The following is a 42,848-nucleotide window of genomic DNA, read 5'->3' on the forward strand; positions in this document are numbered from 1 at the left end:
AAACTATTTTACGGTCTCAAGAATTTATAAAGATATAGATTTATTTTAAATTTATCTTTCTGAAAGCGATTTCTGATATATAATTAATATATGAATAGCTAGTTCAGTATTTGGACTAGTCAATAATTTGGGGAAGAATTACTATTCATTATTTTGGAGGAATAAAAATGGCAACATCTGAAGCACAAAAGCGTGCAAACCAGAAGTGGCGCTCACATCATAAGGACAAGCAACAAATTTATAATCATCGGTCTACTGCAAAACGATTTGTTAAATTATATGCAAATTTACATGACTTAGATGTTTTAGATGAAATGATAAAAGAGCGACGTGGTGAATTGGAGAAGTTAGGGTAAACCTAACTTTTTTCTTTTTGTATATAAGTAAGCGGTTACACATTTTGGCATAATATAGCTGAGATGCTAAAAAGGAGAAGAAATATGAAAGAATTTAATTTTGATTTTGTGAAAAAATCGCACTTATTAGAAAAAGTAAATCTACAAATATCTAAAATTTCTAATTTTTATCAAAATAAGCAGTACAATGAGATGTTTTTTAATATTAGACGTGATGTGGAAAAGTTAGCTGCTTTATTAGTTGAACAGGCACATTTAGTATCAGATGAGAATCAAGGTTTTGGTTTAAGTGGAAAAATTAAAACTTTGCGCCAAAATGCTGTTTATCCGGCAACAATTATGCGGTTATTTGATCGATTGAGAACATATGGGAGTATAGCTGTTCACTCAAGTATGAACATTGATGAATATACTGCGCAACTTGCATTACAAAACTATCATGATTTACTTGTCTTTCTGGCTAATTATCATGATGGATTAAATGCAAAATATGCAGATATTTTATTAAAACGGGTACAGCGAAAAAAAGTTACAGCATAATACTTGCATTTTAAATTAATGCGTGATTAAATAATTGATAAATAAATGAACAATAACTAAAAGCAAAAAGACGAGTAGATTAATTCATTCTTACAGTGAGCTGACAGCTAGTGGAAAGTTAGCAGACCCTGAATTTTTTGAAAAACACTTTTTTATGCTGCGAGGTCGAATTCAGTAGGCCAAGACGTAATCCCCAACGTTATCTCGGGACAGATGTGATTGCATCTGATTTAGAGTGGTCATTGTTTGACAAGTTGGGTGGTACCGCGGAAAGAGCCTTTCGTCCCTTATACAATTGGGGATGGAAGGCTCTTTTTCATTCCAAATTTATTTTTTAGGAGAAATAATTATGAAGACATTTATTCCCGCTGATTATAAGGCAACACGTAGTTTAAGAGAAACAGAAGAAGCAATTCGTGATATTAGAGATATTTTTCAGATTGAATTAGCAGAAAAGTTGAACTTACTTCGAGTTACAGCTCCTTTATTTGTTAAAAAATCATCTGGTTTTAACGATAACTTGAATGGTGTTGAACGTCCAGTTGCGTTTGAAACTAAAGAAGAACCTGATGAAGATTTGCAAATTGTTCATTCACTTGCTAAATGGAAAAGATTCGCCTTGAAGCGATATGGCTTTAAAATGGGTGGAGGTCTTTTCACTAACATGAATGCAATTCGTCGAGATGAGGATACAGATAATCTACATTCAATTTATGTTGATCAATGGGATTGGGAAAAAATTATTGCTAAAGAAGATCGGACAACTGAGTTCTTGAAGAAGACTGTTAAAGATATTTATTCGGCAATGAAAATAACTGGTAAGAAGGTCACTAAAAAATATGGAGATATTTTTGAATTTCCGGAAGATATTTATTTTGTAACTAGTGAAGAATTAGAAGCTCGTTGGCCAGAACTTACTGCTAAAGAACGCGAAGATAAAATTTGTGAAGAATATAAAGCTGTGTTTGTTATGCATATTGGTGGTAAGTTACCATTGACTGGTGAACCACATGACCTTCGAGCACCAGATTATGATGATTGGAAATTAAATGGTGATTTGTTATTTTGGAACCCAGTTCTAAAATGTGCATTTGAAGTTTCTTCAATGGGAATTAGAGTTGATGAAGAAGCCTTGAAACGACAACTTACTCTAACTGATACTTTAGATAGATTAGAACTGCCATTCCATAAAATGCTGATGGATGGCGAATTACCTTACACAATTGGTGGAGGGATTGGTCAATCCAGATTTTGTATGTTGCTTTTGAAAAAAGCTCATATTGGTGAAGTACAAGTTAGTGTATGGCCTGAAAAAACAATAAAAGAATGTGAGGCAGGTGGTATACACCTACTTTAATCCTGGAACATGATATAATTATCTAAAATCATGTTTAAGGAGAACAAGATGGCAGTGAAGCAACATATAGATTTGGATATTGGGTTAACTACTCCTGAAGTTAGTAAGAGAATAAAGCAAGGATTAGTTAATGAGGCAACTGATAATCAGTTTAAGTCTAATTGGCAAATTATTGCCGAAAACACTTTTACTTACTTTAATTTGATTTTTGCGATTTTGGCTGGATTGTTAATAGTAGTTGGCTCTTATCGTGATTTATCTTTTTTGCCAGTTATCATTGCTAATACTATCATTGGGATAGTTCAGGAAATCCGTGCAAAGCATGTTTTATCCAAATTGACAGTAATGAATGAAGCTGAAGTTCTTGTTATTCGCGATGGGAAAAAAATACGACAACCAATTGAAAAATTAGTGCAAGATGATGTCGTTATTTTGAAAACAGGTGATCAAATCCCTGCTGATGGTAGAGTTTTAGCTGGTGAAGCAAGAGTTAATGAGGCATTGCTTACGGGTGAAGCTGATGAAATTAAGAAAACTATTGGTTCAGAGTTAATGTCTGGAAGCTTCCTAGTTTCTGGGGAGATTTATATGCAACTAGAAAAAGTTGGTAATGAATCTTATATAGCTAAATTAACTCTTGAAGCTAAGGCTATGAAATCAGTTGAACAAAGTGAAATGGTTCGTTCCATTAATAAAATTATCAAGTGGGTTGGTATCATCATTATTCCTTTGGGGATAGCACTATTTTCTCAAAGTTATTTCCTCAATCATGCTGGTTTAGCAGATAGTATTACTTCTATGGAAGCTGCAATTATTGGAATGATTCCAGAGGGGTTATACTTATTGACTACCATTGCATTAGCTATGGCTGCAACAAGGTTAGCACGAAGACAGGTAATGCTACATAATATGAAAAGTGTGGAAACTTTAGCCCGAGTAAACGTTCTTTGTGTAGATAAAACTGGGACAATTACTGAACCGGTCATGACAGTACAAAAAGCAATTACCAGTAATAATGTAACAAGTAGTGATTTAAATAAATACTTAGCTGACTTTTCTGGTAATATGCCAGTTGATAATGAAACAATGAAGGCAGTAAGTGAAAAATTTAAGACACGCTTATTTCAAAAAGCTAAGCTGATTGTTCCGTTTACTTCTGTGAATAAATATTCCGCAGCAGTTTTTGAAAAATATAGTTTAGTGTTAGGCGCCCCAGAAATGGTATTGCGAGCTGATTTTGAAAAGTATCTTCCAGAATTTCAAGCATATGTTGAATCTGGATATCGAGTAGTAGTTTTTGCTAAATATCCCAAAGAAATTTCTGAAAACTCTCCTTTAACAGAATCTGTATCTGTATTGGGTTATATTTTAATTAATAATCCTATTCGCAAAGAAGCACCAGCAACTTTTAAATATTTTGCGAAACAAGGCGTTGATATTAAAGTGATTTCAGGTGATAATCCTGTTACAGTTTCTCGAGTTGCTAGAGAAGCAGGAATTAGAAATTCTGAGAAATATATAGATTTATCAAAATTTAATGGTGAATATAAAGATGCAGTAAAAGAATACACTGTATTTGGGAGAGTTAAACCTGACCAAAAAAAGAATCTGATTTTAGCACTTAAAGAAGTTGGCAAAACTGTTGCTATGACAGGTGATGGAGTCAATGATATTTTAGCAATGAAAGAAGCAGATTGTTCTATTGCTATGGCTTCAGGTAATTCTGCAGCTGTGCAAGCTTCTCAGGTAGTGTTGCTTGATTCAAATTTTGCAAAAATGCCAGATGTTGTTAATGAAGGTAGACGAGTTGTTAATAACATTGAACGAAGTGCAAGTCTATTTCTTGTTAAAAATATCTTTTCATTTTTAATGTCAATAATTTCATTAATGTTGACTGTAAATTATCCTTTGCGTCCATCACAAATAACGTTGATTAGTGCCTTTACAATTGGCCTGCCGTCATTTTTATTGGCTTTAGAAAGTAATCATAATATTATTCGTGGTAATTTTATTGCCAATGTTTTATCTAAATCAATTCCAGGGGGCTTAACGGACATGTTGGCTGTATGGGTTTGGATTGCAGCTAATATGGCACTAGATTTAGGACATAAAGACTTATCAACTACTGCAACTATGGTATTAGTTGCTGTGGGGATGATGGTTTTATATCATATTTCTGAACCTTTAAATCAATTCAGGTTAGGGGTAATGGTTATAGCTTTCTTTACAATTGTTGTATCGATTGTATTCTTCCATCATTTCTTCGCACTAACCATGATTTCAGGTAGATCGATATTCTTATTATTTGTTTTGTTCTTTGCAGAAGTTTCAATTTTTAGATGGCTATCGGCAATAGCTGATGGTATGGCTGAAGTAGGAGCAACTTTAGTACAAAATGGGCGAGAAACGACATTTGCACAGGTAAAGGCAGCTTATAAGCGAGGGAAAAATGATTAATAGAATATTTTGTTAGAAAGTGTCTAGAAAAAAACTAACTTTTGATAAAAGTTGAAAATAAAAAAGTTGATATATCAAGGTTTTATATAACCAAGATTATCAACTTTTTTGCGTTATAGGAGTTTTCTATGAAAACTATGCTCCTAAGATGTGAAAATAACTTAAAATAATTCCTAAAACTAATACAAATAAAATTACTTTTGTGGAAGTCATCTTTTTTCTGCCTAAAAGCCAGTAAACAAATGCTACTAATAATACTGGAATTAGAGAAGGCATAATTTGGTTTAAAACAGTTTGCAATTTTAAGGTTACTTTTCCAGCAGAAAAGACAAATGGAACATCTGCTTTAATTACCGTTGGAATTAATGCGCCAACAACTGTTACACCAAGCAAAATTGCGGAGTCAGTAACGGCATTTAACTTCCCTTCGGCGGAATTAATTAATTTTTCTCCTTGGTAGTAACCCATTGGTAAAATTGCAAATCTTGCAAATAAAATAAAAATATTTACCAATAACCAGATAATAGCTCCTAAAGCATTTCCTTTCAGCCCCATGTATGCTCCAATTGATCCACAAATAGTTGGGATGATTACTCCAAATATTGTATCACCAACCCCTGCAAGTGGCCCCATTAATCCAGTTTTAATACCAGCAACAGTTTCTTTTGCTTTGTAACCTTGATGTTCTTCAATTGCTAAATCCATTCCGATAATAAATGGGCCAGTAAAAGCATTCGTATTAAAAAATTGAGAATGCATTTTCATCATATCTACAAGTTCGTCATCTTGATAGAATCTTTTTAAAAATGGTAATACAGTATAGAAATATCCTGGTGCCATCATTTTTTCATAGTTCCAAGATAATTGACTTGCCCAAAGCCAGCGCCAATTTGCTTGAAATAAATCTTTTTTTGTTAATTTAGTATTAGTCTTCATATTCACCCTCCGCATTTTCATAACTTGTAGTGTTTGTTTGCATTGTAGGGGTATTTTCTCGTTTGTAATTCAAAATTGCTAGTGCAGCACCGAGCAAAGCTACACCTAGCATTGGCATTTTTAGATAGGCTGCAGCTAAGAAACCAATTATCAAATATGAAATAAATTTTTTTGTTGGTAAGTAGCGTAATAAAATAGCAATCCCCACAACTGGCAAAATTCCACCAGAAACTTTGAGCCCATTTGTTAACCAAACTGGAACAACACGTAAAATTGTTTTGACAATATCATTGCCGATTACTAATAAAATAAAAACAGGAATTGCTCTGGATAAGCCCCAAGATAGAAAACCTAAGTAAGCATTGCGACTTGCCACTTTTGTATTGTTATTTTTGATAGCTTGATCCATTTTATGTTGAAAAATTGTATTAAAAAATCGTGCTAAAACATCAAGTTGTACCATTAATAAGCCAACTGGAACTGCTAGGCCAATAGCAAATTGAGTACCTTTGTTTGTTAAAACAGCATAAACTGTTCCCACTATTGCACCTGTCATAAAATCAGGCATACTTGCTCCACCATATGTTGAAACACCGAGAACCATTAATTGTAGTGTTGAGCCGACAACTAGACCTGTTTTTATGTCTCCCATTATAATTCCGGAAATCATTCCAATTAAAAGAGGGGAGTTAATTGTTACTAAAGTAAGCTGATCTAATATCATCCAAAAAGCTAAGGCTGTTAATAGAATAATTTGCCACCATGCAATCATTAATTTTGTCCTCCAATTTCGTTACTTTTAAGTAAGTTCATAAAATCTTCTCGTGCTTCACTAGGTATCATTTGATGATATATAGTTAGTCCTTTGTCTTCTAAGTATTTAAAATCTGCAATATCACTATCTGTTACAGCGACACTTTTTGCGACTTGCTGAGATCCTTCCTTGGTTGACATATTCCCAACATTGATTTCTGGTAACTTAACTCCCAAATCAACTAGTTGCTTTAAAATCGCAGGTCTTTTTACTAAAATTAAAACTGTTTGCCCTTGATATTGTCCTTGTTTGATTCTTTTAGCTGCTCCTGCGGCTGTTAGGATACTTAAATGAATACCATTAGGGCAAGCTGTTTTAAGAGCAGTTTTTTGAATGGGACTTTTAACAATTTGATCATCAATTACCATTAATCTTGTTAGTTTTAAAGCATTAGTCCACATAGTCGCAACTTGTCCATGAATTAAACGTTCATCAATTCGAATAAACATAGCAGTTTTTTGAGTGGTACTTTTAGTTATAGTGCTAACCTTGGTTTTTTCTTCCGGCTTTTTTTCTCCTAATAAGCCACTTGTTTGTGCTACTTGTTTATATGCATCAGAGAATGGAGTTCCACTTGCAACTGCCAAAAGTAAGGCAAAAGATAAACCTGTATATATCTTTACTTCTGGATGTTGAGCTTGAAACCTAATTGCAGTATTTGCCGGAGTTCCTCCAGTAAAATCTACAATAATTGCATCTAATTTTGTAAATGTTTGCGCTGCAATTTCGATTGCTTTAAGTAAATCATCCTGATTCATGGTTTGCTTAAATTCGATTGCTTTTATATTTTTTAACTGGCCAAGAATCATTTCACAACTGCTTAAAGTTGCCTTGGCGTAGCTTCCATGACTAATTAATAATAAATTAGGCATATTTTCGCCTCCAAAATCAATCTGTTACTGATTATATACTAATAGCTAGAAAAAGCTAACCAATTTTTCAAATATTGACATAAACCTTATGATAAATTAGCAAGAATTATGACTAGACCAATTTCTGAAACCTTGCAGTTGTTAGTTTGTAATCGCTTTACAAAATAAAGATATATAATTGAGAAAAAATAGCTTTGGTATAAACCACTTTTTAGTGTTTTTGGGTGTAGACTGGTAAAATAAAAACAGATAAATTTTACAAGAAGATATACATTTTTATTTATATTGGATTTTCACAAGAAAACCGTACTTTTTGCCAAAGTATTCTTAAAAAGTAAATGTTTTCTAACAAGCAGAGGAAAAATTATGGAAGAAGATAGAGAATTAATTTATTCTGATACAGATTTAGCCCAATCGTTAAAAGAAATGGGGATAAGTTCTACTGACACTTTGTTAGTAAATTTACGGATGTCTGCACTGGGAATTTTTCCAGGGAAACAACAGTCTCTTTTTTCCGCTCTGAAGTTATTAGTTAAAGATGGCAATATTATTTTGCCAAGTTTTAGCTTACATTTGAAAGAACCACAAGTTAGGGCAGAGTTAAAAGAAAAAATTATGAAAAAAATGCCAGCATTTGATTCTGAAGCTACTCCAGTAACAGGGTTAGATTCTTTTATGGAATACTTTCGAATGCAAAAGGAAGTTTTACGTGACAATCATCCAATTTATTCTTTTTCAGCATGGGGGAAAGACAAAGAAACAATTGTAAAGCCCCATACTTTTGATTTGCCATTTGGGAAACAAGGGGTTTTAGGACATTTACTGAGATTGAACGCCAAAGTGGTGTGTTTAGGTACAAATTTTGAAACATGTTTAGCACCTTACTTGGCAGAATCAGAAATATCACGGCCTCTAATTCAAGAAAAGGCCCCTGTATTAATTGCAGGTGAAAAAGTTTGGGTAAGCTTCAATAATGTGGAATTAAATAAATATCATGATTATGAAGATTTAGGAACTCATTTTTTACAAAAATATCCTGTTAAGATTGCAAATTTACCTGCAGGTCAGATTTTGATTTTTAATTTACAGGACTTTGTTAATTTCGCTTGTGATTGGTATCAAAAAAAGGATCGAGTTCATTTGCTTAATGCTGGGTGGAAAGGGCCAGAAATTTAGTGTAAGAAGCGTATCTTTGGACATTGAAAGCGAAAACATGATAAGATGATTATAGATATATAAAAAAGGTGGGCTGTTTATGGCAATTATTTTAACTTCTATCTTTGTTGTTTTCGTTTTGGTTTGTGCGTATATCTTTTCACATCATATTATTATTCAAGATAATGAATAAAAAATAGGATTGGGTTTAACCAATCCTATTTTTTACTTAAATTTAGCACTTAATGCTAACTCATCAAATTTTTCAAAAAACTTTTTCTTATCTGCCTTAGTAACTAAAGTCATTGGACGTCCTTGTTCAGATTCAACTAAGCGTCCAGCAGCTGCACCTTGGGTCAGAACATATGATTTGGCTTTTCGAGTTTCGACTAAATCAGGATAAAGGGCTGATAAAGTAGTTAAGACATCCCATAAATAATATTGATTACCAGGTTGAGAAGAAATGATTAAACTATAGCCTAACCCAATTAAATCCATTGCAGGATAACGTCGTAAACTAGCAAAATGTTGTTTAAGCTCTTCATTTAATGGAATTTCTTCAGTGCTTTCGAGGCCAACCATCTGAATGTCAATATTTGAATTCCAAACACGTTCAACTGCTTCTGGATCCCAAAAAGCGTTCCATTCTTGAGTTGTGTCATAATAAGGAACAAATACATTTCCATGACCGTCTAATGAACCACCCATCCAATATAATTTATCAATTTTATTTTCAAGGTTTGGTTCATAATCAAGAGCCCGAGCTAAATCCGTTATCGGACCAGTCATTATTAAAGTTGTCTTTTCAGTTTGAGCCATAATTTTTTCGGCCATATCAATATGAGCAGGATTTTTAGCGGCTGGTGTATTAATTGTGCCATGTTCATTCAAAATCGGAAAGCTGTTAAATGTAAAGGTGCTTTGACGCCATTCTTCTGGGAATTGGTGATGGGCACGTGAATTAGACATAGCTACTTCTAATTGATGGTTGAAAGTATTGAAACGATCAATAATTTTTCTGCTAGCTTCGCATGATGCAATCACATCACCATCGCCATCAATGGCACTGACTCCAATTAAGTTGATATCTGGAGCTTGTAAAAGTAAAAGTAAAGAAACTAAATCGTCTGTATTTCCATCGTGATTAAAGTAAATGTTCTTCATTTTGGTAACCTTTCATAAAAAAACTACTATCATTATACATGATAGTAGTTGAAATAAGAACGATTTCACTAATTTTTATTTAATAGACTGTGTTTATAACCATATAAGAAATAGATAATTATTCCCAAACTAAACCAGATTGCTGCCATAATATAAACATCAATATTAAGTTGGGTTAATAAATATAGACAAATTAATCCAGAAAGAATTGGTAAAACAGGGTATCCTGGCATTTGGTATCCATTATTTGGCAGATCTTTTCTTTTTCTAAGTGGCAAGATTCCAAATGAAACAAATGTAAATGCCAATAAAGTGCCAAAGTTTACCAGGCTAGTTAATTGATCTACAGAAAAAACTCCAGCTCCTAAACTAATAACAATAGCAACCACCCACAAACTAAGCTGAGGGGTTTTATTTTTTGTTGATAATTTAGCAAGTGATTGTGGTAAAAGACCATCACGTGCCATTGCATATACCAATCTAGAACTCGCATAAATCATAGTTAACATCATAGTTGCCATACCTACTAGCGCTCCAAATGAGAGGAGTTGGGCAATCCAGTCTTGATGAGCGAATTGTAAAGCGAAAGCCACGGGATTTGCTACATCAAGTGCTTTATAGTTAACCATTCCTGTAAGTACAATTGAAACTCCCATATAAAATAGGGTTGCAATTAATAAAGTACCAATAATGCCAAGGGGCATATTTTTTTGAGGATTTTTAACTTCCGCAGCGGAACTTGATACACAATCAAAACCTAGAAAGGCAAAGAATACAGTAGTTGCACCTTTTATTACTCCAGAAAAATGATATGGAAGAAATGGTTGATAATTGGCTGGTTTAATAAAGTTGGCACCAACAATTATAAATAAAACTATAATTGCAATTTTTAGAATAACAGCAAAATTATTAATTTTTACAGAATCCCGCATTCCACGAGACAATAAGAGTGTAATTAATAAAACAATCCCAATAGCAATTATGTCAACATAAGTTCCCTTGCTTGGATTAAAAGAACTTACAAATGCAGCTGGTAATTTAATATTAAATGGCGCTAAGAATGATTGAAAATAGCTTGACCAACCGGCTGCAACTGCAGCAACGGCTAACATATATTCCAAAATTAAGGCCCAACCTAATATCCAGCCAATAATTTCACCATAAATAATATTTCCATATGAATATGCACTCCCAGCAACAGGCATAGTTGAACTAAATTCAGCATATGACATAGCGCTAAGAACACATACTAATGCAGCAAGTAAAAATGACAGGGTCACACCAGGCCCAGCATAATTAGCAGCTACAGTTCCAGGTAGAATAAAAATTCCAGTCCCGATAACTGCACCAACACCTAAAGAAATTAAATCTTTAGCAGTTAGCGTTTTACTAAATTTATGATCTTGGGCTAGGTATTTATTAATGCTTTCTTTTCTAAAAATATTCATTGATAAACCTCACCTCATTAAAATTGAAAAAATTTATTTATATATTATAACGTTTAATATCTTTTTAAGCTAGTTTGAAAGTGTAAAAGCTCAAGCTATTTGCTATAATTTTGATTGTATTAGAGGAAAAAGAGGTTATAACATGAAAAAAGAGTTTTTTAAAAAAAGGGATTTTAAGAAAAAAATTTTAATAAGTTCAGCTGTTGCTGCTAGTTTGTTAAGTGTTGGGAATGCATCACAATTGGTTAAAGCAGCCAGTACTTCTTCCTCTCAGACTGATCAGCAGTCACAAGTTTATAGCTGGACTTTTAAGGGCTTAGGTGATACTAAATTTGCCACAATTGAAATTAATGGAAGTAATTTAAATGTGGTTGCAACTGGTGTAGCACCACACGTATATTGGAAAAATAGAAATTATGCTTTTGTGAAGGTAATACGTGATAATAAAGTTATTTATGAAAAAGATTTTATTGGTAATAAAGGTGTTAAGTTCAATGAAAATTTTACTTTAAAAAAAGGTGATAAAATTGCAATTTATCACGCAGAACCAACTAGATTGATTTCATCTATGAAATTTAGATCGAGCTTTTCGGTATCTACCTTTTATTATGAATATACTGGGGCAGGAGAGATTAGTAACCAAACAAATTTTGAAAATTTACAGACCCAACTTAATACTTTATTTACTTCAGATAAAGATGATGAATTATCTACAAAAGCATCAAAAGAGCAGATTAGTGCTATTAAGTTAAATTTTATTCTTTCAACAGGATTAACTGCCGAACAAAAAAGTATAATTAAACAAAGATTAGCAACCGCTAATCGCTTATTTGATGAAGCTGCAGATTTAACTTCAATAAAAAAGGATCAAGTTCAAAGCAAAAGTTTTTATGTATTACCGACTCAATCAGATAGCAATGCTGAAGGTAGACAAATGGGAACCTCCCAAGATAGACAGCCTTTAGGAATTATTTTGACTGAAGGAAGTACTATAAAAATTCGACAAGTTAATGATAATTATAAAGGGCAGGTAAATGTTGAATTAGTAGGCTATGCTTCAGCAGAAATTAAATCAACATCTGTTGGAAGTGATTGGGTTGAAATAACTGCTACCAGAGATGATGCTGTGGTCTTTTTGAAAACCCCTCAATCAAATGCTACTTCTGTTCAACCTAAATTAGAGTATGAGTTAGTGAGTGGTGTTGCGCCAGCTTTACCAACTTTTACTGCTACGAATAGTCAGACAGATGTTTTAAAGCAGTGGCAAAAAACAAGAGCTGCATTTGCACTAATCGAAGCGAATAATATTAATATTTTAGTTCCGCTAAGTGACTATAATCTTGTAGCTAAAACAGATATTAAACAACTTATTGATCAATATGATAACCAGGTTTTTAAACTATATAACTATTTGACTGGATATGATTATAATGATAATCCTGATAAGAACGTCAAGGGAAAATATTTCGTAATGTCGGATCAAACAGGATCAGGTGCGGGTTATTATTCAGGTAGGCTCACGGCACAAAATGGTAAAAGTGTTAGTGCCTACCTAAGTATAAATTGGTTACCACTTCATGAAATAGGTCATGGATATGAAATACCAAGTGATGGATTATGGATTCGAGATTCATTTAACAATATTTTTGGGACTTTATATCAACTTGAATATGAAAAAGATAATTTTGAGAAAAAATCATGGTTATTATATGGTCAAAAGTTTGCCAGTGTTAATGATTTTATTAAACAAGTAAAATCTGGAAAAGATTTTAATGGACTAAACTTTTTTGGAAGATTACATTTTTGGATGAATCTGGCATATAACTTAAAAGGGATGGATGCCTTCCGTAACTTCAATATTTACTATAAAGAAGCTGCAAGAAAAGGTTTAAAATTTAAATATATACCAGATGATTGGGTTAGAGTTTATAAAGATAAATATGGTCTTAATGTTGCTCCATATTGGCAAACTATTAATGAAAAAATAGATACGACACTTGAAAGTAATGTATATAATTTACCTGCAGTAGCAATGATTTATCAGGTTGTCCCAGATGATTTGATTGATAGTGCTACTAAAGTTAATACATTAATTTCTAAATTGGGATTAACTGATAATTTACTAGCTTCTCAAGGCATGTTAGTTACAAATCAAACTTTGGCAAAAGCTGGTTTAACAAGTGATATAACTTTAAGAATTGCTGATTCTAATTTTGATGCAATTAATGGTAGTACATTATATGTAAAAGATGGAAACCAAGTTATTAAAACAGTTAAAGTTGACAGTCAATTGGTAAGTTTAGGTTCAATTGCAAATGGTATTTATACATTTAGAAGTTCAGTTGATGGTTTGAACTTTGTAAATAAATATTTATATGTTAAAGATTCAGGAATAGTAGATGAAACTATAGATCCTGATAGTATTGGTAGAAAAACAAGTTCAACTAAAGAAGTATCACAGAGTGAAAGTGTTGCCAAAGAAGCAGAAACTAGTCCCGAGGCTTCAATGGAAGATGATGGTGCGCTTCAACCATTTGGCTCGAGTGAATCAAGTGGTAATGAAAGTAGTGAAGCGAGCTCAAGTGAACCAAGCAGTAGTGCAGGCAGTGAAACGAGCTTAAGCGAATCCAGCAGTAGTGCAAGTAGTGAAGCAAGCACAAGCGAACCAAGCAGCAGTGCAAGTAGCGAAACGAGCTCAAGTGAATCCAGCAGTAGCGCAAGTAGTGAAGCAAACACAAGCGAACCAAGCAGCAGTGCAAGTAGCGAAACGAGCTCAAGTGAATCTAGCAGTAGTGCAAGCAGTGAAGCAAGCACAAGCGAACCAAGCAGCAGTGCAAGTAGCGAAACGAGCTCAAGTGAACCAAGCAGTAGTGCAGGCAGTGAAACGAGCTCAAGCGAATCCAGCAGTAGTGCAAGTAGTGAAGCAAACACAAGCGAACCAAGCAGCAGTGCAAGTAGCGAAACGAGCTCAAGTGAATCTAGCAGTAGTGCAAGCAGTGAAACGAGCTCAAGTGAACCAAGCAGTAGTGCAAGCAGTGAAGCAAGCACAAGCAAACCAAGTACTAGTGCAGGCAGTGAAACGAGCTCAAGTGAATCCAGTAGTAGTGCAAGTAGCGAAGCGAGCTCAAGTGAACCAAGCAGTAGTAGTGCAAGTAGCGAAGCGAGCTCAAGTGAACCAAGCAGTAGTGAAAGCAGTGAAGCAAGCACAAGCGAACCAAGTACTAGTGTAAGTAGTGAAGTGAGCTCAGGTGAATCAAGTACTAGTGCAAGTAGTAGTGAATCCAATCCAATTAATAGTAGTTTGAATGATGTTGATAAAACTATTAATAAAAGCTTGATTACTTTTTTAATAACTAATACAAAAACTGATAAGCAAGTAACTGAAAAAAAGAAAAATAAGACTATTGCAAATCCAATTATGAATAAAGCACCTAAGCATATAAAAGGATTGAAACAACCAAATAAGTCGGTTGCTTCCAAAAATCAAAAACAAGAAAAGTATACTTTTAGTTGGATACCAACTTTGTTGGGATTTTCTGCCTTAGTTGCAGCAATATATGGAATATTTAAATTTAAAAAATAAATAAAAGAGGTGTCTGCCACTTTATCAGGTAACAGACACCTCTTTTATAATTACTTCTTTATTCTCTTTTTATACCAATATACGCAACCAATTCCAAAGGCAATAACTAATAAACCAGCACATAAAATTGCATAATCATCAATTATTTGAACAACGATATCCCACTTGGAACCAAAGTAAAAACCAAGAGAAGATAAGACTGTGTTCCAAATTAATGATCCTAAAAAAGTAAGTCCAACGAACAACGACAATTTAACTTGTGCAGTTCCAGCTGGAATTGAAATTAAACTTCTAATTATCGGTACAAATCGTCCATAGAAAATGGCCCCTTTTCCATGCTTGTTAAACCAAGCTATTGTTTTACTGACGTCATCTTCTTTAAAACCAAGCATTTTGATAAATTTATTATTTACTAATTTCTTTAGTCTTACTTCAGTAAAAAGCGAACCTATATAATATAATATTAATGCTCCAAGAACGCTTCCAATTGTTGAAGCAAGAACTACTTCCCATAATGACATTTTCGTATGTAATGTCAAAAATCCCCCAAAGGAAAGAATTACTTCAGAAGGGATTGGAGGAAAGACGTTTTCAAGTGCAATTAGAAATAATATTGCCCAAAAACCAAACTGATTGATTAAGCTAATCATCCATTCAGTCATAAATATTCTCCTTTTCCTATATCTTACTTTTAATTATAGGGAAGTAAAACATAAAAAGCCATTTTAAAGCAGTTTCATGCTAGACTAGAAAAGTAGAATATAAAGGGAGTGAATTTTTTGGCTAATCAACTTATTGAAAATAAATTGAAGTTATTACCTGAACAACCAGGCTGTTACTTAATGAAAAATATCAATGGCACTGTTATTTATGTTGGTAAGTCTAAAAATTTAAAAAATCGGGTTCGTTCATATTTTAAAAGTAAGCAAGTTGGCCGAAGAGCTGAATTAGTTAAAGAAATTGCTGATTTTGATATTATTACAGTAACATCTGATAAAGAATCTTTTTTGCTCGAAATAACGCTGATAAAAAAATATCAACCTTATTACAATGTTCAATTAAAGCAAGGTACTGGCTATCCTTACATTGAAATAACTAATGAAAAAGATCCTCAAACACGCTTAACTTCAATTGTTCATAAAGATAATGGTTATTATTTTGGACCTTATCCAAATGTTTATGCCGCCCAAGCAACATTGCGTTTTATTCAAAAGGTTTGGCCATTAAGACGTTGCAATGGTCATCAAGGCCGACCTTGCCTGTATTATCATATGGGGCAGTGTTTAGGTGCATGTTTTCAAGAAGTTCCGCGTAGCAAATATGAAGCACAAATAGCAAAAATAAAGCGTTTTTTAAATGGTGATATCACTCAGGTGAAGCAAGAATTAACAGAAAAGATGCAAATTGCAAGTGGTAATTTGGAATTTGAACGAGCTGCTGAAATAAGAGATCAATTAAGATATATTGAACAAACTGTTGAAAAACAAAAGATTATCTCTAACGATCATACTCAACGTGATATCTTCAATTTTTATGTAGATAAAAGTTGGATATCTGTTCAAATATTCTTTTTGAGGCAAGCTAAACTTTTGCGGCGAGAAACTAAAATGTTCCCTTTGATGGACTTATCAGATCCTAAAGATGAATTTATGTCTTTTATTGTTCAATTTTATAATCAGAAGAATCGAATTTTACCTAGAGAAGTTCTTGTTCCTGAAGGGTTAGATAATGATAATTTAAGTGAAGTCCTTGGTGTAAAGGTTCGGACTCCACAACGCGGAACAAAACGTGATTTACTTAAAATGGCTAAAGATAATGCCAAACTTAAATTAGATGAAAAGTTCCGGCTTCTTGAGTTGGGAAATCGTAAAACTAAAGGAGCTCAAGCAGAAATCTTTCAAGCTTTGGGTCTGCCATACGGTCATATCATAGAGAGTTTTGACCATTCCCATATTCAAGGGACAGATCCAGTTTCCGCTTGTGTAGTTTTTAAAGATGGAGAACCTTTCAAGACTGCTTATCGTAAATATAAATTAAAAGGTGAAGTTGAACATCAAAATGGTGCTGATGAAGTTGGGAATACACGTGAAGTCGTAAGACGTCGATATAGCAGAATGTTGAAAGAACATTCTCAATTGCCAGATTTAATTTTAATGGATGGTGGTCAGATACAGGTAGATGCGTGTCTAGATGTTTTGCGCAATGAACTAAATTGTGATATTCCTGTTGCTGGTATGGTTAAAGATAATCATCACCACACCAATCATTTAATTTTTGGTGATCCAATTAATGGTAAACCTTTAGAACTTATCCCGATGAATCCTAAATCAGAAGGGTTTTATCTAATGACAAGAATTCAAGATGAAGTTCATAGGTTTGCGATTACTTTTCATAGACAAACACATGCTAAGAATTCACTTGCAAGTAAATTAGATGGAATTAAGGGAATAGGACCTAAAAGTCGTAATAAACTACTTAAGAAATTTGGCTCATTGAAAAAAATTAAGGATGCGTCTGTTGAGGAGTTACAAGATGCAGGCTTAACCTTACCACAGGCTCAATCTGTAAAGTTAACTTTATAGTTTTTTTGAAGATTTTATTTAATTTGCTTTGTCAATATGGTATGTTTAATTAGTTGAAATTGATTTTAGAAAGAAGGGAAATTATGCCAACTTTTGTTGATCAAACTAAAATTGAAGTCCAAGCTGGTAAAGGTGGCGATGGTATGGTCGCTTTTCGTCATGAAAAATATGTTCCTAATGGTGGACCAGCTGGTGGTGATGGTGGCCGAGGCGGTAGTATAATTTTTGTTGCTGATAGTGGACTTAGAACCTTAATGGACTTTCGTTATCGTAGAAAGTTTAAGGCTGATAATGGTGAAAATGGTCGAATTAAGTCACAATATGGTCGAGGAGCTAAAGACTTATACTTAAAAGTTCCAGTTGGTACGGTTGTAAGTGACTTCTTTACTGGTGAAATCATTGGTGATATGACCAAAAAAGGTCAGGAATTAGTGGTTGCTAAAGGTGGTCGAGGTGGCCGTGGAAATATTCACTTTGCAACTAGCGTTAATACTGCACCTGAAATTGCAGAAAATGGTGAACCGGGCGAATTTAGAACTCTAAAACTTGAGCTTAAAGTTTTAGCTGATGTTGGTTTAGTTGGTTTTCCATCTGTTGGTAAGTCAACACTTCTTTCAGTTGTTACCAAGGCAAAACCAAAAATTGCGGCTTATGAATTTACAACTTTAACACCAAATTTAGGAATGGTTGTTTTAAATGATGGTCGAGATTTTTCAATGGCCGATCTTCCAGGTTTAATTGAAGGGGCCAGTCAAGGTGTCGGCTTAGGAATTCAGTTTTTGCGTCACGTTGAAAGAACTAAGGTTATTTTACATTTAGTTTCTATGGATCCTAATAATGGTCGAGATGCAGTTGAAGATTATAAGATTATTCGTAAAGAACTAAGTAATTATACTGCTGATTTAACTAAAAAACGTGAGATTATTGTGGCTTCACAGATGGATATTCCAGGTAGTGACGAAAAATTTGCAGATTTTAAACAAGGATTAGAAGAGCTAGGAATTGAAGAGCCAATTTTTAAAATCTCTAGTGTAACTCATCAAGGACTTGAACCTTTAATGAATAAGGCCGCAGACTTAGTGGCTGAAGTTGAAGCTAGTCAAGAAGTGGAAGAAGTAACTACTGAAGAAAAGAACTACAAATTTAAGCCTGAAGTTGATGAAAGCTTTAAGGTTGAACGTGTTGGCGAACATGAATTTGTTGTTACTGGTGCAAAAATTGAACGTTTGGTTCAAAGAACTAATATTGAACACCAAGATGGTATTATGCTTTTAGCAAGAAAATTGAAAAATATGGGTGTTGATGATGCACTTAGAGCCAAAGGAGCTGTCGATGGAGACGATGTAACAATTGGCGACATTTCCTTTGAATTTGTCCAATAAAAAGGGAGATTGGAAAGGATGCAGCGAAAAAATCGCTTTATAAAGGGGTATTCAGGCCTTCGGGCATTAGCAGTTATTGGGGTTATTTTATATCATTTTGATCCCAATACTTTTATTGGCGGGTATCTTGGTGTGCCGATTTTTTTCGTATTATCAGGATATTTGGTAACTGACCAAATATTAGCTAGTTATGAAAAAAAAGGTTATTACGATAATAAGCGCTTTTATTTATCAAGATTAAAAAGACTTTATCCTCAGCTGATTACATTATTATGGGCAAGTGGTGCTTATATATTAATGTTTCAACAACAAACTCTTGCCAAGTTTAATCAGATTGTTATAACCAATTTGCTTAATATTTATAATTTTTGGCAAATAGTTAATGGGCAGAGTTATTTTGAACGTTTTGCCGGGAATGTATCGCCATTTACTCATCTTTGGACCATGTCGATTGAAGGACAATTTTATGTATTTTGGCCCTTAATAATGATGGTCTTGATTAAGTTTTGTAAGACAAGATATCGTGCTTTTTGGATTGTTATAGGTTTTAGTATCTTGTCTGCTTTAGAGATGGCGATTTTATATCAGCCAAATGTTGATACTAGCAGAATTTATTATGGGACAGATACTAGATTCTTTGCGTTAGGATTAGGTGCTGCTTTAGCATTTGTTTGGCCAATTAGACATCTTAATCCCAAAATTAATAAAAATGATTGGATAATTCTTGATATTACTGGTGCAGTTTCTTTGCTTGGAATGCTTTGGTTATTTCTATCAAGAATTATGGATCCACAGGCTGCCTTTGCCTATCGTGGTGGGATGTTTTTATTTAGCTTGTTTACTACAATTTTAGTTGCAATAATAGCTCACCCAGCCAGTCATTGGAATCAAATTTTTACAAATCAAATTTTTGATTGGATAGGTAGTAGAAGCTATGGTATATATTTGTACCAATTCCCAGTTATGGTCTTTTTTGAAGCTAAGTTTACCGATATGGCAAATCATGCCGTTTTATATCGGCTAATTGAGCTTGCTATAATTTTAGGCTTGTCTGAATTGACTTATCGCTTTATTGAAAAGCCATTTTCTAAAATTAGTCTTGAGAGTATTCGGATATTTATTGCTCATTTAAAAAATTCAGAAAAAAATGCTCATTTAAGAATTGCAACTGGAATGTCAGCTTTAATTTTAGCGTTAGGAACGATTGCCTTAATAAAATCGCCAGCTATTAAAGTGGTAAATGCAAATAAATCACAGCTTGCTGAAAGAATTAAGAAAAACAGGGCTAATCAAGAAAAGTCAAATAAACAGTTAATTGACAAATTTAAAAGTACCAAGAAAAAAGAAAGTAAATCCAAAATATACGTAGAAGCAGAACAGGCAGCCAAGAATAAACCAGTTAATAAGGAATTTGAAAAATATGGAATCAGTCAGGTTGAGTTACAATTAGCACAAAAAGTTCATGTAACGGCAATTGGGGATTCAGTGATGGCTGGTTCTAGTGATGTGCTTAAGCAATTAATGCCGAATGCTTTAATTGATGCAGCTGTTTCAAGGCAGCTAGTGCCGACTATTGGCTTATTTGATCAATATAAAGGCCAAGGCGCTTTAGCTGAAAATGTTTTAATAGGTTTAGGAACTAATGGGCCTTTTTCTATGAATGATGTTGATCATTTGATGAAAATTATTGGTCCTAAAAGGCAAGCTTTTTGGATAAGTATTCATGTTCCAAGCAGGCAATGGCAAGGACCAGTAAATGATTTGATTGCAAAAGCTAGTGCAAAGTATAAGAATTTATCAGTAATTGACTGGTATAGTTATAGCAAGAACCACAATGATTGGTTTTATGGTGATCAAACACATCCAAATATTGAAGGATCAAAGTATTATAGCAGCTATATTACAAATGAAATATTGAAAAAAGCAAAGTTTTAGATAGGGGAATGATTAATGGAAATTCAATTTTTAGGAACAGGAGCTGGGCAGCCATCTAAGCAGCGAAATGTTTCTAGTCTAGCTTTAAAGTTGCTTGACGAGCTGAATGAGATTTGGCTGTTTGATGTCGGGGAAGCAACTCAACATCAAATTTTACGTACCAATATCCGTCCAAGAAAAATTACTAAAATTTTTATTTCCCACAATCATGGCGACCATATTTTTGGCTTACCAGGTTTGCTATCAACTCGTTCTTTTCAAGGAGATGTAGGACCTTTAACTATTTATGGTCCAGCGGGGCTTGAACAATTTGTTACAACAGCATTACGTATATCTAAAACTAAAGTTAGCTATCCAATTCATTTTGTTGAATTGAAAGATGATCAAAAAATTTTTGAAAATGCAGAATTTTCCGTATATTGCAAAAAGCTAGATCATCGTGTTGCAAGTTTTGGCTTTCGTGTAGTAGAAAAATCGCATCCTGGTGTATTATTAATGGATAAACTAGCTCCATATCATTTACCTAATGGGCCAATTTTAGGTCAATTAAAAGCTGGAAAAGTGGTAGAGTTAGAAGATGGAAGGGTTCTAAATGGAAAAGACTTTTTGGGACCTGAAAAAAAGGGTAGAATTGTTACAATTATTTATGATACTCGGATTACACCTTCAATTGCTGAATTAGCCCAAGATGCAGATGTTTTGGTTCATGAATCAACTTTTGCTGGACCTGAAGGTAAAATGGCTAAAGCATATTATCATTCAACAGCTACTCAAGCAGCTGAAATTGCTAAGAAGGCAAATGTAAAGCGCTTATTTTTAACTCATGTGTCAGCTCGTTATTTAGGGTCAAAAGCACATATTTTGGAAAAACAAGCGCAAAAAGTATTCCCTAATACAGTATTAGTAAATGATTTAGATGTTTTTGATATTCCAATGAGAGGATAAATCATGAGTAATTCATTACGCAATAAAGTTGTTGTTATTACTGGTGCATCAAGCGGATTGGGACGTTCAATTGCTTTGCAATCCGCAGAAAGAGGTGCCAATTTAATTTTAATTGCTCGTCGTGAAGAAAAATTATTAGAAGTAGCGGCTGAAGCCAAAGAATTATCAGGAGCTGAAGTTTGGGTTTATCCAACTGATATGGGAAAAGCCAATCAAATTGAAGATACTTTCAAAAAAATTATTGTGGCCGTTAAGCATATTGATTTCTTAGTTAATGCAGCAGGCTTTGGTGATTTTGATGATTTCTTTGATCAAAATCCGCAACTTATAACTAATATGTTCCAGGTTAATGTCTTGGGGTTAATTTACTTCACAAGATTAATTGCGAGAGTGATGATTGATCAAAAATCAGGTCAAGTAATTAATTTTGGCTCGATGGCTGGAAAAATACCAACAACTAAATCTGCAGTGTATAGTGCTACAAAAGCTGCAGTTATTCAGTTTTCAAATGTTTTACGCTTAGAACTTAAACCATTTGGTGTAAAAGTAATGACGGTAAATCCAGGCCCTGTTTATACTAATTTCTTTAATAGAGCAGATCATACTGGCGATTATGTCCACAACGTTCAATCTTTTATGTTAGATCCTGATGATGTTGCTTGGCAAGTTGTACATTATTTTGGTAGTGATAAGCGTGAGCTCAATCTACCATTATCATTAGCAGCGATGGCTAAACTTTATAACTTATTCCCATCTGCTGGTGATTATTTATCAATGATTTTTGGATCTAGAAAGTAATGGATATGAATAAACAAAAGAATTTAGTTATTGGATTAGCAGTAAGTTTATTATTAATAATCTTTGTTTTATTAAATACGGAACCAGTTACAATTAATTTTTTGGTGGTTAAACCTAAACTGCCGTTAATTGTAGTCTTGGTTATTATGGCTTTTTTAGGGGCATTAGTATCATGGCTAATGGGAGAAAAGAGTCAGAATGACCAAAAAGGAGCATGGGGATTTTTTAAGAAAAAAAACGACAAGAAGATTAATGAATAACTTGATTTATCCATTATCTAATAGTATTATGGAAATACGTGAGTAACGAAGTCTGATTCTTATTGGACTTTTTCAGTCTCAAACTACAAAAAAGGAGAGTTAACGAATGGCAGTTCCTGCAAGAAAAACTTCAAAACAAAAGAAACGTTCACGTCGTGGTCACATTAAGTTAACTGTACCTGCAATGCATTACGATGCAACTACAGGTGAATACCGTTTAAGCCACCGTGTTTCACCAAACGGCTACTACAAGGGTCGTCAAGTTGTTAAAAAAGCTAACAACAACGACTAATTAATAGACACCTGATTTGCGGTGTCTTTTTTTTTACAAAAAAACAAAGAGGAAAGTATTATTGAACAATGAAACTAGTTTTCTTACATACTAGCGATACGCATGGATTTTTATTACCAACAGATTATCAAGATAAAAATGATTATGAAGCACCAATTAGTTTGAGTAGAGTTTCAACTGCTATTAAAAAGCAAAGAGAAAAATGGGGTGCAGATAATGTAGTAGTTACTGATGCAGGTGACTGCTTGCAAGGTTCTCCATTGGCAAGTTTTTGTCATAAAGATATTAGTTTCAAACGGCTCAATCAATTTACTGCTGCTTATAATGAAATTGGATATGATGGTCGCTGCTTAGGAAATCATGATTTTAACTTTGGCTTGGATTATTTAAAGCACTATATTGAAAAAAATACAGCTAGTTTTGTAAATGATAATATTCTTGATGAAAATACAGATAATCCTGCTTTTGGTCAAGAATACAAAATTATTGAACGTCATGGGGTTAAAATCGGTTTATTAGGAATTACAACCCAGTATGTTCCCCATTGGGAACCAGAAGAACATATTCAGGGGTTAAAGTTTGTTTCAGCTTTTGAGCAAATAAAGAAATTAGCACCTAAATTGAAAAAAGACGTTGATATTTTAGCTGTAATGTATCATGGGGGCTTTGAAAGTGATCCCGTTACTGGAGTAGCTACTGAACCACATAATGGTGAAAACGAAGGTTACAAGATTTTAACAGAAGTTCCAGAAGTTGATGTGTTTTTGACTGGTCATCAACATCGTCGCTTGAACTTAGTGGTTAATAATACTGCTATCGTCCAACCAGGATATCGAGGCGAATGTGTTGCGCAAGTAGTAATTGATTTGGATAAAACTAGTGATGGTGTTAAGATTAACAATTTAGAAACTAGTTTAATTGAGACTAAAGATTATGAACCAGATTCAGAAATTGTAAAAGATATAACTGATGTTGACCAAAAAGCTCAAGCATGGCTTGATCAACCAATTGCTCATTTATCTGAGCCAGCACCAATTAAAAACGCTTTTGAAGGTAGAACTAAAGGAGCACCATTTATAAATCTGCTTCAACAAATGCAAATTTACTTTACTGGTGCTGATATTTCTGCAACTGCTGTTATGAGCGAAAAGGCACGTGGATTTACCAATCAAACAGTAACTTTGAGAGAAGTTATTTTGAATTATCCATATGCTAATCAGCTTTGTAAGGTAAGGTTAACTGGTAAAGAGTTAAAAGAAATTTTAGAACATACTGCTACTTTCCTTGAAAAAGATAACGAAGGAAATATTCATTTCATTGATCGTTATATTAAGCCTAAGCCACAGTTGTATCATTTTGATGTCTTTTATCCATTACATTATGAAGTTGATTTATCTAAGCCACATGGGCAAAGAGTAGTAGAATTGACTTTACATGGAAACCCAATCGAAGATGACCATATTTATCATTTGGCAGTAAATAATTATCGGGCTATGGGTGGAGGTTTTTACCCTGCATATTCAATGGATAAAATTGAACTGATGCTTGATAAAGATTATGTACAAATGTTTACTGAATATCTGACTAGTGGCGAAGTTAAGGTAGATACTAAGCAATATTATAAATTTTATTAGATAAAAAGATCACTTCCAATGAAGTGGTCTTTTTAGTTTTGAAATCACTTACATGATATAATTAATTTGAAGTAGTGGGATTTTTTAGGGAGAAAGCTTATGAAGAAAGTAATATCATTTTGTCATAAACATCCATTTATTACTCCTGCAATTATATTTTGGAGTATAGTTTTCTTAATGTTTTTTGGCCCTAAGATTTTAACCTCGATTAAATCAGCATATTTTCACTATCAAATTACTCAAGTGGTTTCAGAAAAGAAACCACAAGCCCAAGCACTGGATATGGTGCAAGAAGATACTGAAACCAATGTTTATTATCAAACATATGAATATAAAGATAGAAAATATATCCTTGCTTGCTTCAAGAAATCTGGGAAAAGACACTTTGATTGGTACAGTTTAAAAACTGAAAAGATTGAACATCTAAAGTAGGTATAACTATGAAAAACTTTGGACAAAAGCACCCTTTGATGGTGTAGATTTTAACACTTTTATTTAATTTGTTAATTTTAGGTGGTATTTATTTAAGTTATTTGTCTTTTCAAGAAGAGCATGATACGAAGGTTGCCTATGCAGAAATTGAATTAGCTTTGAAAAAACAAAATATTAATACTCATGAAATAAAAGTTGCCAAGCCATTTGTTAGGAATCAAAGGGCTTTTACCAATACTATCTGGTACACACTAGCCTTTACTTTCAAAGGTCAAAAATATGAAGCAACTTATCGAGAAGAACTTATTGATAAAATTATAACGAAAGATTGGGCAATTCGTTATAAACCAGAATATCAAGTAAAGATTGAAAAAGTTAAAGAGTTTCAATAAAAATAAAAGGAGACGTAACATTCTACGTCTCCTATTTTTTATATTCAATAATTATAACATCTTACTGTACTTGGTTTTACCCTTGTATGATTTAGCTGCGATGAAAGGAATAATAACAGCAAATAACAAACCAAATACAATTCCTACACGAATTGCTTGTATTGGGTTAAATTGCGTTTCAGTTAATGCTGCAGCAATAAAACCAATGATTGACATAAAAATAGTACTCCAAATTGCTGAAATAATGTAGCGCATAATCTCTCCTTCTTTCGCTTTGCATTTTATCAAATTTTGAAATTGTAAACAAGGAAATGAAACATAATACCAGTTTTTGGTATACTTAGAATAAATGAAAGGGGTCACGTGATGCAAGTTTCAGGTTTACAAACTCTGAGTTCTTTTTCTCTGCTCAAAAGTCCAATTTTAATTGATGATTTGGTGAAAGATGCCGTAGATAAAGGGTATAGTAGTTTAGCATTAACTGATATAAATGTTACATATGGCTTAGTTGATTTTTATTTAGCTGCGCAAAAAGCTAACTTAAAACCTTTACTTGGAATGACAATCAGACTTAATGGGATTGTTGACCAAGCGCATCGTTATGACTTAATTTCAATTGCTAAAAATAACCAAGGTTATAAAAATATATTACGTTTATCTAGTGCAATCAATCTAAAAACTGATAATGGCGATGAACGTAAAGTTTTAACTCTAAAGCAGTTAGCCAAATATTTAAGTGATCAAGTTTTTATTGTGCCAGCTAATATAACTAGTGAATTGCGCTATCTAGCTGAAAATAATGAAAAGCTGGGAAGTGATTTTATTCGTGAATTACAAAAAATAATTCCCAGCTCTAGTGATTTATATTTAGGAGTCTATGCCGGTAAAAATCAGCCATATATTGATTATGCGAAAAGCATGGCTAAACAGTTTAATTTACCTCTAGCTGCAACTGAAGATGTTCAATATTTGCAAGCTAGTGATCATTTTTTGGTAAAAACATTAAGAGCGATTGAACAAGGACAAAAATTAGTTGATACTTCTAGTTTGGCCTTGCAAAAAGGTTCTCATTATTTACGCACCAGTGGTGAATTAGTATCTGCGTATAATGAATGCGGCATTTTATCAGCTTTGCATAATGCAGCTAAAATAGCTGATGAATGTAAGGCGTCAGTAACTTTTACTCAACCAGAATTACCTAAATATAAGCAAAGCTTTGCCCCAGATTCTAAAAAATATTTACGTCAGTTAGTTCAAAAGGGGCTTGCTAGGAGGTTTAATGGACAGACAATCCCAGAAATTTATCAAAAACGGCTAGATTATGAACTAAAAATTATTGATCAGATGGGTTTTGATGACTACTTCTTAATTGTGTGGGATGTAATAAATTATGCTCATTCTGTTGATATTACTACTGGACCAGGTCGTGGCTCAGCAGCAGGTTCTTTAGTGGCATATAGTTTGGCAATTACAGAAGTTGATCCTATAAAATATAATTTGCTTTTTGAAAGATTTTTAAATCCGGCTCGAGCTCAAATGCCAGATATCGACCTTGATATCCCAGATAATCGTCGTGATGAAATCATTAAATACATGTTTGAAAAATATGGAATGGATCATGCGGCCCAGATATTGACTTTTGGGACTTTGGCTGCAAAGCAGGCTTTGCGTGATTGCGCCCGGGTATTTGGTTTAACAACAATTCAAGCTAGTAAATTTACCCATGCAATCCCGTTTTCCAAATCAAAAATCACCTTAGCTCAGGCTTATCAAGAATCAAAAGCATTGCAATTGCTTGTTAATGCATCAGAACTTAATAAGTTATTATTTAAAACGGCTATGCGATTAGAAGGGATACCACGCCATGCCTCGATTCACGCAGCAGGACTAGTAATTAGTGACAAATCTATTGCGCAAATAGCAGGATTGCAAGCAGGAACATTGGGAATTCCTGTGACCCAACAAACTAAAGCCCATGTTGAGGAATTAGGCTTATTAAAAATTGATTTTTTAGGATTAAGAAATTTAACTATTTTAGGTGATACAGTAGAATTGCTGGCAAAAGATGGCATAAAATTAGACCCTAAAAGAATCCCTCTTGATGATGTTAAAACCTTACAATTGTTTCAAAGGGGGAAGACTGATGCTGTGTTTCAATTTGAATCACAAGGAATTAAAAATGTTCTAAGGCGATTGCATCCTGATAGTTTTGAAGATGTTGTAGCGGTTAACGCCTTATATCGGCCAGGACCAATTCAAAATATTGATCATTTTATTAATCGAAAACAAGGCAAAGAGCCAATCACTTATCCCGATTCATCTTTAGCGAAACTTTTACAACCAACTTATGGAATTTTGGTTTATCAAGAACAAGTTATGCAGACTGCACAAATTATGGCTGGTTTTAGCTTGGGTGAGGCGGATTTATTGCGTAGAGCCATGTCTAAGAAAAAGCAAGATTTAATTGATCAAGAACGCGAGAAATTTATTGCTGGAGCAGTTAAAAATGGCCATCCACAAGCTACTGCTAGCAAAGTTTATGCATATATTGAACAGTTTGCTAACTATGGTTTTAATCGTTCACATGCGGTAGCTTATTCCAAAATTGCTTTTTGGCTTGCTTATTTAAAAGTTCATTATCCAGCTGCGTTTTTTACTGCATTATTAAATTCTGTTAGTGCTAATCGAGTAAAAGCTGGTGAATATATCACTCAGGCCCAAGAAGCTGGTGTAAAAATCTTGGCCCCAGATATTAATAATAGTCAGACTGACTATTATTTGGTAAATGGTCAAATTCAGGTTGGCCTTAAAGCGATTAAGGGTCTGAGAGTTGATTTTTTAAGAAATATTGCCGGTTTGCCAAAAAACTTTACCTCTTTAGCCGATTTTTTAAGAAAAATAGATGTTAAATTCCTTTCTGAGCAAGCGATTGCAGCCATGATTAAGGCAGGTTGTTTTGACAAAATTGACGAAAATCGAAAAATGTTATTGGCTAACTGCAAAGAAATAGTAGAAAATATTAAGTTTACTGGTCAAAATGAGACCTTATCTGAAGGATTAGGCGGAATTCGATTAGAACAAGCACCAGCCCCTAATTCAAATGAAAAAGCCACAATGGAAGAGGAAGTGTTAGGTTTTTCAACAACCAAAACTCCAATTTTAGTTGTTCAAAAATACGCCGAAAGATTCAATGCTCAAGCTTTAAACTCTTTTACAGTTAATGAAACGGGAATTGCAGTTGGAAAATTAATTAAATTAAAACTAATTAGAACTAAAAAAGGCGATACAATGGCTTTTTCAACTTTTAGGGATGCAAGTAGTGAACAAGAAATTACAATTTTCCCAGGAATTTACAATAATATTTCGAATATCTTGAAAGAGGGACAAATATATCTTTTGGGAATTAGAACTCAAAGTGATCGCTATGATGCTGGAAAAGTTCAATATATGTTGACCAATTTGAAACTTGTCAATTTTACTGAATAAAAACAAATTCAAAGAATCACAATCTAACAGCAATGGTAACGCTAACAAAATAAAAAACGCAACAGAATAGTAATTTAGCCCATTTTTTTAAAGACTTTGAGAGAAAAAAATGGTAGTATTTAATTGATGTGAGAAATTACACATAATAATCATGATGGGGTGAATTCATGAAACGGATTGGTATTTTAACAAGTGGTGGGGATGCCCCTGGTATGAACGCTGCTGTTCGTGCGGTTGCTAGAACTGCGATGGCTAATGGCATCGAAGTTTTTGGTATTCGTTACGGATTTGCAGGGTTAGTTGCTGGAGACATTTTCCCAATGACATCTGATTCAGTTGCCAATATCTTAACTCGTGGTGGTACCTTCCTTTACACAGCTCGTTATCCAGAGTTTGCGCAAGAAGAAGGTCAATTACGTGGTATTGAACAATTGAAGAAGCATGGTATTGAAGCATTAGTAGTTATTGGTGGAGATGGTTCTTACCATGGTGCTTTGGCTTTGACTAAGAGAGGATTTAACTCTATTGGTCTTCCAGGTACTATTGATAATGATATTCCATTTACTGATTTAACTATTGGTTTTGATACTGCCTGCACTACAGCAGCTGATGCAATTGATAAAATCAGAGATACTGCAATCAGTCACCAACGTGTATTCGTAATTAATGTTATGGGTCGTGATTGTGGTGATATTGCCATGCGTGTTGGTGTGGCAAGCGGTGCTGATGCTATTGTTATTCCAGAAAAGCCATATGACATTGAAGCTATTGCTAACAAGCTTAAAAAGAGCTTTGCTAATGGTAAGGATCACGGTATTGTCATTGTTGCAGAAGGCGTAATGTCTTCAGAAGACTTTTTGAAGGAACTTCTCAAGTATGGTGACTTCGATGCTCGTACTGAAGTTTTAGGTCACATGCAACGTGGTGGTGAACCTACTGTTAGTGATCGTGTTTTAGCAAGTAAGATGGGTTCATATGCTGTTAAGCTTCTTATGGAAGGAAAAGGTGGCTTAGCTGTAGGTATCGAAGACAATCACTTGTGTACTCATGACATCGTTGATTTATTTGATTCACGCCATGTTGGTGATTACTCATTGCTTGCAATGAATGATGATTTGTCACGGTAAATTTTGTTTTTGTAATAGGAGAGTTTTTTAAATGAAGAAAACTAAGATTGTTAGTACTTTAGGTCCTGCATCAAACGATTTAGAAACTATTATTAAGTTAATTGAAGCAGGTGCAAATGTCTTCCGTTTCAACTTCTCACACGGTGATCACGAAGAACACCTTTCACGTATGAAGTTGGTTAGAGAAGCTGAAAAGAAGACCGGCAAGTTAGTTGGTATTATGCTTGACACCAAGGGTGCTGAAATCAGAACTACCGAACAAGAAGAAGGCAAGTTCACTATTCACACTGGTGAAACTATGCGTATTTCTATGGATGCTACCAAGAAGGGTAACAAGGACAAGATTTACGTAACTTACCCAGGTCTTTACGATGACACTCACGTAGGTGGTCACGTATTAATCGATGATGGTAAGGTTGACTTATTAATCACTGAAAAAGATAAAGCAAACAAGGAATTAGTAACCAAGGCTCAAAACACTGGTTTAATTGGTTCTAAGAAGGGTGTTAACGCACCAGGTGTTGAAATCCGCCTCCCAGGTATTACTGAAAAGGATACTGATGACATTAACTTCGGTTTACAACACGGCATTAACTTCATTTCTGCTTCATTTGTACGTAAGGCTCAAGACGTTTTAGATATTCGTCAATTATGTGAAAACGCTGGCCAAGACCACGTTAAGATCTTCCCTAAGATTGAATCACAAGAAGGTATCGACAACATTGATTCAATCCTTCAAGTTTCTGATGGTTTAATGGTAGCTCGTGGTGACATGGGTGTCGAAATCCCATTCATGAACGTACCATTTGTACAAAAGACTTTGATCAAGAAGGCAAATGCATTAGGTAAGCCAGTTATTACTGCTACTCAAATGCTTGACTCAATGCAAGAAAACCCACGTCCAACTCGTGCCGAAGTAACTGACGTTGCTAACGCTGTTTTGGATGGTACTGATGCAACTATGCTTTCAGGTGAATCAGCAAACGGTTTATACCCTGTACAATCAGTACAAGCAATGCACGACATTGATGTACGTACTGAAAAGCAAATTGCACAACGTAACACTTTGGCACTTCAAAGATTTGAAGAATACCAAGGTTCAAACGTAACTGAAGCTATCGGTGAATCAGTTGTTAGAACTGCTGAAGAATTAGGTGTAAAGACTATCATTACTGCAACTCAATCAGGTTACACTGCAAGAATGATTTCTAAGTACCGTCCAAATGCAGACATCGTTGCATTGACTTTCGATGAAAAGATTCAACACTCACTTGGTATTGTTTGGGGTGTTCAACCACTTCTTACTGAAAAGCCAACTTCAACTGATGATATGTTTGAAAAAGCAGCTAAGATTGCTAAGGAAAATGGCTTCGTTAAGGATGGCGATTTAGTAATTATCGTTGCTGGTGTTCCAGTTGGTGAATCTGGTACTACTAACTTGATGAAGCTTGAACTTATCGGTTCAAAGCTTGTTAAGGGTCTTGGTGTAGGTACTGGTTCAGTTATCGGTAAGGCTGTTGTAGCAAACAGTGCTGATGAAGCAAACAACAAGGTAGAAGATGGTGACATTTTAGTTGCTAAGACTACTGACAAGGATTACTTACCTGCAATCAAGAAGGCAAGTGGTTTAGTAGTTGAAGCTTCTGGTTTAACTTCACATGCTGCTGTTGTTGGTCTTTCATTAGGTATCCCAGTTATCGTTGGTGCTACTGACGCAACTGACAAGATTGCTGACAACACTACTATTACTATTGATGCTCGTCGTGGTGCTGTATACCAAGGTGAAGCAGCTAACTTATAATAGCTAGTTAACTATAAAAATAAAAGTAGTCTGATTTTTCAGACTGCTTTTATTTTTTGCCTAAATTCTTTATACTATAGAATTAGATTATGTAAATAAATATATTTAAGAAAGGAGGCCTCGCATGCTAGGGACAATTCAAGAAGGAAAAGTTATTGATAAAAATGACGAGGCATATTATGTTCAGGTAAATGGGGTGACATATGAGCTCAATAAGCTAGAAGTTACTCAAGAGCAAATGCCCCAATTAGGTGATATTGTTCAAGGCTTTATTTATGATAATAAAAATCATAAAAAACAAATGACTCAGTTTTATCCTTTTGCAATGCCAGATCAATATGGATGGAGTAAAGTTACTGAAGTTAGACGTGATTTAGGAGTCTTTGTTGATATTGGTTTGCCAGATAAAGATGTAGTTATTTCTTTGGATGATTTACCTCTTGATAAGGCGAAATGGCCAAGAATTGGAGATCGCCTGTTAGTTACTTTAGAAACCGACCATAAAGATCGTATTTGGGCAAAAATGGCTGATGAAAATGTTTTTGAACAACTTTCAAGTAAATTTCCTCAAAATATGAAAAATAAAAACTTGTTAGTTACTGTTTATGCAACGCGTCCAGTAGGAGCTTTTGTTTTAACAAGTGATTTTTATTTAGGTTTCATTCATGAAAGTGAAATGATGACCCCACTTAGATTAGGGGAACAAATTAAGGCTAGAGTTGTAGGAATCAGTAAATATGGCCGTTTAAATTTGAGTGTATTGCCAAGAGCATTTGAAGAAATTGATGAAGATAGTCAGATGATTTTGATGTCACTTAGACGTGAAGCAAGCAAATCTTTGCCATTTTACGATAAAAGTGATGCGCAAGATATAAAAAATCATTTTGGTATTTCTAAATCAGCCTTTAAGAGAGCAATTGGTAGATTGCTAAAGCAAGGCTTGATTGTTGAAGATAAAGATGCTGGTAAAATTACTTTGGTAGATAAAAATGAAGAAGAATAATCTTGATCAAGTTGCTGATTTCTTGAGATTTTGCAGTTTGGAGCGAGGCTTGAGTAAGAATACAGTTGATTCATATCAATTGGATTTAAACCAATTTATTGAATATTTAGATAAAGAAAAAATTACTGATTGGCCAGAAGATCCATTGATAATTGATTCTTATCTAGCTAAACAGCGTGATGAAGGAAAAAAGACTAGTACAATTAGTCGTGGCATAACTACTTTACGACGTTTTTATCGTTATTTGTTGCGACAACATATTTTGGTGGTTGATCCTTTAATTCAAATTGATACTCCTAAGCAAGAAAAAAGACTGCCACTTGCTCTTTCACAAAAGGAAGTAGAACAGCTGCTAGCTCAACCTGATATCAAAACTACAACTGGATTGCGTGATCGGGCAATTTTGGAATTATTGTATGCTACTGGCATGCGGGTCAGTGAATTAATTAACTTAAAAGAAGCGGACTTGCATACTGATTTAAAGATAATTAGAGTTTTGGGAAAAGGCTCAAAAGAGCGGTTGGTTCCTGTGACTGACTTTGCTTTAAGTTGGCTTGATAAGTATTTAAAAAATGTAAGAGATCCAGCATTGCTCAAAAAGGGTGTTGCGTGTGACTTTTTATTTTTAAATAATAGAGCCGGACAGTTAACAAGACAAGCAGTTTGGCAGTCAATTAAGAAATATAGTAAATTGGCTAAGATTGACAAAGATATTACGCCACATACTTTGAGGCATACTTTTGCGACTCATTTACTTGAAAATGGGGCAGATTTGCGAGTTGTGCAAGAAATATTGGGTCACAGTGATATTAGTACAACTCAGATTTATACTAATTTATCACAAAAGCATATTTTTGATGTTTATCAGAAAACACATCCTAGAGCATAATTATGTTAGTAAAATATAGAAAAGACTATGAAAAAATCGCAATGGGGTTGTTATCCTATTTGCCTGATTTACGAAATTTAAAAAATTTACAAGAAGAAATGAGTTTGTATGATAATTCTAGTGAATTCTTCTTATATTTATTTAGGGATAAAGAGTCTGATTTAATCGGGATTGTGGGGATTCAATTATTAGAACATTTTGTTTTAATTAGATATTTGTCACTAGCACCGGGATTTAGAAATCACGAATATGAACAAGCATTAATGAAAGATTTACGTGAAGAATTTCCCAAGAAGCGATTAACAGCACTTCCAGATTATAGTTACTTATTTAAGGATTAACGATGACAGAAAATTTAAAAGTTGAATTACCTAATTTTGAAGGGCCATTAGATTTATTATTACACTTAATCCGTTCCCAAGAGATTGATATTTATGATATTCCAATTGCTGAAATAACAAGACAATATCTTACGTATCTTGAAAAAATGAAAGAACTCAACTTGCAACTAGCTGGTGAGTATTTTGTTATGGCATCAACTTTATTGAGAATTAAGTCACAATATTTATTGCCTAAAAATGATTTTGTTGAATTAGAGCAAGAACCAGATATCGATCCAAGACAAGAATTAGTTGAACAATTAGTTCAATACTCTGTTTTTAAGAAAATATCTAAATATTTAAAACAGCGTAATGATAGTGTTCCTGTTACTGTAGCCAAAGAGCCTAGTGTAGGACAAGCTAAAAGCATATCTCCATTACCATTAGGACAACTTAGTGAGAGTGAATTAGCTAATACCTTCTCGTTATTGATTCGGCGGTATAAATTGCGGACACCAGAATCAGCTACAGTAAAGATTAAATATTCTTCTGTAAGTGATATGACTAAAATGCTTGAAAATAAGTTCTCACAAGTAGCAAAGGTTAGCTTTTTTTCATGTATTCAAAAAATTAAAACTTTAGATGATGTAATTTCACTCTTTTTGGCTATTTTAGAAATGAGTAAAAATAAAAAAATAAAAGTAAGTCAAGGTCGTGAATATGGCGATTTGACACTAGAAAGAATTGATTAGTAAATGGCAACTAAGCTCGCTGAATTAGAAAGTTTATTATACTTAGCTGGTGATACAGGTGTTGAACAAGCTAACTTGTGTCAATTATTAGAAATTGAAGCTCCGGCTTTGCGTGAGTTAGCGAAAAAATTAACTCAAAAACTATCTGAGGATGAAAATTCAGGTTTGCAAGTTAGTTTAATTAAAGATACATATAAAATGACAACAAGTTATGATGTGGCTGATGTTGTTGAAAAATATTATCAAAAAGATCTTTCAAAGACCTTGAGTCAATCAGCTTTAGAAATTTTAGCAATTGTTGCATATCGTCAACCAATTACGAGAGTTGAAATCGATGAAATTCGAGGAGTTAATTCTGCTGGTGCAATTCAAACGTTAATTTGGCGGGGGTTAGTTAAAACAAGTGGGAAAAAAGATGTCCCCGGTCATCCTAACTTATATGTAACGACAGATTATTTCTTGCAATATTTTGGATATGAGTCTTTAGCTGATTTACCAGTGATTGAAGATTTTGAAAATGAAAGTATTGATGAAAAGGGACAAGTGGATCTCTTTAAGGCAAAAGATAGTAATAATCCTCAAAATAGACTAGGAGAAAGATAATGGCAGAACGTTTGCAAAAATTGATTGCTCAAGCAGGTGTAGCTTCTCGTCGGAAAGCTGAAAAAATGATAACTGAAGGCAGAGTGGCAGTTAATGGGCGAATTGTAACTGAATTGGGAACTAAGGTTGAACCTAGTGCCAATATTGAAGTTGATGGCTTACCAATTCAAAAAGAAAGTAAACATACTTACCTTTTATATAAGCCAAGAGGAGTTATTTCTTCTGTAAAAGATGATAAAGGAAGAAAAACTGTTCTGGACTTTTTTGAAGAGAGTCCTTATCGTTTATATCCAGTAGGGAGACTTGACTATGATACCTCTGGTTTATTACTTATTACTAATGATGGTGAATTGGCTAATAAACTAATGCACCCTCGTCATATGGTAGATAAAGTGTATGTTGCAAAAATTAAGGGCTTTTTAACCCCAGAAGAAATACATAGTTTAAAACATGGTGTAAGGATTGATGGTAAAAAGTCAGCACCTGCAAAGGTAAAAATCATTAGCACTAATCGAGAAAAGGGAACTTCAATTGTTCAATTAACAATTCATGAAGGACATTACCATCAAGTTAAAAGAATGTTTAAGGCAGTAGGTCATTTAGTTGATAAGTTATCACGTGAACGATATGCTTTTTTAACCTTAAAGTCACTTACTGCAGGTAAATATCGTGAATTAACTCGCGAAGAAGTTGCTAAGCTGAAAAGCATGTAGTATACTAAAGCTGAATTTAATAGGAAAGCGTCTTCAAGGCAGGGTGAAAATCCCGACCGGCTGTTTGAGTCAGCAACCCACTTATGTGGCTGAACCCTAAGGTACCGATAGTATAGTCTAGATGGAAGAAGACAGGCTGATAAAGGAAAATTACATAATACTTTCTCAAAGGTCTGCCTCTTGGAGCGCAGACCCTTTTGTTTGGAGGAAATATTATGACTAAGTCAAGATCAAGTCTAGCTAAGACTTGAGCAGCAGTAATGATTGGTGTAATTGCTTTTGTAGTAATGAAGATTGAATTCCCAATTATTCCGATTTTTCCATTTTTAAAAATGGATTTTTCAGATGTCATTATTTTAATTGGTAGCTTTTTATTCGGACCAATTTCTGGAATTGGGATGGCTTTTATTAAGTGTTTCTTGAGTTTAGCTTTATCAGGATTTAATATTCTGTCTTTAGTTGGCCAAATAGCAGCATTTTTGGCAAGTATTTGCTATATTGTGCCTTTATATATGGTTAGCAAGAAAAATGAAGATAAATTCATTATGCAAATAGCAGCAGTAGTAGTTGGTACAATTTGCTTAACTCTTGCAATGAGCTTAGCAAATATTTGGCTTTTAATGCCTATGTATGCCAAGTTTGCTAATTTTACTTTCCCACCAACTTATATTCTTTATGGAGTTGTTCCATTTAATGTGGTAAAGGGAGTAATTAACGGAATTTTAGCAATTATGGTGATTAAATTTGTTTTGCCACAATTAGAAAATTTTGCTTCAAAGAGATTTTAATTTGACTAATATTAGATAAGCCCTAAGAAGGGCTTTTTTCTTTACCCTTAAATATGCTAAAATAACAATGATTATGTTGGGAGAGTGTTTATCGTGAATAATAATTCATCAAATAACGGCCCTTACAAACATTTTAAGCGGCCTAAGCAAGGACGAGCAAAAGTTCACAAAGTGCAGAAGTCATCCATATCCGTAGAATACCATTGGATTAAATGGGTTATAGGATTAGTAATTCTTGTTTTGATTGCGGTGCCATTTTATTTAATGACCAAATCTAAGTCTCAGAGTGCGGATGTAGCAACTCCAACTAAGAGTGTAATATCTGCTTCAAGTTCTTCTAGCTCAAAAAGTAAAAAAATAAAAATAGTGAAATCCTCTGAAAGCTCTAGTTCAAGAGTTAGTTCTGGAGCTAATGTCGTAACTTCAAGTTCTAAATCTACGACAGCGTCGTCAAATTATCAATCTAGCGTAGCTAGTGCTACTACATCAAGTTCATCCAGTTCAGCAGCAAATAGTTATGTCATTAAAGAAGGCGATAGCTTATCTTCTATCGCTGAAAAGAATGGAATGACAGTTGATGCTTTAGCAAAATTGAATAATATTACTGATACAGCCAATATTAAGGCTGGAGAAACGTTAAAATTAAAGTAAGAAAGGATAAAGAGACCGTGGTCTCTTTTTTATTGAAATGCAAGTAGCTATTGATGGTCCAGCTTCTGCTGGAAAAAGTACAGTTGCCAAGATTATTGCTAAAAAATTAGACTTTATTTATATTGATACCGGTGCGATGTATCGGGCATGTACTTTTATTGCAAGAAAAGAAAATATTGATTATGGCGATGAAGCCCATATTTTGGCAGCAATTAGTCAAAATAAAATTGAGTTTAAGTCAGAAAATGGTGAACAGAGAGTTTACGTTGCTGGGGAAGATGTTTCTCTTGCCATTAGAACGCCAGAAATCACTGCTAATGTTTCGCAAGTAAGTGCATTAAAAGGTGTACGCGAAAAAATGGTTGAATTACAACGAGAAATGGCAGGTTCAACTAATGTTATTATGGATGGCCGTGATATAGGTACAACGGTTTTGCCTGATGCTGAATTAAAAATCTTTTTAGTTGCAAGTGTTCATTCACGAGCTAAGAGAAGATTGCTTGATTATGCTGAAAAGGGAATTCATGAAGATTTAGCAAAAATTGAGCATGATATTGCCGAGCGTGATTATAAAGATTCGCATCGTGCAATTTCTCCATTAAAAAAGGCAGATGATGCGGTTGAAGTTGATACAACAAATATGTCAATTGATGAAGTAGTTAGTGACATTTTGGCAAAAATTAAGGCAAAAATGGCAAAATAACAAAAAATCAAGAGAAATTTTGAAAAAAAAGCTCGAAAAGGTGGAAAAATATCATGCTTTCATTTAAAATTAAACATGATATTGGGAGGTATTTATGTCAGATAACAGTAATCAATTTTTAGATGCTTTAAAGGAAATGCAAGGTGTTGAAGTTGGCAACATTGTAGACGTTGAAGTTTTAAGTGTTGAAGACGGACAAATTGCAGTTGGTGTTCAAAATGCAGGTGTTGAAGGTGTCATCACTCGTCGTGAATTCACACAAGATCGTAATGCAGATCTCCACGACTTAGTTAAGCCTGGTGATACTTTCAAGGCTTTGGTATTGAGAAGAGCCGGTGGCGATAAGGAAAACGGCGAATTCTTCTTCTCAGTAACTCGCTTGAAGGAAAGAGAAGCATTTGATAAGCTTCAAAAGGACTATGAAGCAGGTAACGCTATTGAAGGTACTGTAACTAGTTCAGTACGTGGTGGTTTAATTGTTAACGTTGGTACTAGAGGTTTCTTGCCAGCATCATTAATTTCTAACCACTTTGTTTCAGATCTTAAGCCATACATTGGTAAGACTATTAAGGTTAAGATTACCGAAATTGATCCTAACAAGAATCGCTTAATCCTTTCACACAAGGAATTAATCGAAGAAGAACGTGAAGAAGCATTTGAAACTGTAGCTTCACAACTTGTTGCTGGTGATATTGTTGAAGGTAAAGTTTCTCGTTTAACTAACTTTGGTGCCTTTGTAGATGTTGGTGGTGTTGACGGTTTAGTTCACATCTCTGAAATCTCATACAAGCATATTGACAAGCCTAGTGATGTATTGAAGACTGGTCAAGATGTTAAGGTTAAAGTTATCGGTATCGATGACGACAGACACCGCATCTCCCTTTCAATTAAGCAAACTGAACCATCACCATTTGAACAAGCAACTTCAGAATTAAGTGAAGGCGAAGTAGTTGAAGGTGAAGTTAAGTCATTGACTTCATTTGGTGCCTTTGTTGAAGTAGCAGATGGTATTCAAGGTTTAGTACACGTTTCTGAAATTTCAAACAAGCGTGTTGAAAAGCCTAGCGATGTTTTGAAGGTTGGCGAAACTGTTAAGGTTAAGGTTTTGAGCATTAACCCAGATGAAAAGAGAATTTCTCTTTCAATTAAGCAAGCACAACCCGCAGCTGAAGGCGAAGGAAACAACGCTCGTCGTAGCGCATCACGTAACGATTCTGTAGCTAAGAAGTACATGAGCGATAACAACGACAACGGCTTTGCACTTGGCGACATCATTGGTGACCAATTGAAAGACCGTCAATAATGATGATTAAAAAGCCGACTTTAGTCGGCTTTTTTTGTTGGAATTTAAATTTAATCAAATAAAGAAAGGATGATAATAATGGCTCTACCAACTGTTGCAATTGTTGGTCAACCTAATGTTGGAAAATCAACTTTATTTAATCGAATTATTAATGAACGTTTAGCTATTGTTGAAGACCGACCAGGAGTAACGCGTGACCGTAATTATGCCAAAGCCTCTTGGCTAGGCCATGAATTTAATATCATCGATACTGGTGGTATTACTTGGGAAGGCGGACGAATTGAAGATGAAATTCGCGCTCAAGCAGATATTGCTATGGAAGAAGCGGATGTAATTGTAATGATTACAAGCGTTGCCTTGCATTTGACTGATTTGGATGAGAGAATTGCTAGAATTCTCTATCGCTCAAGTAAACCAGTTATCTTGGCTGTTAATAAGGCAGATAATCCAGAACAACGTGCAGATATTTATGATTTTTATAGTTTAGGACTAGGAGATCCAATTCCAATTTCATCAACTCATGGTACAGGAATTGGGGACTTGCTTGACGCTGTTGTTGAGAATTTCCCACCTGAAGCTGATACTAAGGATGAAGATGAAATTGCCTTTAGTGTGATTGGGCGTCCAAATGTTGGTAAATCATCAATTATCAATGCTATGTTGGGTCAAAAACGAGTTATTGTTGCTAATGAAGAAGGTACAACTAGGGATGCAGTTGATACACCATTTGTAGCTGAAGATGGCACGAAGTTTAGAATGATTGATACTGCAGGTATTAGACGTCGAGGAAAGGTTTACGAAAAAACAGAAAAGTATTCTGTTTTACGTGCTCAGGCTGCAATTCAACGCTCTGATGTAGTTTGCCTAGTTTTAGATGCCAGCACTGGAATTCGTGAACAAGATAAGCATGTGGCTGGATTTGCTCATGATGCAGGCCGTGGAATGATTATTGTTGTTAATAAGTGGGATTTACCTAAAAAAGATTCTAATTCCGCTAAAGACTTCACTAGAGTCATTCGTGAAGAATTTCAATATCTTGACTATGCTCCTATTATTTTTGTATCTGCAAAAACTGGCAAAAATTTGGATCAACTACCAGATTTAATTAAAGAAGTTGCTGAAAACCAAAGTCAAAGAATTCAATCTAGTGTCTTGAATGACATGTTAATTGAAGCATCTAAGCTTGTGCCTTCACCTTTAATTAAGGGAAAACGTTTAAGGGTTTACTACATGACTCAAGTAGCTGTTCAACCACCAACTTTTGTTGTCTTTGTAAATGATCCTGAATTGATGCACTTTTCATATAAACGGTTCTTGATCAATCAACTTCGTGACAATTTTGATTTTACTGGTACCCCGATAAAAATCTTGCCACGTAAGCGAAAATAAAGGGATTAAAAGAAGTTTTTAATAATAAACTAAGAAAATATATATTTGTATCTAGCAAAGAAAGATTTATCATTTATTTTTTGAAAAAACCTTGTTATGACGGGCTTATTGTGCTATTTTTAGAATCAGGAAACAATGATTGGTCATGATCATTATTCCTTATTCTTTTTTTGAAGAATAAGTCTGAACTCATAGGTTCAAACTCAGGAGGTGAATACAATGGCAAACAAAGCAGAATTAGTAGCAGAAGTTGCAGCTAAGACTAAGCTTACCAAGAAAGATGTTGCTGCAGCAGTTGATGCAATTTTTGCATCAATCCAACAAGATCTTGCTAAGGGTGAAAAGGTTCAATTGATTGGCTTTGGTACTTTTGAAGTACGTAACCGTGCCGCTCGTAAGGGTCGTAACCCACAAACTGGTGTTGAAATCGAAATTCCAGCAAGCAAGGTGCCAGCATTCAAGCCTGGTAAGGCTCTTAAGGATGCTGTTAAGTAATTTTTACTTAACTTTTAAAAGGTCTAGGTTTTCCTAGGCTTTTTTTATTTCTTAAATGACTTGAAGCTGTTAAGATAGAAAGAGTGAATTTACCTAGAAAGAAGGATCAATTGATGTCATATTCTGAGCAACTGCTTGATGCAATTGAAAAACATGATTTTTCTCAAAATAATATCCTCTTAAAGAAGGCACTTGATTCTGATAGTAGTGAGATTTTAGCAGCTTTAGCAGAAAACTTAACGCAGATGGGTTTTAGCAATATGGCTAAAGATGTTTATCGGGTTCTGATTGCTAATAATCCAGATGAAGATCTGTTTAAAGTTTACTTGGCAGAAATTTTGTTAAATGATGGGCAAGATGACGATGCTTTAAGCTTGCTTTATAGCATTGACGAAAATAGTGATAGCTATCTTGAAAGCTTGTTAATACAAGCCGATTATTACCAATCATTAGGTCTTTTTGAAACTGCGCAAGCAAAATTACAAGAGGCCCATGAATTAGCTCCAAAAGAAGATGCAATTATTTTTGGCTTGGCTGAATTAGCCTATTCAACTGGAAAAAATGAACTGGCATTACATTATTATCAAGATTTAGCTACTAGACAAAAACATTTTGGTGAGATTAATTTGCGTGAGCGGATTTTTGCTAGTTTGGCAAAATTAGGGCGATATGAAGAAGCTAGTGAAATAATTCAAAAATATGGGCAAGATTTTATTGACATTGATACCAGATACGAAGCAGGCTTAGTTTTACTAAGTACCAAAAATTATAAAAAGGCAATTGAATATTTAACTGGTGTATTAGAGCAGGCAAGTGATTATGTAAATGCTTATCCATTACTTGCACAGGCTTATGAGGCGGATGGTAATAACGAAAAAGCCCTAGAAACGGCTCAGACGGGTTTAACATACAATGAATATGATGAGACACTTTACGCTTTAATTGGCCGTGTAGCTGCTAACTGCGCAAAATATGACCTAGCTGTTGATATGATAAAGAAAGGTCTATCATTTGCCCCTGATAATATGGACTTACGTGTACAATTATCGAATTTATATCTCTATTTGAAAAAAGATGAGGAAAACTTACAGTTATTCCAAGAAATTGATGATGAAAATCTAGAACCACAAGCAAGGTGGAATATTGCAGTTTCATTGTATCGCTTAGAAAAATATCAAGAATCAAGAAATGAATTCTTACTCGCATATCCTAATTTACAAAATAATGCTGATTTTTTGAGAGATATGATTCGGCTCTTTAATCTTGAAGGAGAACAAGCGGCGTTGAAAGACTTACTTAAAAAGTATTTAAAGCTAATGCCTGATGACGAAGAAATGCTTGCACTATACGATGAATTAGCTTAATAAGACAAAAAAGACTATATAGATATATTCTATATGGTCTTTTTTATAGTAAAAATATTAATATTTTTTATTTAAAAAGCCGTTCTATATAGCTGCAAAGTGGTAGAATGAGACCGTAAAATAGTTT

General features: G+C 34.2%; 39 protein-coding genes, 1 riboswitch and 1 other annotated feature. Of the genes, 32 read left to right on the plus strand and 7 right to left on the minus strand.

Annotated elements, in window-relative coordinates:
• Positions 1-167 precede the first annotated feature (167 nt).
• The 4 genes from ACNDLV_RS05205 (at position 168) to ACNDLV_RS05220 (ending at position 4,710) form a co-directional block, all read left to right on the plus strand.
• Entirely contained in the window at positions 168-356 is a 189-nt protein-coding gene (locus ACNDLV_RS05205) for a hypothetical protein (RefSeq protein WP_006587207.1), read from the plus strand.
• Positions 357-440: 84 nt separating this feature from the next.
• The gene (locus tag ACNDLV_RS05210; RefSeq protein WP_022091125.1) at positions 441-896 is read left to right on the plus strand and encodes a DUF4145 domain-containing protein; all 456 of its coding nucleotides are present in this window, start codon (positions 441-443) and stop codon (positions 894-896) included.
• A 56-nt stretch (positions 897-952) separates the two neighbouring features.
• Positions 953-1,187: a binding site (T-box leader), on the plus strand.
• Positions 1,188-1,245: 58 nt separating this feature from the next.
• Entirely contained in the window at positions 1,246-2,253 is a 1,008-nt protein-coding gene (gene asnA / locus ACNDLV_RS05215; RefSeq protein WP_006587209.1) for an aspartate--ammonia ligase, read from the plus strand.
• Between the two features lie 30 nt (positions 2,254-2,283).
• Positions 2,284-4,710, plus strand: coding sequence for a cation-translocating P-type ATPase (locus ACNDLV_RS05220; protein WP_006587210.1), 2,427 nt, complete (start codon positions 2,284-2,286; stop codon positions 4,708-4,710).
• Between the two features lie 135 nt (positions 4,711-4,845).
• Here the strand turns inward: ACNDLV_RS05220 and ACNDLV_RS05225 are convergent, their stop codons facing one another.
• Genes ACNDLV_RS05225 through ACNDLV_RS05235 form a run of 3 tightly spaced genes read right to left on the minus strand, consistent with a single transcriptional unit; the run spans position 4,846 to position 7,332 of the window.
• Entirely contained in the window at positions 4,846-5,661 is an 816-nt protein-coding gene (locus tag ACNDLV_RS05225; RefSeq protein WP_180363085.1) for a PTS system mannose/fructose/sorbose family transporter subunit IID, read from the minus strand.
• Positions 5,636-6,418 (minus strand): PTS mannose/fructose/sorbose/N-acetylgalactosamine transporter subunit IIC, encoded by a 783-nt coding sequence (locus ACNDLV_RS05230; protein WP_048588190.1) that lies wholly within the window; start codon positions 6,416-6,418, stop codon positions 5,636-5,638. Before ACNDLV_RS05230 ends, ACNDLV_RS05225 begins: the two co-directional genes overlap by 26 nt.
• Positions 6,418-7,332 (minus strand): PTS sugar transporter subunit IIAB, encoded by a 915-nt coding sequence (locus ACNDLV_RS05235; protein ID WP_006587213.1) that lies wholly within the window; start codon positions 7,330-7,332, stop codon positions 6,418-6,420. Before ACNDLV_RS05235 ends, ACNDLV_RS05230 begins: the two co-directional genes overlap by 1 nt.
• 366 nt (positions 7,333-7,698) lie before the next feature.
• Between ACNDLV_RS05235 and ACNDLV_RS05240 the strand changes: the two genes are divergently transcribed.
• A complete protein-coding gene (locus ACNDLV_RS05240; RefSeq protein WP_006587214.1) occupies positions 7,699-8,508 on the plus strand; it encodes an AAC(3) family N-acetyltransferase in 810 nt (269 codons plus the stop codon).
• Between the two features lie 204 nt (positions 8,509-8,712).
• On the opposite strand, the gene ACNDLV_RS05245 is transcribed toward ACNDLV_RS05240, so the two are convergent.
• A complete protein-coding gene (locus ACNDLV_RS05245) occupies positions 8,713-9,651 on the minus strand; it encodes a nucleoside hydrolase (protein ID WP_006587215.1) in 939 nt (312 codons plus the stop codon).
• A 68-nt stretch (positions 9,652-9,719) separates the two neighbouring features.
• Complete coding sequence (locus tag ACNDLV_RS05250; RefSeq protein ID WP_006587216.1) at positions 9,720-11,099, minus strand: APC family permease; 1,380 nt, start codon at positions 11,097-11,099, stop codon at positions 9,720-9,722.
• A 142-nt stretch (positions 11,100-11,241) separates the two neighbouring features.
• On the opposite strand from ACNDLV_RS05250, the gene ACNDLV_RS05255 reads away from it, so the two are divergent.
• Positions 11,242-14,682, plus strand: coding sequence for a putative mucin/carbohydrate-binding domain-containing protein (locus ACNDLV_RS05255; RefSeq protein ID WP_081328299.1), 3,441 nt, complete (start codon positions 11,242-11,244; stop codon positions 14,680-14,682).
• A 50-nt stretch (positions 14,683-14,732) separates the two neighbouring features.
• Here the strand turns inward: ACNDLV_RS05255 and ACNDLV_RS05260 are convergent, their stop codons facing one another.
• Positions 14,733-15,344, minus strand: coding sequence for a DedA family protein (locus ACNDLV_RS05260; RefSeq protein WP_006587220.1), 612 nt, complete (start codon positions 15,342-15,344; stop codon positions 14,733-14,735).
• A 117-nt stretch (positions 15,345-15,461) separates the two neighbouring features.
• Between ACNDLV_RS05260 and uvrC the strand changes: the two genes are divergently transcribed.
• From uvrC to ACNDLV_RS05310, 10 genes are all read left to right on the plus strand, one after another.
• Positions 15,462-17,264 carry an excinuclease ABC subunit UvrC gene (uvrC, locus tag ACNDLV_RS05265; protein WP_006587221.1) on the plus strand — a complete coding sequence of 601 codons (1,803 nt, stop codon included), beginning with the start codon at positions 15,462-15,464 and terminating at the stop codon, positions 17,262-17,264.
• Positions 17,265-17,347: 83 nt separating this feature from the next.
• On the plus strand, positions 17,348-18,646 hold the full coding sequence (gene obgE, locus ACNDLV_RS05270) for a GTPase ObgE (protein WP_006587222.1): 1,299 nt from the start codon (positions 17,348-17,350) through the stop codon (positions 18,644-18,646).
• Between the two features lie 18 nt (positions 18,647-18,664).
• Positions 18,665-20,581, plus strand: coding sequence for an acyltransferase family protein (locus tag ACNDLV_RS05275; RefSeq protein ID WP_022091130.1), 1,917 nt, complete (start codon positions 18,665-18,667; stop codon positions 20,579-20,581).
• Positions 20,582-20,596: 15 nt separating this feature from the next.
• Positions 20,597-21,526: a ribonuclease Z gene (gene rnz, locus ACNDLV_RS05280; RefSeq protein WP_006586617.1), complete on the plus strand. Its 930-nt coding sequence runs from the start codon at positions 20,597-20,599 to the stop codon at positions 21,524-21,526.
• A gap of 3 nt (positions 21,527-21,529) precedes the next feature.
• Positions 21,530-22,324, plus strand: coding sequence for an SDR family NAD(P)-dependent oxidoreductase (locus ACNDLV_RS05285; protein ID WP_006587224.1), 795 nt, complete (start codon positions 21,530-21,532; stop codon positions 22,322-22,324).
• A gap of 5 nt (positions 22,325-22,329) precedes the next feature.
• Positions 22,330-22,584, plus strand: coding sequence for a LapA family protein (locus tag ACNDLV_RS05290; RefSeq protein ID WP_034530340.1), 255 nt, complete (start codon positions 22,330-22,332; stop codon positions 22,582-22,584).
• A 106-nt stretch (positions 22,585-22,690) separates the two neighbouring features.
• Positions 22,691-22,876, plus strand: a complete 186-nt coding sequence (gene rpmF, locus ACNDLV_RS05295) for a 50S ribosomal protein L32 (RefSeq protein ID WP_006584575.1) — start codon at positions 22,691-22,693, stop codon at positions 22,874-22,876.
• A gap of 68 nt (positions 22,877-22,944) precedes the next feature.
• Entirely contained in the window at positions 22,945-24,510 is a 1,566-nt protein-coding gene (locus tag ACNDLV_RS05300; protein ID WP_006587226.1) for a bifunctional metallophosphatase/5'-nucleotidase, read from the plus strand.
• Positions 24,511-24,609: 99 nt separating this feature from the next.
• Positions 24,610-24,942, plus strand: a complete 333-nt coding sequence (locus ACNDLV_RS05305) for a hypothetical protein (RefSeq protein ID WP_006587227.1) — start codon at positions 24,610-24,612, stop codon at positions 24,940-24,942.
• Between the two features lie 68 nt (positions 24,943-25,010).
• Complete coding sequence (locus ACNDLV_RS05310) at positions 25,011-25,334, plus strand: hypothetical protein (RefSeq protein ID WP_006587228.1); 324 nt, start codon at positions 25,011-25,013, stop codon at positions 25,332-25,334.
• 51 nt (positions 25,335-25,385) lie between these two features.
• Here the strand turns inward: ACNDLV_RS05310 and ACNDLV_RS05315 are convergent, their stop codons facing one another.
• Positions 25,386-25,589 (minus strand): DUF2929 family protein, encoded by a 204-nt coding sequence (locus tag ACNDLV_RS05315; RefSeq protein ID WP_034530225.1) that lies wholly within the window; start codon positions 25,587-25,589, stop codon positions 25,386-25,388.
• Positions 25,590-25,700: 111 nt separating this feature from the next.
• Here ACNDLV_RS05315 and ACNDLV_RS05320 point away from each other — a divergent pair, with 111 nt between their 5' ends.
• The 16 genes from ACNDLV_RS05320 (at position 25,701) to ACNDLV_RS05395 (ending at position 42,721) form a co-directional block, all read left to right on the plus strand.
• Entirely contained in the window at positions 25,701-28,820 is a 3,120-nt protein-coding gene (locus tag ACNDLV_RS05320) for a DNA polymerase III subunit alpha (protein WP_006587229.1), read from the plus strand.
• Positions 28,821-28,987: 167 nt separating this feature from the next.
• Positions 28,988-29,947 carry a 6-phosphofructokinase gene (gene pfkA, locus ACNDLV_RS05325; protein WP_006587231.1) on the plus strand — a complete coding sequence of 320 codons (960 nt, stop codon included), beginning with the start codon at positions 28,988-28,990 and terminating at the stop codon, positions 29,945-29,947.
• A 31-nt stretch (positions 29,948-29,978) separates the two neighbouring features.
• The gene (gene pyk, locus ACNDLV_RS05330; RefSeq protein WP_006587232.1) at positions 29,979-31,748 is read left to right on the plus strand and encodes a pyruvate kinase; all 1,770 of its coding nucleotides are present in this window, start codon (positions 29,979-29,981) and stop codon (positions 31,746-31,748) included.
• 124 nt (positions 31,749-31,872) lie between these two features.
• The gene (locus tag ACNDLV_RS05335; protein WP_006587233.1) at positions 31,873-32,751 is read left to right on the plus strand and encodes a CvfB family protein; all 879 of its coding nucleotides are present in this window, start codon (positions 31,873-31,875) and stop codon (positions 32,749-32,751) included.
• A complete protein-coding gene (gene xerD, locus ACNDLV_RS05340; RefSeq protein ID WP_006587234.1) occupies positions 32,738-33,640 on the plus strand; it encodes a site-specific tyrosine recombinase XerD in 903 nt (300 codons plus the stop codon). Before ACNDLV_RS05335 ends, xerD begins: the two co-directional genes overlap by 14 nt.
• A 2-nt stretch (positions 33,641-33,642) precedes the next feature.
• On the plus strand, positions 33,643-33,981 hold the full coding sequence (locus ACNDLV_RS05345) for a hypothetical protein (RefSeq protein ID WP_006587235.1): 339 nt from the start codon (positions 33,643-33,645) through the stop codon (positions 33,979-33,981).
• A 2-nt stretch (positions 33,982-33,983) separates the two neighbouring features.
• The gene (locus ACNDLV_RS05350; protein WP_006587236.1) at positions 33,984-34,712 is read left to right on the plus strand and encodes a segregation and condensation protein A; all 729 of its coding nucleotides are present in this window, start codon (positions 33,984-33,986) and stop codon (positions 34,710-34,712) included.
• Between the two features lie 3 nt (positions 34,713-34,715).
• Positions 34,716-35,315 (plus strand): SMC-Scp complex subunit ScpB, encoded by a 600-nt coding sequence (gene scpB / locus ACNDLV_RS05355; RefSeq protein WP_006586632.1) that lies wholly within the window; start codon positions 34,716-34,718, stop codon positions 35,313-35,315.
• A complete protein-coding gene (locus ACNDLV_RS05360; protein ID WP_006587237.1) occupies positions 35,315-36,028 on the plus strand; it encodes a pseudouridine synthase in 714 nt (237 codons plus the stop codon). The genes scpB and ACNDLV_RS05360 overlap by 1 nt, the downstream gene beginning before the upstream one ends.
• A 25-nt stretch (positions 36,029-36,053) precedes the next feature.
• Positions 36,054-36,165, plus strand: a riboswitch (FMN riboswitch).
• 123 nt (positions 36,166-36,288) lie between these two features.
• Complete coding sequence (locus ACNDLV_RS05365) at positions 36,289-36,816, plus strand: ECF transporter S component (protein ID WP_006587238.1); 528 nt, start codon at positions 36,289-36,291, stop codon at positions 36,814-36,816.
• 93 nt (positions 36,817-36,909) lie between these two features.
• Positions 36,910-37,467 carry a LysM peptidoglycan-binding domain-containing protein gene (locus ACNDLV_RS05370; RefSeq protein ID WP_022091131.1) on the plus strand — a complete coding sequence of 186 codons (558 nt, stop codon included), beginning with the start codon at positions 36,910-36,912 and terminating at the stop codon, positions 37,465-37,467.
• 37 nt (positions 37,468-37,504) lie between these two features.
• Entirely contained in the window at positions 37,505-38,170 is a 666-nt protein-coding gene (cmk, locus tag ACNDLV_RS05375; RefSeq protein WP_006587240.1) for a (d)CMP kinase, read from the plus strand.
• Positions 38,171-38,264: 94 nt separating this feature from the next.
• Positions 38,265-39,473: a 30S ribosomal protein S1 gene (gene rpsA, locus ACNDLV_RS05380; protein WP_006587241.1), complete on the plus strand. Its 1,209-nt coding sequence runs from the start codon at positions 38,265-38,267 to the stop codon at positions 39,471-39,473.
• A 78-nt stretch (positions 39,474-39,551) separates the two neighbouring features.
• Positions 39,552-40,862, plus strand: a complete 1,311-nt coding sequence (der, locus tag ACNDLV_RS05385) for a ribosome biogenesis GTPase Der (RefSeq protein WP_006587242.1) — start codon at positions 39,552-39,554, stop codon at positions 40,860-40,862.
• A 219-nt stretch (positions 40,863-41,081) separates the two neighbouring features.
• A complete protein-coding gene (locus ACNDLV_RS05390) occupies positions 41,082-41,357 on the plus strand; it encodes a non-specific DNA-binding protein Hbs (protein ID WP_006587243.1) in 276 nt (91 codons plus the stop codon).
• 113 nt (positions 41,358-41,470) lie between these two features.
• On the plus strand, positions 41,471-42,721 hold the full coding sequence (locus ACNDLV_RS05395; RefSeq protein ID WP_022091132.1) for a tetratricopeptide repeat protein: 1,251 nt from the start codon (positions 41,471-41,473) through the stop codon (positions 42,719-42,721).
• Positions 42,722-42,848: the final 127 nt, after the last annotated feature.

This window comes from Lactobacillus fornicalis (genome assembly GCF_055362665.1).

Bases quoted from the DNA above. Each gene is read 5' to 3' on its own strand.
- ACNDLV_RS05390 (WP_006587243.1), top strand. From the start codon at position 41,082: ATGGCAAACAAAGCAGAATTAGTAGCAGAAGTTGCAGCTAAGACTAAG.
- ACNDLV_RS05350 (WP_006587236.1), top strand. From the start codon at position 33,984: ATGACAGAAAATTTAAAAGTTGAATTACCTAATTTTGAAGGGCCATTA.
- ACNDLV_RS05260 (WP_006587220.1), bottom strand. From the start codon at position 15,344: ATGACTGAATGGATGATTAGCTTAATCAATCAGTTTGGTTTTTGGGCA.
- ACNDLV_RS05220 (WP_006587210.1), top strand. From the start codon at position 2,284: ATGTTTAAGGAGAACAAGATGGCAGTGAAGCAACATATAGATTTGGAT.
- ACNDLV_RS05250 (WP_006587216.1), bottom strand. From the start codon at position 11,099: ATGAATATTTTTAGAAAAGAAAGCATTAATAAATACCTAGCCCAAGAT.
- ACNDLV_RS05240 (WP_006587214.1), top strand. From the start codon at position 7,699: ATGGAAGAAGATAGAGAATTAATTTATTCTGATACAGATTTAGCCCAA.
- ACNDLV_RS05225 (WP_180363085.1), bottom strand. From the start codon at position 5,661: ATGCGGAGGGTGAATATGAAGACTAATACTAAATTAACAAAAAAAGAT.
- pfkA (WP_006587231.1), top strand. From the start codon at position 28,988: ATGAAACGGATTGGTATTTTAACAAGTGGTGGGGATGCCCCTGGTATG.
- ACNDLV_RS05300 (WP_006587226.1), top strand. From the start codon at position 22,945: ATGAAACTAGTTTTCTTACATACTAGCGATACGCATGGATTTTTATTA.
- ACNDLV_RS05230 (WP_048588190.1), bottom strand. From the start codon at position 6,418: ATGATTGCATGGTGGCAAATTATTCTATTAACAGCCTTAGCTTTTTGG.
- rpsA (WP_006587241.1), top strand. From the start codon at position 38,265: ATGTCAGATAACAGTAATCAATTTTTAGATGCTTTAAAGGAAATGCAA.
- ACNDLV_RS05365 (WP_006587238.1), top strand. From the start codon at position 36,289: ATGATTGGTGTAATTGCTTTTGTAGTAATGAAGATTGAATTCCCAATT.
- ACNDLV_RS05205 (WP_006587207.1), top strand. From the start codon at position 168: ATGGCAACATCTGAAGCACAAAAGCGTGCAAACCAGAAGTGGCGCTCA.
- ACNDLV_RS05345 (WP_006587235.1), top strand. From the start codon at position 33,643: ATGTTAGTAAAATATAGAAAAGACTATGAAAAAATCGCAATGGGGTTG.
- asnA (WP_006587209.1), top strand. From the start codon at position 1,246: ATGAAGACATTTATTCCCGCTGATTATAAGGCAACACGTAGTTTAAGA.
- scpB (WP_006586632.1), top strand. From the start codon at position 34,716: ATGGCAACTAAGCTCGCTGAATTAGAAAGTTTATTATACTTAGCTGGT.
- cmk (WP_006587240.1), top strand. From the start codon at position 37,505: ATGCAAGTAGCTATTGATGGTCCAGCTTCTGCTGGAAAAAGTACAGTT.
- ACNDLV_RS05305 (WP_006587227.1), top strand. From the start codon at position 24,610: ATGAAGAAAGTAATATCATTTTGTCATAAACATCCATTTATTACTCCT.
- pyk (WP_006587232.1), top strand. From the start codon at position 29,979: ATGAAGAAAACTAAGATTGTTAGTACTTTAGGTCCTGCATCAAACGAT.
- ACNDLV_RS05275 (WP_022091130.1), top strand. From the start codon at position 18,665: ATGCAGCGAAAAAATCGCTTTATAAAGGGGTATTCAGGCCTTCGGGCA.
- ACNDLV_RS05290 (WP_034530340.1), top strand. From the start codon at position 22,330: ATGAATAAACAAAAGAATTTAGTTATTGGATTAGCAGTAAGTTTATTA.
- der (WP_006587242.1), top strand. From the start codon at position 39,552: ATGGCTCTACCAACTGTTGCAATTGTTGGTCAACCTAATGTTGGAAAA.
- ACNDLV_RS05285 (WP_006587224.1), top strand. From the start codon at position 21,530: ATGAGTAATTCATTACGCAATAAAGTTGTTGTTATTACTGGTGCATCA.
- ACNDLV_RS05315 (WP_034530225.1), bottom strand. From the start codon at position 25,589: ATGCGCTACATTATTTCAGCAATTTGGAGTACTATTTTTATGTCAATC.
- ACNDLV_RS05335 (WP_006587233.1), top strand. From the start codon at position 31,873: ATGCTAGGGACAATTCAAGAAGGAAAAGTTATTGATAAAAATGACGAG.
- ACNDLV_RS05245 (WP_006587215.1), bottom strand. From the start codon at position 9,651: ATGAAGAACATTTACTTTAATCACGATGGAAATACAGACGATTTAGTT.
- ACNDLV_RS05320 (WP_006587229.1), top strand. From the start codon at position 25,701: ATGCAAGTTTCAGGTTTACAAACTCTGAGTTCTTTTTCTCTGCTCAAA.
- ACNDLV_RS05395 (WP_022091132.1), top strand. From the start codon at position 41,471: ATGTCATATTCTGAGCAACTGCTTGATGCAATTGAAAAACATGATTTT.
- rpmF (WP_006584575.1), top strand. From the start codon at position 22,691: ATGGCAGTTCCTGCAAGAAAAACTTCAAAACAAAAGAAACGTTCACGT.
- ACNDLV_RS05210 (WP_022091125.1), top strand. From the start codon at position 441: ATGAAAGAATTTAATTTTGATTTTGTGAAAAAATCGCACTTATTAGAA.
- rnz (WP_006586617.1), top strand. From the start codon at position 20,597: ATGGAAATTCAATTTTTAGGAACAGGAGCTGGGCAGCCATCTAAGCAG.
- ACNDLV_RS05235 (WP_006587213.1), bottom strand. From the start codon at position 7,332: ATGCCTAATTTATTATTAATTAGTCATGGAAGCTACGCCAAGGCAACT.
- xerD (WP_006587234.1), top strand. From the start codon at position 32,738: ATGAAGAAGAATAATCTTGATCAAGTTGCTGATTTCTTGAGATTTTGC.
- obgE (WP_006587222.1), top strand. From the start codon at position 17,348: ATGCCAACTTTTGTTGATCAAACTAAAATTGAAGTCCAAGCTGGTAAA.
- ACNDLV_RS05255 (WP_081328299.1), top strand. From the start codon at position 11,242: ATGAAAAAAGAGTTTTTTAAAAAAAGGGATTTTAAGAAAAAAATTTTA.
- ACNDLV_RS05360 (WP_006587237.1), top strand. From the start codon at position 35,315: ATGGCAGAACGTTTGCAAAAATTGATTGCTCAAGCAGGTGTAGCTTCT.